49 protein-coding genes (2 of these 49 cut by a window edge) are annotated in these 57,671 nt (G+C 38.3%); 23 read left to right on the forward strand and 26 right to left on the reverse strand.

From position 1 onward, the window contains the following. From AC1M87_RS10700 to AC1M87_RS10750, 11 genes are all read right to left on the reverse strand, one after another. Positions 1 to 287 carry the 5' end (the start) of an MFS transporter gene (locus tag AC1M87_RS10700; RefSeq protein WP_092767747.1) on the reverse strand. The gene continues 1,057 nt to the left of window position 1, outside the view, so the window shows 287 of its 1,344 coding nt (coding positions 1-287); its start codon is at positions 285 to 287; the stop codon falls past the left edge of the window. A gap of 98 nt (positions 288 to 385) precedes the next feature. Then, positions 386 to 1,420, reverse strand: a complete 1,035-nt coding sequence (antC, locus tag AC1M87_RS10705; RefSeq protein WP_481593674.1) for an anthranilate 1,2-dioxygenase electron transfer component AntC — start codon at positions 1,418 to 1,420, stop codon at positions 386 to 388. Between the two features lie 11 nt (positions 1,421 to 1,431). Continuing rightward, a complete protein-coding gene (gene antB, locus AC1M87_RS10710) occupies positions 1,432 to 1,923 on the reverse strand; it encodes an anthranilate 1,2-dioxygenase small subunit (RefSeq protein WP_481593675.1) in 492 nt (163 codons plus the stop codon). Positions 1,924 to 1,925: 2 nt separating this feature from the next. After that, the gene (antA, locus tag AC1M87_RS10715; RefSeq protein ID WP_481593676.1) at positions 1,926 to 3,362 is read right to left on the reverse strand and encodes an anthranilate 1,2-dioxygenase large subunit; all 1,437 of its coding nucleotides are present in this window, start codon (positions 3,360 to 3,362) and stop codon (positions 1,926 to 1,928) included. 230 nt (positions 3,363 to 3,592) lie between these two features. Next, on the reverse strand, positions 3,593 to 5,596 hold the full coding sequence (locus AC1M87_RS10720) for an esterase/lipase family protein (RefSeq protein WP_481593709.1): 2,004 nt from the start codon (positions 5,594 to 5,596) through the stop codon (positions 3,593 to 3,595). 115 nt (positions 5,597 to 5,711) lie between these two features. Next, positions 5,712 to 6,629: an ABUW_2363 family tetratricopeptide repeat lipoprotein gene (locus AC1M87_RS10725; protein WP_035266116.1), complete on the reverse strand. Its 918-nt coding sequence runs from the start codon at positions 6,627 to 6,629 to the stop codon at positions 5,712 to 5,714. Between the two features lie 110 nt (positions 6,630 to 6,739). Beyond that, a complete protein-coding gene (gene cysE / locus AC1M87_RS10730; protein ID WP_481593677.1) occupies positions 6,740 to 7,552 on the reverse strand; it encodes a serine O-acetyltransferase in 813 nt (270 codons plus the stop codon). Then, a complete protein-coding gene (locus AC1M87_RS10735) occupies positions 7,545 to 8,387 on the reverse strand; it encodes an RNA methyltransferase (RefSeq protein ID WP_481590734.1) in 843 nt (280 codons plus the stop codon). Before AC1M87_RS10735 ends, cysE begins: the two co-directional genes overlap by 8 nt. 13 nt (positions 8,388 to 8,400) lie before the next feature. After that, positions 8,401 to 11,979 (reverse strand): DNA polymerase III subunit alpha, encoded by a 3,579-nt coding sequence (gene dnaE / locus AC1M87_RS10740; RefSeq protein ID WP_481592097.1) that lies wholly within the window; start codon positions 11,977 to 11,979, stop codon positions 8,401 to 8,403. A gap of 173 nt (positions 11,980 to 12,152) precedes the next feature. Continuing rightward, positions 12,153 to 13,211 (reverse strand): type II asparaginase, encoded by a 1,059-nt coding sequence (locus AC1M87_RS10745; protein WP_481593678.1) that lies wholly within the window; start codon positions 13,209 to 13,211, stop codon positions 12,153 to 12,155. A 186-nt stretch (positions 13,212 to 13,397) separates the two neighbouring features. Beyond that, the gene (locus AC1M87_RS10750; RefSeq protein WP_481593679.1) at positions 13,398 to 14,633 is read right to left on the reverse strand and encodes a pyridoxal phosphate-dependent aminotransferase; all 1,236 of its coding nucleotides are present in this window, start codon (positions 14,631 to 14,633) and stop codon (positions 13,398 to 13,400) included. 151 nt (positions 14,634 to 14,784) lie between these two features. Here AC1M87_RS10750 and msrB point away from each other — a divergent pair, with 151 nt between their 5' ends. Continuing rightward, entirely contained in the window at positions 14,785 to 15,204 is a 420-nt protein-coding gene (gene msrB, locus AC1M87_RS10755) for a peptide-methionine (R)-S-oxide reductase MsrB (protein ID WP_035266138.1), read from the forward strand. Continuing rightward, the gene (locus tag AC1M87_RS10760; protein WP_035266096.1) at positions 15,201 to 15,683 is read left to right on the forward strand and encodes a glutathione peroxidase; all 483 of its coding nucleotides are present in this window, start codon (positions 15,201 to 15,203) and stop codon (positions 15,681 to 15,683) included. Before msrB ends, AC1M87_RS10760 begins: the two co-directional genes overlap by 4 nt. 35 nt (positions 15,684 to 15,718) lie before the next feature. Here AC1M87_RS10760 and AC1M87_RS10765 read toward each other — a convergent pair whose 3' ends face one another. Then, a complete protein-coding gene (locus AC1M87_RS10765; RefSeq protein WP_481593680.1) occupies positions 15,719 to 17,239 on the reverse strand; it encodes a flavin-containing monooxygenase in 1,521 nt (506 codons plus the stop codon). 155 nt (positions 17,240 to 17,394) lie between these two features. On the opposite strand from AC1M87_RS10765, the gene AC1M87_RS10770 reads away from it, so the two are divergent. The 5 genes from AC1M87_RS10770 to AC1M87_RS10790 all read left to right on the forward strand — a co-directional run bounded on the left by AC1M87_RS10770 (position 17,395) and on the right by AC1M87_RS10790 (position 24,430). Next, positions 17,395 to 18,405: an AraC family transcriptional regulator gene (locus tag AC1M87_RS10770; protein WP_092767763.1), complete on the forward strand. Its 1,011-nt coding sequence runs from the start codon at positions 17,395 to 17,397 to the stop codon at positions 18,403 to 18,405. 100 nt (positions 18,406 to 18,505) lie between these two features. Then, positions 18,506 to 19,648 carry a cell division protein ZapE gene (gene zapE / locus AC1M87_RS10775; protein ID WP_092767765.1) on the forward strand — a complete coding sequence of 381 codons (1,143 nt, stop codon included), beginning with the start codon at positions 18,506 to 18,508 and terminating at the stop codon, positions 19,646 to 19,648. 354 nt (positions 19,649 to 20,002) lie between these two features. Continuing rightward, positions 20,003 to 22,165 (forward strand): malate synthase G, encoded by a 2,163-nt coding sequence (locus AC1M87_RS10780; RefSeq protein WP_481593681.1) that lies wholly within the window; start codon positions 20,003 to 20,005, stop codon positions 22,163 to 22,165. A gap of 91 nt (positions 22,166 to 22,256) precedes the next feature. Further along, positions 22,257 to 23,705: an aldehyde dehydrogenase family protein gene (locus AC1M87_RS10785; protein ID WP_481593682.1), complete on the forward strand. Its 1,449-nt coding sequence runs from the start codon at positions 22,257 to 22,259 to the stop codon at positions 23,703 to 23,705. 59 nt (positions 23,706 to 23,764) lie between these two features. Then, positions 23,765 to 24,430: an SOS response-associated peptidase gene (locus tag AC1M87_RS10790; protein ID WP_481587649.1), complete on the forward strand. Its 666-nt coding sequence runs from the start codon at positions 23,765 to 23,767 to the stop codon at positions 24,428 to 24,430. Positions 24,431 to 24,447: 17 nt separating this feature from the next. On the opposite strand, the gene AC1M87_RS10795 is transcribed toward AC1M87_RS10790, so the two are convergent. After that, positions 24,448 to 24,912: a MarR family winged helix-turn-helix transcriptional regulator gene (locus AC1M87_RS10795; protein WP_035266085.1), complete on the reverse strand. Its 465-nt coding sequence runs from the start codon at positions 24,910 to 24,912 to the stop codon at positions 24,448 to 24,450. Positions 24,913 to 25,468: 556 nt separating this feature from the next. On the opposite strand from AC1M87_RS10795, the gene AC1M87_RS10800 reads away from it, so the two are divergent. Both AC1M87_RS10800 and AC1M87_RS10805 read left to right on the forward strand, forming a co-directional pair. Beyond that, positions 25,469 to 27,001: a TerC family protein gene (locus tag AC1M87_RS10800; protein ID WP_481593683.1), complete on the forward strand. Its 1,533-nt coding sequence runs from the start codon at positions 25,469 to 25,471 to the stop codon at positions 26,999 to 27,001. Between the two features lie 144 nt (positions 27,002 to 27,145). Continuing rightward, positions 27,146 to 27,601: a hypothetical protein gene (locus AC1M87_RS10805; protein ID WP_416224324.1), complete on the forward strand. Its 456-nt coding sequence runs from the start codon at positions 27,146 to 27,148 to the stop codon at positions 27,599 to 27,601. Between the two features lie 91 nt (positions 27,602 to 27,692). Here the strand turns inward: AC1M87_RS10805 and AC1M87_RS10810 are convergent, their stop codons facing one another. Beyond that, the gene (locus AC1M87_RS10810) at positions 27,693 to 27,944 is read right to left on the reverse strand and encodes a hypothetical protein (protein ID WP_035266079.1); all 252 of its coding nucleotides are present in this window, start codon (positions 27,942 to 27,944) and stop codon (positions 27,693 to 27,695) included. Between the two features lie 420 nt (positions 27,945 to 28,364). Continuing rightward, positions 28,365 to 29,657: a branched-chain amino acid transport system II carrier protein gene (gene brnQ / locus AC1M87_RS10815; protein ID WP_481593684.1), complete on the reverse strand. Its 1,293-nt coding sequence runs from the start codon at positions 29,655 to 29,657 to the stop codon at positions 28,365 to 28,367. A gap of 344 nt (positions 29,658 to 30,001) precedes the next feature. On the opposite strand from brnQ, the gene map reads away from it, so the two are divergent. Beyond that, positions 30,002 to 30,796 carry a type I methionyl aminopeptidase gene (gene map / locus AC1M87_RS10820; protein WP_481593685.1) on the forward strand — a complete coding sequence of 265 codons (795 nt, stop codon included), beginning with the start codon at positions 30,002 to 30,004 and terminating at the stop codon, positions 30,794 to 30,796. Positions 30,797 to 30,815: 19 nt separating this feature from the next. Here map and AC1M87_RS10825 read toward each other — a convergent pair whose 3' ends face one another. The 4 genes from AC1M87_RS10825 to aceR all read right to left on the reverse strand — a co-directional run bounded on the left by AC1M87_RS10825 (position 30,816) and on the right by aceR (position 34,731). Next, the gene (locus AC1M87_RS10825) at positions 30,816 to 31,994 is read right to left on the reverse strand and encodes a benzoate/H(+) symporter BenE family transporter (protein WP_481587691.1); all 1,179 of its coding nucleotides are present in this window, start codon (positions 31,992 to 31,994) and stop codon (positions 30,816 to 30,818) included. 53 nt (positions 31,995 to 32,047) lie between these two features. After that, entirely contained in the window at positions 32,048 to 32,698 is a 651-nt protein-coding gene (gene leuE, locus AC1M87_RS10830; RefSeq protein ID WP_481593686.1) for a leucine efflux protein LeuE, read from the reverse strand. 67 nt (positions 32,699 to 32,765) lie between these two features. Then, on the reverse strand, positions 32,766 to 33,752 hold the full coding sequence (tal, locus tag AC1M87_RS10835) for a transaldolase (protein WP_481587645.1): 987 nt from the start codon (positions 33,750 to 33,752) through the stop codon (positions 32,766 to 32,768). A gap of 94 nt (positions 33,753 to 33,846) precedes the next feature. After that, positions 33,847 to 34,731, reverse strand: coding sequence for an HTH-type transcriptional regulator AceR (gene aceR, locus AC1M87_RS10840; RefSeq protein WP_092767852.1), 885 nt, complete (start codon positions 34,729 to 34,731; stop codon positions 33,847 to 33,849). 97 nt (positions 34,732 to 34,828) lie between these two features. On the opposite strand from aceR, the gene aceI reads away from it, so the two are divergent. After that, positions 34,829 to 35,260, forward strand: a complete 432-nt coding sequence (gene aceI, locus AC1M87_RS10845; protein WP_481593687.1) for a chlorhexidine efflux PACE transporter AceI — start codon at positions 34,829 to 34,831, stop codon at positions 35,258 to 35,260. Between the two features lie 55 nt (positions 35,261 to 35,315). On the opposite strand, the gene AC1M87_RS10850 is transcribed toward aceI, so the two are convergent. Next, entirely contained in the window at positions 35,316 to 36,845 is a 1,530-nt protein-coding gene (locus tag AC1M87_RS10850; protein WP_180028195.1) for an acetyl-CoA C-acetyltransferase, read from the reverse strand. 240 nt (positions 36,846 to 37,085) lie between these two features. Here AC1M87_RS10850 and AC1M87_RS10855 point away from each other — a divergent pair, with 240 nt between their 5' ends. The 7 genes from AC1M87_RS10855 to dnaX all read left to right on the forward strand — a co-directional run bounded on the left by AC1M87_RS10855 (position 37,086) and on the right by dnaX (position 46,024). Beyond that, complete coding sequence (locus tag AC1M87_RS10855; protein ID WP_092767789.1) at positions 37,086 to 38,477, forward strand: 3-oxoacyl-ACP reductase; 1,392 nt, start codon at positions 37,086 to 37,088, stop codon at positions 38,475 to 38,477. A 140-nt stretch (positions 38,478 to 38,617) separates the two neighbouring features. Further along, positions 38,618 to 39,472 (forward strand): MaoC family dehydratase, encoded by an 855-nt coding sequence (locus tag AC1M87_RS10860; RefSeq protein ID WP_092767854.1) that lies wholly within the window; start codon positions 38,618 to 38,620, stop codon positions 39,470 to 39,472. Positions 39,473 to 39,540: 68 nt separating this feature from the next. Beyond that, on the forward strand, positions 39,541 to 40,800 hold the full coding sequence (locus AC1M87_RS10865; RefSeq protein ID WP_228143123.1) for a serine hydrolase domain-containing protein: 1,260 nt from the start codon (positions 39,541 to 39,543) through the stop codon (positions 40,798 to 40,800). 108 nt (positions 40,801 to 40,908) lie between these two features. Then, a complete protein-coding gene (gene cpaA / locus AC1M87_RS10870) occupies positions 40,909 to 42,639 on the forward strand; it encodes a metalloendopeptidase CpaA (protein WP_481593688.1) in 1,731 nt (576 codons plus the stop codon). Positions 42,640 to 42,642: 3 nt separating this feature from the next. After that, the gene (gene cpaB, locus AC1M87_RS10875; protein WP_092767795.1) at positions 42,643 to 43,260 is read left to right on the forward strand and encodes a metalloprotease secretion chaperone CpaB; all 618 of its coding nucleotides are present in this window, start codon (positions 42,643 to 42,645) and stop codon (positions 43,258 to 43,260) included. A gap of 60 nt (positions 43,261 to 43,320) precedes the next feature. Further along, complete coding sequence (locus AC1M87_RS10880) at positions 43,321 to 43,779, forward strand: copper resistance protein NlpE N-terminal domain-containing protein (protein ID WP_092767797.1); 459 nt, start codon at positions 43,321 to 43,323, stop codon at positions 43,777 to 43,779. Between the two features lie 118 nt (positions 43,780 to 43,897). Continuing rightward, on the forward strand, positions 43,898 to 46,024 hold the full coding sequence (gene dnaX / locus AC1M87_RS10885; protein ID WP_481593689.1) for a DNA polymerase III subunit gamma/tau: 2,127 nt from the start codon (positions 43,898 to 43,900) through the stop codon (positions 46,022 to 46,024). Here dnaX and AC1M87_RS10890 read toward each other — a convergent pair. After that, positions 46,021 to 46,464 carry an acyl-CoA thioesterase gene (locus tag AC1M87_RS10890; protein ID WP_092767801.1) on the reverse strand — a complete coding sequence of 148 codons (444 nt, stop codon included), beginning with the start codon at positions 46,462 to 46,464 and terminating at the stop codon, positions 46,021 to 46,023. The two genes, dnaX and AC1M87_RS10890, sit on opposite strands and share 4 nt — an antisense overlap. 37 nt (positions 46,465 to 46,501) lie before the next feature. Beyond that, the gene (locus tag AC1M87_RS10895) at positions 46,502 to 47,662 is read right to left on the reverse strand and encodes an iron-containing alcohol dehydrogenase (protein ID WP_481593690.1); all 1,161 of its coding nucleotides are present in this window, start codon (positions 47,660 to 47,662) and stop codon (positions 46,502 to 46,504) included. Positions 47,663 to 47,775: 113 nt separating this feature from the next. Between AC1M87_RS10895 and AC1M87_RS10900 the strand changes: the two genes are divergently transcribed. From AC1M87_RS10900 to AC1M87_RS10915, 4 genes are read left to right on the forward strand one after another with little or no spacing between them, the layout of a single operon-like run. After that, a complete protein-coding gene (locus AC1M87_RS10900) occupies positions 47,776 to 48,297 on the forward strand; it encodes a low molecular weight protein-tyrosine-phosphatase (RefSeq protein ID WP_481593691.1) in 522 nt (173 codons plus the stop codon). A gap of 12 nt (positions 48,298 to 48,309) precedes the next feature. Further along, positions 48,310 to 49,344 carry a UDP-N-acetylmuramate dehydrogenase gene (gene murB, locus AC1M87_RS10905; protein ID WP_481593710.1) on the forward strand — a complete coding sequence of 345 codons (1,035 nt, stop codon included), beginning with the start codon at positions 48,310 to 48,312 and terminating at the stop codon, positions 49,342 to 49,344. A 10-nt stretch (positions 49,345 to 49,354) separates the two neighbouring features. Continuing rightward, positions 49,355 to 50,485: a YdcF family protein gene (locus AC1M87_RS10910; RefSeq protein WP_092767807.1), complete on the forward strand. Its 1,131-nt coding sequence runs from the start codon at positions 49,355 to 49,357 to the stop codon at positions 50,483 to 50,485. Next, positions 50,485 to 51,513 carry an alpha/beta hydrolase gene (locus AC1M87_RS10915; protein WP_035266046.1) on the forward strand — a complete coding sequence of 343 codons (1,029 nt, stop codon included), beginning with the start codon at positions 50,485 to 50,487 and terminating at the stop codon, positions 51,511 to 51,513. Before AC1M87_RS10910 ends, AC1M87_RS10915 begins: the two co-directional genes overlap by 1 nt. A 36-nt stretch (positions 51,514 to 51,549) precedes the next feature. On the opposite strand, the gene AC1M87_RS10920 is transcribed toward AC1M87_RS10915, so the two are convergent. The 4 genes from AC1M87_RS10920 to AC1M87_RS10935 form a co-directional block, all read right to left on the reverse strand. Then, on the reverse strand, positions 51,550 to 53,220 hold the full coding sequence (locus AC1M87_RS10920; RefSeq protein WP_481593692.1) for an FMN-binding glutamate synthase family protein: 1,671 nt from the start codon (positions 53,218 to 53,220) through the stop codon (positions 51,550 to 51,552). A 110-nt stretch (positions 53,221 to 53,330) separates the two neighbouring features. Further along, positions 53,331 to 54,497: a ribosomal protein uL16 3-hydroxylase gene (locus AC1M87_RS10925; RefSeq protein ID WP_481593693.1), complete on the reverse strand. Its 1,167-nt coding sequence runs from the start codon at positions 54,495 to 54,497 to the stop codon at positions 53,331 to 53,333. Between the two features lie 1,191 nt (positions 54,498 to 55,688). Then, positions 55,689 to 56,300: a Maf family protein gene (locus AC1M87_RS10930; protein WP_481593694.1), complete on the reverse strand. Its 612-nt coding sequence runs from the start codon at positions 56,298 to 56,300 to the stop codon at positions 55,689 to 55,691. Next, complete coding sequence (locus AC1M87_RS10935; protein ID WP_035269188.1) at positions 56,300 to 56,683, reverse strand: DUF2237 family protein; 384 nt, start codon at positions 56,681 to 56,683, stop codon at positions 56,300 to 56,302. Before AC1M87_RS10935 ends, AC1M87_RS10930 begins: the two co-directional genes overlap by 1 nt. A gap of 138 nt (positions 56,684 to 56,821) precedes the next feature. On the opposite strand from AC1M87_RS10935, the gene AC1M87_RS10940 reads away from it, so the two are divergent. Continuing rightward, on the forward strand, positions 56,822 to 57,671 hold the 5' portion of the coding sequence (locus tag AC1M87_RS10940) for a phosphoglycerate kinase (protein WP_035269172.1). It continues 338 nt past the right edge of the window; 850 of the gene's 1,188 nt are visible here — the first part of the coding sequence; its start codon is at positions 56,822 to 56,824; its stop codon lies off the right edge, out of view.

The following is a 57,671-nucleotide window of genomic DNA, read 5'->3' on the forward strand; positions in this document are numbered from 1 at the left end:
AACAACAAAGTCGTCATTACGATGACACCCTTGCGTCCAAATTTATCTGATAATGGTCCTGAGATAATAGCGCCGATCGACATGCCTACTAAGGCCGCACTGAGCACAGGTGCTAGATCTGGTTTTGAAATCCCCCAATCATCTAACAATGCTGGTGCAATAAAGCCTAAGATGCCAGTGTCTAATCCATCACAGAAAAAAACCAAAAACCCCAGAAAGAAAACTGTCCATTGTAAAGGGGACATTTTTTCCCGATCAATAACGTCATTTACAATTATTTTTTGCATTTAAAATTTCCATATATTCAAACGTTAGAACAAAAAAGGACTATCGTTTGCAAAGAATATTAACGATAGTCCTTAGTGATTGTCATCAGCTCATTTAATTATCTTGAGCTATGACTTTGAATAAACTTCTCACTGTAAACACGTCCCTTGTCTATCTGGTGATCAGCTAGCCAATTTTTGACAGCATCGATCATTGGTGGCGGACCACACAAATACATATCGAATGCTGATTCGCTTAATTGCGATTGATCTAAATGTTCGTGGATAAATCCTTTTTTTCCAGTCCAATCATTAGAAGGTTGTCCGATTACGGGATGATACTCAAAGTGTGGAATCTTAGCTGAGTATGCTTTTAACCTTTCTTGTTCACACAAATCTTGCTCTTTGTTTACACCATAATACAGATGTACTGGTGGAATTTGAGGTTGTTTCACAATTTGATCTAGCATTCCTAAAAATGCTGACAATCCAGTACCTCCTGCGACAAAGACCAATGGCTTTTCTTTTTCCACTTCGCGAAGATAAAAACTTCCTAAAGGTGCTTCGAGTAAAATTGTATCCCCAACTTTTGCTCGATCTCGCAGATAGTCACTCATGAGACCTTGCGGGAGTAAGCGAATTAAAAACTGTAATTGATTACCTTCATTGGGTAAATTGGCAAAGGAATAAGAACGCCAATCATTTGCACCAGGAATTTTTAATCGAGCATATTGACCCGGTAAATAATCAATTTTCTGCGTATGTTGACTGGCATCTACATGAATGATTGCCGTAGTTTCAGAGACTAATTCTACGTGAGTCACTTTGGTTTCGAGTTGAAGTGTTTCACCAGCATTACAGAAACTTGAGTCATGATCGAAATAGAATGCAGCATTCGATTGCACTCGTGTTTGACAAGCTAAAATTTTACGCTCTGCCAGATCACGTTCGGTTAATGCTTCTTCATCGACATAATCTTGAGTGTAATTGCCACTTTCACATTGCCCTTGACAGGTTGCGCAAACGCCTTCACGGCAGTCTAAAGGCAATGTGATACCTTGACGGAACGCAGCATCAAGTAAAAGCTCATCATTATTCACAGAGATAAAGAACGTTTTACCATCTGCAAAGTTGAGTGCAACAGAATGACTCATTCTTTTACTCCTTAAACGTGATAGAAGTCGAGCACAGAATCAATTTTGTCATTCAACAAAATGGTGTGCTGTTTACGAATGTGGAAAGTGTCTTCATGTTGACGAAGGATATAAGTGACATGCCCGTAAAAATAGCCTTCTAAACCTTGGCGGTTATAGAATGTCGACCAACCCGCTTTAACTTCTAATAATCCGTCTTCAAGTGTTTTTACACGGATGTTGTGAATCGCATGCATGAGACGCGGAAGGGGCGTAGCTGATGCAGCTTTACCAGTTCCAATACGGAATACGCGATCTTCAAGGCCAGCACGGTTTTCATAATAGATATACGAAAGTCCTTGGTTTGGATCAGTGACGTATTCATGGTCACTAATCCATTGTGGAATGTGGTATTCGCTGTCTTCATCATAGAGTTCTAAATATGCGTCCCATTCATAGTTGTCACAAAGCGCAGATTTTTCATATAAAAATTGAGAAACTTGATGTACAAGAGCTTGTGTCATGATTAAGCCTCCTCAGTTGTCGCTTGTGATGCAGGGCATTCGTGTGGTTCAGAAGTATCTTCAGTGAGTTTAAGTGCTTTATTTTTTAAGCCTTTTAACATGAGATCGCGCCAAACTTGGTGTTGATTGACATATAAACCTTCTTGAGTGATTTCAGTACCCGTGATGACTGGTTTGATCCCTAATGTTTGAGCATTCGGGCTGTCGCCATAATTCCACTTGTGATAACCGCGCGAAATGTCACTCCAGCGTTCTAAACGAGCTTGAAAACCACGCTGTTGTTCACGGAATTCGACTAAATCGTCAGGTGTGCCTAAGCCCGATACGTTGAAGAAATCTTCGAATTGACGAATACGGTTACGACGTGCTTCAGCCGACTCACCTTTAACACCAATACACTGGCTAATGACTTCAGTTTTATTCCACGCAACTGGACGAATAATACGAAGTTGCGAACTGATTTGATCCATAAAGAAAAGGCTTGGATATAGGTTTAAGTTTCTGAGACGGTGCATTGCCCATTCAGCACGTTTTTGACCATATTTCTCAACCAGATATGGCATCACAGTTGCGTAACCAGGACGTACAGTTGGGTTAGGCATGTCACTAAACAAAACGTTATGACCATTTTTAAATGAGAACCAACCATCATCAGTTGTGTCATCACCAGCACCTAATTTACTGTAATCAAGTGTGTCTTTTGGTCCTGTCCCTTTTTGAGCATTCAGTTGCTGACGATATTGAACTGTAGAGACATAGTTATAGTGAACAGTACTTACGTGGTAGCCATCTACACCATTTTCATTTTGTAGCTTCCAGTTTCCTGCAAAGGTATATGCTGATTTACCTGGTAAAACTTCTAATTCACCTGTAGGTGATTGTTCAACCATAAGATCAAGGAAAACACGTGTATCACCTAAATAATCTTCTAAAGTGTCTGTAGCTGTTGTATCTAAGCTAACGAAGACAAATCCTTTATAACTTGCAATACGTGCTTTTTTTAGACCTCGTGATGATTTATCAAAGTCATCACAATACTCACCAGGAGCTTTAACTTTTACGAGGCGACCATCAGATTTGTAACACCAAGCGTGGAACGGGCAGGTAAATGTGGATTGATTACCTTTAGCAACTCGGGTCAATGTAGCACCACGGTGCTCGCAGGCATTGACCATTGCATTTAAATTACCTTGACTATCACGGTTAATGATGAGCGGTTGGCGACCAATTTGAACAGTGACAAAGTCATTTGGTTTTGGAATTTCACTTTCATGACACGCGTAGATCCATACCTTTTCAAAGATCATTTCCATTTCTAGATCAAAAAGTTCTGGTTCAGTAAACATGTCACGTGCGATACGATAGACGCCATCCTCTGGTCGAAAATCGATACATCCTTCAATAAAATCATGCCATTCGATGCTGCTACGAGAACCCATGGTCTAACTCCTTATATCACTTGATTTCATTTATCTTTGAATCTATTGAACAGTGATTAAGGGAGTCAGGCTATCCAGTTTGTTCTAATCGTTATCCATTTTTTCTCAAATATTTTATGGAGAAGGTAATTAAAAATATGAGTGGGATTCAAAAGTCGTCATTTGGGACTATAAAAACAAAAAGCCGATGCATCTTTGATACATCGGCCGATAAAAGCTAAAGGAAATCGTTATTTGGCAATTCCAAGCTCTGTCAAATGAAGTCTGAGGATTCGTCTTAATTCCAACACAGCTTCAGGCGTTTCCTGAATTGAGTGACCACCTTTGATAATAATCTCAGATTGTGCCCCTTTAAGATGCGCACTCTGATAAGGCACGATCCCATCTGACATAACAGTAGGATCTTTACTCTCAGTCACATTCCCCATGATGGAGTGAAATTTAAATCCTTTAATTGGCGTCACAGGTGAGGTTAATTTGGTGAAAGGAGAGTTGTGACTCAGATCACTCGGACCATTTTGAATCAATCCATGACCTAAGTCTTTGACAAAATGTTTAATATTAATATCTTTATCTGAGAGCGATTCAGCAAATGCACCCAAAAATGCACCTGGCAACTTGATCACTTTACGCGCAGCTCGTGTAAACCAACGATCAGCATAATCTGTACCTCTATGCGGTGCTGCTAAGAAAATAGCACGATTAAACTGTGGCACAGGTTTGATTTGTAAACGAGCTTTAAATAAAGGTTCATTCTTAAAGCGGCTAATTTGAGAATTTTTTAATTGAGACAATGCAGGTTGTGTTAAATCAGCTTGGCTCACCAATAATCTTGAAATAATACCACCCATACTATGTCCAATCAGAACTGCATCTTTAGCTGACGCCGTAGATTGATCAAGTGAATTAAATGCTTGTTGAATGATCGCATTCACCTGAAAGCGACTTTCTAAAATTGGCATATTGGTTGAGTAAAATACTTGCCAAACTTGATAATGCTCTCTTAGAACATTATCTCCCATAATGTCATTGGTTAATGCAATCCAAGCTTCTGGACTGCTTGCAAGTCCATGCACCAAAACAATAATTTTTTTGTTTGGATTATAGGGTTCGAGCATAAAGAGATGGGGCATTGTGATTGTATTGTCACGATCAATCAAACTCAAATATGCAGCAGCACCTAAGTTATTTTCGGCAAGCCACAAACCATAAGGTGCAGAGTAATTCGCAGCTAAGGGATAAACTTTTCCACTTACTTTTAATTGATCTAATCCATAAGGATCATAAATATTCAGGGTGAAATGCGGGTCATTCAGAATATCCTCTACATTACTTTGACGCGCAGGCTCAGCGGTCATCGTGACTGAAAGATAACGTGGTGGATGAATGTTAGGATTACGACCATTTTTATAAGCGTGATTTAATGGATCTACAATATATTTACCTGAATCGCTATTTCGCTCTGGCGCTGGAAGCGTTGCGACAAATTCCGCACCGAAACCATCCCGACGGTTAATCGAACGCAAGCCACTAAAATTGAGATTGTAGCTTGAAAGCAGGCTATCTAATTTTTGTTTAGCAATCTGAGGGTAATGGTCATAGTTGATGGTATAAATGCTTTCACCAATTTTTATTTGTTTGGGAACTTTTTCACCCGTATATCGCATACCATAGGTCATCACCATTTTCGCCAAGGCTTGATTGTAGAAATCTCGTATTTGAACTTGTCTATTATCGAAAATACGGTCGCTTGGTTGGCGTTTTGTCTTGAATAGATAGGCATAACTATAACGAATACTTTTATCAAGCATTGCTAACTGTTGGTCAAGACATTGACTATAGTTTTCTTGATGAATTTTTTTCTTTTCTTCTGACTGATATTTATTAATTAAACTGGTATTACACGCAGAAGAATTACTGAGGGCTAATGCCCGTGTCAAATATGCTTCACTTGCAGTTGAATAAAGTTGTTCATCTTGAATTTGTTTAATTTTTTTTAGATCAGATACACATTTATCGGGATCATTAGAACAACTTTCAGCCTCACTGCCTGTCATTGAGAGGACATTCAGACTCGCTTCACTCATTTTTTTACGCGTTAATATGCTATCTCGTTCATTCGCGATCGAGACATTAAGCGCTTGATTTTTTACACTGACGACTTGGCAACCTGTCATAAATAGTGGTGTTGCGATCAGTAGGGCGCCAATGTATTTATTGTTCATCATAAACATATTTTCAACTGTCAGCATGAATCATTAACGCTGAGCATACGTTATTTTTAGGGAGATAAAAATAAGTGCTAAAAAAAATAGACTGAATAATCAGTCTATTTTTTGTGAAATAAGATTATGATTTCGCTGGATTGTTTAAAATTTGCCAAACATTGTAACGACCTTGTTTCTCAATTTCTTGAATCAAGCGGTCAGCAACTTCAGTTTCTTCAGGATATTTCACTTTGTAATTTTTTAAAGTTGTGATTGCATTTTTCTTTTGGCTCAATGCGAGGTAGTTATTAACAGCTACGAGATAAGCTTCTTGAACACCCGCTTTGATGGCCTTATCGATATATGGAATAGCTTCTTTTTGACCACCACCTTCAGACAAAGAGAAACCAAACCAGAAGTTCGCTTCAGCGTCTTCTTTGTTGATCTTCAGGATTTGTTGTGCATATTTTAATGATTTAGTGGTGTAAGCAGAACCAAGATCAAGGTTACGACCCAATATACTTGCTTTAAATGCACGAATTAAGATATCGAATGACGCGTTATCTTTCGCTGCTAAAGTATCTAGTTGAGCTGAAACTTCACGTAATTTAGCTTCAAAACCGCGACGTTCTTGACGATCTGTAAAGCGAGGAGGATAGTGACGTGCTTTACCTTCAACCATCTGGAGGAAGTCATCAATTTCTGTAATGTCGATTTCATTTTGACCCGCTAAAACCGTGTATTTCATCGCACGTTGTGAACTATTCACAGTCGGTACGATTAATTTGTTTTGTTCGAGGATCATCTTTCTGTTTGGATTATTTGGATCAGTCACCTCAAGTTTTTGAAGTGGTGCAGCAGCAGCTTTTTTTAGTTCAAGCTCGAATACTGGAGGTTGGCTATAATTAAAAGGATTTAATGCATAAAATGGCGCACTTAAATCAGGCTCAGAAAAGACGATTGGATCGTTTGTTTTAGATTGTTTTTTAACTGCTGGCGAGCTACAAGCACTCAATAATGAAACAGCGATCATGGTGGCAATGAGGGGCTTAATCGTCATATTTTCTTCCAATATTTTGTTTTTAAATTCTAGTTCAGGTTTTATCTGAGTCTATGAAAAGTCGAAACAACATGCAACTCAGATTCACCTAACTTAGTCAAACTTATACATTAAGCTTTTGATTGTGCAGTTTGAGCTTCGCACTCACGACGAACTTCGTCAATGATTTTTAACTCTTCAGCACTAAATGGTTGTCCATTACTTTGAGCGTTATTAAATGTTGGATCAAGTAATGAAAGTCGCTGACATAGAGTGTTCATGCGCTTTTCATTGTGCTGTATACGATCCAATAATACTCGCATACCTTCTAACATAGGATCTGATTGATCTTGGGTTGTCGCATAAGGCTGAAAACCGATGCTTTCTGCATAATTGCGTCGTTCAGATTCTTTGTTCAAATCTTTTTGCTGGTTTTTGATAATAAATCGCGCTGGGTTGCCTACGGCAGTAGCACCTTCAGGGACTTCTTTAGTGACCACAGCATTTGAACCTACTTTCGCATTCTTATGCACGGTAAATGGTCCCAAAATTTTCGCACCTGCGCCAACGACTACACCATCTTCTAAAGTTGGGTGACGTTTGCCTTTATTCCAAGTGGTGCCACCTAATGTCACGCCATGATAGAGCGTCACATCATCACCAATTTCAGCTGTTTCCCCAATGACCACACCCATACCGTGATCTATAAAAAAACGTTTGCCAATTTTGGCACCTGGGTGAATTTCGATACCAGTTGCGAAACGACTAAAAGAAGACAGCATGCGGGCAGAAGTTTTACACTCTTTTTTCCAAAGCTCATGCGCAACACGATGCATAATCAGTGCGTGAATTCCAGGATAAGTGGTTAAAACTTCAAATGTGTTGCGCGCCGCAGGATCGCGGGCAAACACAGCTTGAATATCTTCTTTAAGCTGTTTAAGCATCTTTTGATTTCTCTTTAGAATCTGACTTTTTCCATGTGCCATTGTTCAATGCCTGAACACGACTGAAAATACCTCTAAGAAGATGGTACTCCATACGATCTAATTGTATACGTCCGAATAAGCGACGCAAGCGTAAAGGCAATAATCGTGGGTTTTCTGGGTCTAAAAACTCGATTTCGTGCAACATTTTTTCGAAATGAGGATAAAATTGTTCCATCTGTTGATGTGTTACCAACGGCTCATCCCAATGCATAGAATCTTCATCAGTCACTCTCATAACAGCTTGAGGATCTTCAACTTGTTCCATGAGAGCCGTGGTCGCCATTCGCATTTCATAGCAAATAATTTGAATGGCTTGAGCGACATTGAGTACGCCATAGTCTGTATTCACAGGGATGGTCACATGGTAATTCGCCATAGCCAATTCTTCATTGGTTAATCCGCGATCTTCACGCCCAAATATTACGGCAATTTCTTGTTGTTCTTTGATCACCGCTTGCATAGATTTATCAGCAGCAGGTCGAGCATCTAATAAAGGCCATGGAATAGTTCGGCTACGAGCACTTGTACCAAAGACTAAATGACAATCTGCGATGGCTTCTTCAAGCGTTTCTACAATCTGAATCTGATCAATTAAATCGGTTGCACCCGCTGCAAGTGCATCAATATCAGGATGAGGATAAGTTTTAGGTGCAACTAAAACCAATTTTGAAAGCCCCATGGTTTTCATTGCTCTAAGTGCGCTACCGATATTCGCAGGCAGGGTAGTATTCACCATGACAATACGCACATGAGACAAATGCGCTGAGACAGCAGCATTATCAATTAAATTCATAAATCTTCCAAAATTAAGAGTATTGACTGACTTCCGTCATGTATTGATCCATTGCTTCATCCATACTGATCTGGTCAGGTGGAGAGGCATGTGATGTGATGACTGGTTCTGATTTTGGTTCTGCGGCGTGGGAACGTGCAGCTTTTGACTTGACATGATACTCCACATGTAAGGCCTCTTTACCAAAATAGTCGCGCAGTTTGAACAATAAGTCATCGAGTGGTGCAACATTCCATTGTGGTGGTAAATGAAAATCAGCCGTTGCATATGGAAAGTCGAGTTGTACTTGTAATGGCACATGCTGACACATATCTACATCACAAAATGGTTGAATGATCTGTGAAAGCTCTTGACCAAGATTTGGCTGAATATGCTCAGGTTGTAATTTGATGAGGATGTGATTCGCACGTTTTTGACGAATTTCGTTTAATGTAAACGCCTTAGTAAGGCGTCCCATCGGACGATCGAAGCCTTCACGTTCATAAATTTCACCTTCAATCACGATCACTCTTTCATTCACAATAATATCTTTAAAACGTTGGAAGCGTTCATGATTTGCTGAGACTTCAATTCGAGCAGTACCATCATCGAGTGTGATCATCATGCGGTTAGGGAAATTTGCGACATCCACAACCAAGCCGGCAAATACTGTAGTCACACCACGACGTGTTGGAGTCAGCTCATTAATTTTGTTAGAAATAAATGCTTTTAACTCGGGGCGATACACATCAATCGGGTGTCCCGTTAAGTATAAACCTAAGGTGTCTTTTTCACCTTTTAAACGGACTTCATCAGACCAAGGTTTTACAGGTTTAGTAGGTTTACGTTGAACTTCTTCAACTTCACCAAATAAATCCATAATGCCAGTTTCGCGATTTGAACGAGCTTGTTCGGCAGCTTGTACAGCTTCAGGCAATTGAGCCATTAAAGTCGCGCGTTCAAGTCCGAGACAATCTAATGCACCTGAGCGAATCAAAGCTTCAAGTGTACGTTTATTGATTTTCTTCAGATCAATGCGATGGCAGAAATCAAATAAATCTTTATAAGGTCCAAGTTGCTTACGTGAATCAATGACGGATTGCATAGCTGCTTCACCAACACCCTTGATTGCACCTAGACCATATACAATGGTTTTTTCATCAATTGCATGGAATTGATAAATCGACATATTGACGGAAGGTGGTAACACGTCGAGACCATTGTTACGACAGTCATCAATCAAGAATACGATACTATCCGTGTTTTGCATTTCCGAAGTCAGTACAGCGGACATAAACTCAGAAGGATAGTGTGCTTTTAACCAAGCCGTCTGATACGCCACTAATGCATAGGCTGCAGCATGTGATTTGTTGAAACCATAGCCTGCAAATTTTTCCATATAGTCGAAGATATGGTTCGCCGTTTGCTCATCGATATCTTTTTTTGCAGCACCTTCAATAAAGATTTGGCGTTGTTTAACCATCTCTTCAGGTTTCTTTTTACCCATCGCACGACGAAGTAAGTCCGCACCACCTAGACTATATCCAGCACAATACTGAGCTGCTTGCATAACCTGTTCTTGATATACCATAATCCCATAGGTAGGTTCTAAGACACCTTCTAATAGGGGATGTAAGTATTCGAACTCTCCACCATGCATACGATGAATAAAGTCTGGAATTAGATCCATTGGGCCCGGGCGGTACAATGACACGAAGGCAATAATTTCTTCAAATTTACTTGGGCGTGCTTCCTTGAGCATTTTTTTCATGCCCACGGATTCAAATTGGAATACCGCAGTGGTATTTGCTTCGGCAAATATCGAATATGCAGCTTTGTCATTTAGCGGAATATTCTCAATCTTTAGAGGTATATCAAACTTTAATCGTTGGTTAATGTGCTGAATAGCATCTTCAATTACAGTAAGATTTCGCAACCCCAAGAAGTCAAATTTAACAAGTCCTGCCGCCTCAACATCGTCTTTATCAAATTGAGCGACACGACCGGTACCATCTTCGTCACACAGTACAGCTGAGAAGTCCGTAATCTTGGTCGGTGCGATTACAACACCACCTGCGTGCTTACCAGTGTTACGCGTTATTCCTTCAAGTTTAAGCGCCATTTCCCAGATTTCTGATGCATCTTCATAATCTGGGTTGGATGGGTTGGTTACAATATCTTTAAGTTGTGGTTCTGCTTCTAAAGATTCTTCTAAACTTAAACCCAAAGGTTTAGTCGGGATCATTTTAGAAATACGATCTGCTAAGCCGTAAGACTTACCTAAAACTCGTGCAACATCTCGAATTGCACCTTTCGCTGCCATCGTACCAAATGTTGCAATTTGAGATACAGCGTCACGCCCATAAGTTCGTGCTACATAATCAATTACACGATCACGACCTGCGATACAAAAATCCACGTCAAAGTCTGGCATCGAAACACGTTCAGGGTTTAAGAAACGTTCGAAAAGAAGTCCGTATGGTAGTGGATCTAAATCTGTAATTTTTAAACTGTATGCAACTAATGAGCCTGCACCTGAACCACGGCCCGGGCCTACAGGTACGCCATTGTTCTTGGACCACTGAATGAAGTCCATGACAATCAAGAAGTAACCTGGGAATCCCATCGAGTTAATGATCTTGATTTCGAAATCTAATCGATCGTCATATTCTTTGCGAATTTCAGGCCAGTCTTCTCCACGTTTCTCCACAGGATAGAGGTGATTAAGACGTTCTTCTAATCCTTCTTTAGACAAATGGGCAAAGAAGGTATCAATCGTATGACCTTCAGGAATTGGATAGTCAGGTAAAAAGTATTTACCTAAGCGAAGTGTCACATTACAGCGTTTAGCAATTTCAACTGTATTTTGAATAGCACTGGGGATATCAGCAAATAACTCCACCATTTGCGCTGTTGTTTTGAAATATTGCTCAGGGCTGTAAGTACGTGGACGACGATTATCACCTAAAACATAGCCATCTGCGATGCAGACGCGCGCTTCATGGGCTTCAAAGTCTTCTTCTCTAATAAAATGAACATCATTATGAGCGACAACACCGATTTGATATTTTGCGGCTAATTTAACAGCTTCAATAATAAAATCTTCTTCTTGTGGGCGATTGGTGCGCGTGAGTGCTAAATAGACACGATTGCCAAATTTTTCGATCCAAGCTTCAAGTAAGGGTTCAGCTTTTTCTGGGCTACTTGAACACAGCATTTCTCCAACATCACTTTTAATCCCTAAAAGTGCAATCATGCCCGGCGCTTGTTCTAACACCCATTCTTTTTTTACACACGGGATACTGAGTTGTTGTCCTTCAATAAAGCCGCGTGATACTACTTCAGTTAAACTACGCCAACCCTCATTATTCATCGCCAGTAAAGTCATACGATGTGATTCATCATTCAAACGAATCACACTTCCTAAAATAGGTTTAATCCCTTTTTTAAGACACGAGGTATAAAACTTCACTGCTGCATGTAAGTTCGATAAATCTGTCATCGCGAGTGCAGGCATAGAATCCTGTACAGCAGACTTCATTAGATCAGGTATACGTACGATTGATTCAGTAATAGAAAATTCTGTATGAACACCGAGATGAACAAACTGCATAGATGAGTCCTTTACAAGAGCAGAGCGTATTTTATCATGCAAAGTGATTTAGAGCTGAGAATCCACGATATTTTATATGATTCGCACAAATTATCTTCGATTTGAATAAAGGCGATTTTATATCAATCAAAAAAAGTGCCATTCGGCACTTTTTTATAACATGAAAATTTGGCTCAATATTCCCAGAACATGCGTTGAATTTCTTTTGCATCTTTGGTTTTGGTTAAAGCAAGTGCGGTTAATATTTTAGCTTTTTGAGGGTTGAAGTCATGTGCAACCACCCAACCATATTTGTCATCTGGCTGTTCGGCATTGCGGAGAACAAATCCTTGTGGCACTCGTGAAGAACGTACGATTTGCACACCACTTTGCTGAAGTTGATTCAGCGTGGGAACAATATTTTTCGCGACTGAGCCGTTTCCTGTACCTGCGTGGACAATGGCTTTAACCCCAGCCTTGGCATACGCTTGATAAGCATCAGGAATCATGTTGCCAGAACCATATACAATTTGAACTAATGGGAGTGCATCACCCTTAATGTTCTCAATATTGAATTCTGACCGTTGATTAAATCGCTTAACTGAACTTCGGAACCAATAAGGTTTAGATTCTACCAACGTCCCTAAAGCTCCCCATTGGCTTACAAATGCATTGGTATGAATATTAATGCCTTTAGTCACATCTCGAGCTGCAAAAATACTATCGTTCATAAGGACGAACACCCCCTTATTTTTTGCACTCGGGTCTGCTGCCAGAGCAACTGCACTATATAAATTTAATGGGCCATCCGCAGATAAAGCCGTCGATGGGCGCATTGAGCCGACAACAACAATAGGTTTTTCCGTTTGTACGACTAAATTAAGAAAGAAAGCGGTTTCTTCTAAGGTGTCTGTGCCATGTGTAATCACAACACCATTTACATCTGACTTTTTAACCAAATCATTGACTTGGCGGGCAAGGGAAAGTAATTCTTTGTCCGTAATACTTTCAGAAGCAACTTGCATTGCTTGTACGCCGCTCACATTGGCTAAATCTTTAATTTGAGGGACGGCATTCAGTAAGTCATCCACTGGAACTTTTGCGGCAGTGTAAGTGGCGCTGTTGGTTGAGCTCGCACCAGCACCAGCAATCGTTCCCCCAGTTGCAACGACGACAACGTTATTTTTAGCAAAGCTCGTTAGGGGTAATAACAAGCCAATCGATAGAGTCAGTGCGGTTAGCGTCTTTTTCATCTTTTTTCCTAAATGTTTTTTATAGTATTGTGCATGGATAATGCTTAATCACGATAAAGGAAAAGAAGGGTGCTTGTATATAATCAAAATGAAATTAATATCATGAAATAATCAAAATATTAAATATAAAACCCCCAGATTGAAATCTGGGGGTTTTAAATACATCATTCACATAAAACGACTGAATTAACGCATTTTCGCCAAGAATCTTCCTAAACGGTTAATCGCTTCACGTAATTCATTTTCGGCAGGTAAGAACACCACACGGAAATGATCAGGGGTAGGCCAGTTGAATCCTGTACCTTGAACCAATAAAACTTTTTCTGCTTTGAGGAAGTCAAGCATAAACTGTTCATCATCCTGAATCGGATAAATTTCAGGATCAAGTTTAGGGAAACAATACATTGCACCTTCAGGTTTAACGCAGCTTACACCTGGGATTTCATTCAACATTTGCCAAGCAATATTGCGTTGCTCATACAAACGACCACCTGGACGAATTAAATCGTTGATAGACTGGTAGCCACCCAATGCAGTTTGAATAGCGTATTGAGCTTGATGGTTAGCACACAGGCGCATTGACGCGAGCATATCTAGACCTTCAATATAATCTGCCGCACGAGTCTTATCACCCGTAATTGCCATCCAGCCTGAACGGTATCCAGCAATTCGATAGGATTTAGATAATCCGTTAAATGAAATACACAGTTGATTACCCGCAAGGGCTGCGACCGATACATGTTCGATTCCATCGTAAACGATCTTATCGTAGATCTCATCAGCAAATAAAATCAGGTCATATTTTTTTGCAAGAGCGACAATTTTTTCTAAGACATGGCGTGGATAAACAGCACCCGTTGGATTGTTCGGATTGATAATCACAATCCCACGAGTATTAGGCGTAATTTTGTTTTCCATATCCTGAATATCAGGATACCAATTATCTTCTTCATTACATTTATAATGAATTGCTGTACCACCAGAAAGATTAACGGCAGCAGTCCATAATGGATAATCTGGCATTGGTACCAGCATTTCATCGCCGTCATCTAACAGGCCTTGCATAGCCATTACAATCAGCTCAGAAACACCATTCCCAATATACACGTCATTGACATGCATATTGAAAATACCTTTTTGTTGATAATACTGACAAACCGCTTTGCGGGCAGGGAAAATCCCTTTTGAGTCTGTATAGCCGATTGCATTTGGTAAGTTCAACGCAACATCATTGATAATTTCTTGAGGTGCTTCAAAACCGAAGGGCGCTGGGTTGCCGATATTGAGTTTAATTATCTTATGTCCGGCTTCTTCCATTTCGTTGGCGGCGCGTAACACAGGTCCACGAATGTCATAGCATACATGCTCGAGCTTAGACGATTTCTTAATTTCGCGTGGAGTAGTGTTACCTAAAACGGACATATTCCCATCCAATTATTTTTGAGTGAATAAAAATAGATTACTAAATATCACAATCTATGTAGAAATTTAGCTAGAAATTTTTCAAGCTCTAGCGTAAATATGAAGGTACTGAAGCATGACATTGAATGTCAAAGATTTAAAGGAGTTAATCATGGGAAAACTCAATAAAACAGACCGAGAATGGCAAAGAGAGTTATCACCAGAGGAGTATCGCATTACCCGTCAAAAGGGAACTGAGCCTGCTTTCACAGGGCGATATTGGAATACCAAACAAGAAGGAACTTATGTTTGTCGTTGCTGTGGCGAACCTTTATTTACTTCAGAAACCAAATATGACAGTGGTTGTGGATGGCCTAGTTTTTATCGTCCAATCAACCAAACAGTCATTGAAGAACATGACGATCACTCACATGGCATGATTCGTACTGAGATTGTTTGTCATCATTGTGACGCACATCTAGGTCATGTTTTTGAGGATGGACCTGAACCTACAGGTCTTCGTTATTGTGTAAACTCAGCTTCATTAGAATTAAAAACCCAAGAAAAAAATGATGAGGAAACCTATCCATGACCAATATTTATCAATTTGAGGCAGAATTGCTAGAAGGGGAAAATAAGCAATTTTCGGACTATGAAGGTAAAGTGCTATTGATAGTCAACACAGCCAGCAAATGTGGATTTACGCCACAATTTGCAGGGTTGGAAGCGCTGTATGAAAAGTATAAAGATCAAGGTTTTGAGGTATTAGGATTTCCGTGCAATCAATTTGGTGGGCAAGATCCGGGTACGCACGAAGAAATTGGTAGTTTTTGCCAGAGAAATTACGGTGTATCCTTTCCGATGTTCGCTAAAGTGGATGTAAAAGGTCCTGAAGCCCATGTGATTTTTCGGTATCTCACCAACAACAGCAAAGGCATTTTAGGAAGTGGAATTAAGTGGAACTTTACCAAATTTTTGATTGGAAAAGATGGCAAAGTGCTTAATCGATATGCACCTACAACTAAACCAGAAAGCATTGAAGATGATATTCAAAAAGCGCTGGCTCAGTAAAAAAATCAGCTCAATTGAGCTGATTTTTTTTTCATTTAATTTAAGAAACGATAATCGGCTAGATTTGCATTTTTGGTTTCTAGCCAATACTTCCATGTATAACTCGGCCAAAGTGAAAAATTCTTTCCGCCTTCTTGCTGATACCAACTCACACAGCCAGATTGCCAAACTGTGCCTGCAAATTTTTCTTGGATTTTACGGTTGAATTCTTCTTGAACTCCATCTTTGACCACAATTGCTTTAGTCTTGGATTTTTCGACAGCTTCAATCAATTGTAGAATATAATTCACTTGAGATTCGATCATAAAAATTACAGAGTTATGACCTAAAACAGTATTCGGGCCTAAAAGTTGAAAGAGATTTGGAAATCCTTTGGTAGAAATTCCATAGTAGCTTTCAGCACCCTCTTTCCATGCTTCTTTCAACTCAATACCATTTTCGCCATAACATTTAAAATCTTTTAAATAAATTCGTGGATCTGTAATAAAACCAGTACCGTAAATTAAGCAATCTATTTCTCGTACTTGACCATCTTTGGTAACAATCGCATTTTCAGTAATTTCTTGAATGCTGTCCGTCACGAGCTCTACATTCTTGCGATTAAATGTTGGGAAATATCGATTTGATACCAAAATTCTTTTACACCCCATGGTGTAATCTGGTGTCAGTTTTTTTGCTATTTCTTTATCTTTGACTTGGAAGCGAATGAAAGCTTCTGCAAGTTTTTGACCCAGTCGCATCATTTGAGGTTTTACAATCGGAACTACGCGTGATTCGTTAGACCAATATAAGCGTGCTCGATGCAATTTTCTAAACCAGTCGTATTGGGCAAATAGTTTTTTGTCTAAAGCATTATAAGCTCGTTCATCGCGCGGTATTACCCATGCAGCCGTTCTTTGAAACACGTATAACTGTTTGGTTTTTGGTGCAATCTCAGGAATATATTGAATTGCACTTCCACCTGTGCCGATACTGGCTACACGTTTACCATTCAGGTCATAAGCATGATTCCAAGACGAGGAGTGGAATACTTCGCCTTTAAATTTTTCGATTCCTTTAATATTTGGAATTTGAGGAATATGCAATGGACCAGAGGCAAAAATAAGGAATTGACTGTGTAGAGCACTTTGATTCTTGATGGAGATTTCCCACGTATGAGCTTGCTCATCGAAGCGTGTCGAAATGACTTCGGTATCAAATTGAATAAATTTTTTTAAATCATATTCTTGAATAAGATCTTGAATATATTGGAAAATTTCAGGTGCTTCAGCATATCGTTTTGTCCAATCAGATTTGGGGGCAAAAGATAACGAATACATATGAGACTGCACATCACATGCAGCACCCGGATATTGATTTTCGCGCCAAGTACCACCTACATCTGTAGCTTTTTCAAGAATAACAAAATCTTTGATACCGCGTTTAAGAAGTTGAATCGCTGTGGCTAATCCTCCAAATCCGGCGCCGATAATCGCAATTTTAGTATTTTTCTTGATGAATTGCGTTTTAGTTAAGTCGACTGAATTCGTATCTAGCTGATCTGATGTAACTTCCATTTTAATACTCGTTCATATTATTTGAAGCTATCATAAGCAGTCTGGACTAAAACTGACATGATTTCATTGACATTTAATATTGATATTTTCGGCAATATTATTTCCCTTTTTTTTAGGGTAAAACATATGCAACTTTAATTTTAAAATTCTGTTTTATGAAAAGGTCGATTCTCGGTTTGTTGTATCTCATACAGGGTATGCGACAGGTCGGAATAAATGTGGACGAAAGATTGGAAGCTGTAGGTTTAAAGGTGGATGCCTTAGATCCGAGTTCAACGATTCAACCTGAATTAGAACAAATCATTCAAAGAATTATTGCTAAAGGGGTTAACCCGCTGCTCGGTTTAGATGTCGGTCAACATTATGCGCTCGCAGGCTATGGTCCGCTTCTCATGCTGTTGGTCACAAGCCCGAATGTCGGTGCGGCTCTCACAAATGGAATACGCTATCAAGCGCTTACCCATTTATCGGGTAGACTTACATTAGAGCAGACGAGTGTCTATGCGGCTTTATGTTATGAGCCTCTCAATTTACAAAGTGAAGTTGATGAGTTCAGGGCTCAATGTGAAATTTCAGGTACGGTTAAATTCGTGCAAGATATCTACAAAATGATAGGATTGCCTTTTCCTGAAGTGCAGATTGAATTGCCGTTTTCACGACCGAAAGAATCCATTTTTTTGAACAAGTATTTGAATTATTTCGGTGCGCAAGTTCGGTTTGAACATGATAAATTTCGACTGATTTTTGATGCAGAAATTTTAGAATTGAAGTTGCCTTCAGCTGATCAAATCACATTTAATGTCCACCAACAAAGATGTAATGCTGAGATCGAAAGATTAAATGCGCAACAATTGAATCAACACCAGTTGATTCAAAGAATTCACGATTATTTGGATTTACAAACGGGGCAGATTCCAACAATGGCAGAAACTGCTCAAGCTTTGAATATTCCAGAGCGTACTTTGCGACATCAGCTTAACCAATTGAATACAAGCTATAAGCAAATACGGGAGCAACTCATTCGAGAGAAAGCGCTTCGATTAATTGAGTACAAAGAGTATTCGATCGAAGTAATAGCTGAAATGCTTGGATATTCAGAACCTGCAGCATTTAACCATGCTTTTAAAAGATGGTTTGGACAAAGTCCACGACAGTATGGAAAATGACCTCAGCATGTATGCTCAAATAGTATATGCCAAAGTGTTATTTATCATTTTTTTAAATATTCGTTATACTTCCGACGGCCTAAAAAAGTAATCAATATCTATGTTCCATTCTCATTCTTCGCAAAATAGTTTAAGTCACACTCCGCAATCACCTGCAGAACGTTATGCTCACGCAATTTCGTCAGGACAATTTATGCCTGATGATGCTCAAGCTCAAGCTGTACATGAACTTAATCGTGTTTGGGAAGAACTGATCTTACGATATAAAGCTTCTAAAAAAGCGTTTCGACGTTTTCGCCGTCAAACAGCCCCTAAGGGTGTTTATATGTGGGGTGGTGTTGGGCGTGGAAAAACTTGGTTGATGGACCAGTTTTATGATGCGATACCATTCCGTCGCAAGACGCGTATGCATTTCCATCATTTTATGCAATATGTGCATAAAGAGTTAAATAAAAATTCAGGACAGCAAAATCCACTCGACATCGTTGCTGATCAAATTTACAAAGATGCGGTTGTGATCTGTTTTGATGAATTCTTTGTATCAAATGTCACGGATGCGATGATTTTAAGTGATTTATTCCAAAAGCTATTTGTACGTGGAATTACACTTGTTGCAACATCAAACATTGCACCAGATGGTTTATACAAGAACGGCATACATCGCGACCGCTTTATTCCAACGATTGAAATGGTAAAAAAGAACTGTGTCATTTTGAATGTGGATGCAGGTGTTGACTATCGTTTGCGTGTACTGAAACAAGCGCAATTGTTCAAATCACCTTTAAGCCATGATAATCAGGTATGGATGGCACAACGTTTTTCAGCATTAACCAGTGCTCAAAATGTGAGTGAAGAACCGATTATCATTAATGGACGTAATGTCGATACGATTGGTCATACTGAAGATGTATTGTGGTGTGAGTTTTCTGAACTCTGTATGAAGCCACGAAGTCCTGCGGACTTTATCGAAATTGCGAACACTTATAACACTGTCCTAGTCAGTAATGTTCCCGATCTGAATGATTATTTATCAGAAGGAACACGCCGATTCATTTATTTAGTCGACGAGTTCTATGATCGTGGTGTTAAATTATTACTGACCTCACATGCCAGTATCATTGATATATATAGTGGCGAAAAATTAGCGTTTGAAATCGAACGTACACGTTCACGTTTACTTGAAATGCAATCAGATGACTATTTACAATCTGCGCATCGACAAATTGATAAGCCCGCTGAATAAATGTGAGAATTCACAAATGAACCCAAACAGATGATGTTTGGGTTTTTTTATTTAGAGTGGAATAAATTTGAAATCGTTCCTTAAAAGCGTAGAGAAAATAGACATATTGGTTTAAATTAAATCAGATTTGATGGAAATTGGCACTTAAGTCTAATTTCTACCTTTATAAAACTTTATACACTGTAATTAGATTGTTGAATTAAAACGACTCAATAAGTAATAGATCAAAAGTCTCATCTGATTGGTGTCTATAATAAATGATCACTATTTAGCAATGTGATATTACTATTCAGCAATTTATAAATGGGTATACTAGATTCTCTTGTATAAAAAGTAGCAATATCAGGAAAGACAATGACTGCACGTATTCAGAAAGGCAAGTTAGCGATTGCTAAAGAACTCTACGATTTCATCGAAAATGAAGCACTACCAGGTTCTGGTTTAGACAGTGAAACTTACTGGAAAAACTTTGAACAAGTCGTTGTTGATCTTAGCCCAAAAAATAAAGCACTCTTGGCTAAGCGTGATGACATTCAAGCGAAAATTGATGAATGGCACCGCAATAATAAATTTGAATTAGGAGCTTACAAAGCTTTCCTGACAGAAATTGGCTACTTATTACCAGAAGTAGAAGATTTTCAAATTACAACTGAAAATGTAGATGAAGAAATCGCACTATTGGCGGGTGCACAATTGGTTGTGCCTGTACGTAATGCACGTTACTGCTTGAACGCTGCAAATGCTCGTTGGGGCTCTTTATATGACGCATTGTATGGTTTCGATGTCATCTCGGAAGAAGGCGGTGCGGAAAAAGGTAAGGGGTATAACCCTGTTCGTGGCGAAAAAGTTATCGCTTTTGCTAAAAATTTCTTAAATGAAACTTTCCCTTTAGCAAATGGATCACATGCGGATGCTACGAAATACGCTGTTGAAGCAAAAAAATTAGTGGTAACGCTTAAAGATGGCAGCACAACGAATTTGGCTAAAGAAGCTCAATTTGTAGGTTTTAATGGTGAAGAGTCTGCGCCGACAGAAATCGTTTTATTAAATAATGGTTTGCATGTCATCATTGAAATCGATGCGACAAGCCCAATTGGTCAAACAGATGCTGCTGGCGTAAAAGATCTTGTTTTAGAATCTGCGGTAACAACGATCCAAGATTTGGAAGACTCAATTGCTGCGGTTGATGCTGAAGAAAAAGTTGAAGGCTACCGTAACTGGTTAGGTTTGATGAAGGGTACTTTGGAAGAGAAAATCGAGAAAAATGGTAAAACCATTACTCGTGCTTTAAACAAAGACCGTACCCACAAAAATCTGATCGGTGGCGAAACAACTTTACACGGTCGTTCATTGATGCTTCTTCGTAACGTTGGTCATTTGATGACGAACCCGGCGATCCTAGTGGATGGTCAAGAAATCTATGAAGGTATCATGGATGCATTGATCACACCGTTATTAACGTTTGCTGACATCAAAGGTCAAAATGAAATCAAGAACTCTCGTAAAGGTTCTATGTATATCGTTAAGCCTAAGATGCATGGCCCTGAAGAAGTTGCATTTGCAGTTGAACTATTTGAGCGTGCAGAACAAGCTCTAGGTTTGCCAGCAAAAACGCTTAAAATCGGGATCATGGATGAAGAGCGCCGTACTTCTGTAAACTTGAAAAACTGTATTGCTCAAGCGAAAGATCGTACCATCTTCATTAACACAGGATTCATGGACCGTACAGGTGACGAAATCCATACCTTTATGGAAGCAGGTCCATTCGTTCGTAAGGGTGAAGTTAAATCTCAAATTTGGTTCCCTGCATATGAAAACCGTAACGTGATGGTTGGTTTACAAGCAGGCTTACGTGGCAAAGCACAAATTGGTAAAGGCATGTGGCCTAAACCAGATATGCTTTTAGATATGTATAAAACCAAAATTGAGCATCCTGAAGCTGGTGCGAGCTGTGCTTGGGTTCCATCACCATCTGGTGCTGTAATTCATGCGATTCACTATCACCAATGTAATGTTTCAGCGCGTCAACAAGAGTTGTTAAAAACTGAAGCATTACCTTTAGATGATTTATTAACTCCACCATTAGAGACTGATACGAATTGGACTGATGAAGAGAAAACCAAAGAGTTAGAAAATAACCTTCAGGGTATTCTTGGTTATGTTGTTCGTTGGGTTGATTTGGGTGTTGGTTGTTCTAAAGTTCCAGACATCAACAACGTTGGTTTGATGGAAGACCGTGCAACTTTACGTATTTCATCTCAACACGTTGCTAACTGGTTACGTCACGGTATCGTGACTAAAGAGCAAGTTGAAGAAGTAATGCAACGTATGGCTAAAATTGTAGATGAGCAAAATGCGAACGATCCAGCGTACACACCAATGGCGCCTGGGTTTGACGGTTATGCTTACCAAGCAGCATATGATTTAGTGTTTAAAGGTGCTGAACAACCATCAGGTTATACAGAACCATTACTTCATGCTTACCGCTTGAAGCTTAAAGGTTACACTGGTGACTAATTAAAATAAAAAAGCCTCTCCGGAGGCTTTTTTTACGATTGTGTAAAATAGTTGACCATTGGGTAAAAAGTGGCATGTAGAGGGACATAAAATGACGCAATATTCAAATTTAAATCAACAGTTTATTAACGGTTCTTGGTTAAAAGGCTCTTCAGAGCATGTCATACAAAATTTAAATCCATTTGATTTAAAAGAAATACACCAAATTCAAGCGGCGAATCAGTCTGATGTTGATCTCGCTTTTTCTGCAGCACAACAAGCATTTGATCTTGGCTTAATTACCTCTGCTGTAGATCGCAAGAAAATCATTCAGAAGCTGCATGACATTATACAATTACGTAAAGATGAAATTATAGATTGGCTGATTACCGAGTCTGGAAGTACGCGTCTCAAGGCAAATATTGAAGTGGGTGCTGCGCTTGGTATTATCTCAGAATCATTCACTTTTCCTGATCAAATCCAAACTGTTCAGCTAGAAAGTAAAGATCCTGCGAGAAAAAGTTTTTATCAACGCAAAGCGTTGGGTGTTATTGCTGTCATTAGCCCTTGGAATTTTCCATTTCATTTGTCAATGCGATCGGTTGTTTGCGCAATCGCATGTGGAAATACAGTGGTACTCAAACCTGCGAGTGATACACCTGTTACAGGTGGAACATTATTAGGGAAATTGTTTGAAGAGGCGGGTGTGCCCGCTGGTGTACTGAATGTCATTGTGGGTAGTAGTAGTGAAATAGGGGATTATTTTGTCGAGCATCCTATTCCGAAGATGATTTCATTCACTGGCTCTACAGAAGTAGGAAAAAATGTTGGTGCTAAAGCGATGGCGAGCTCTAGAATCAAACGACTTGCTTTAGAGCTTGGGGGGAATGCGCCATTATTAATTCTCAAAGATGCAGATTTAGATTTGGCAGTCGATTTGACGATCAAGGGGCGTTTCCTTCACCAAGGCCAAATCTGTATGAGCACTAATCGTGTCATCGTAGATCAATCAATTCACAATGAATATGTTAAAAAGCTTTTAAACAAAGTAAAAGATATTCCTGTGGGTGATCCTAATCTTGATGAGACGCTCATAGGGCCTATTATCAATAATACACAAGTGAAGCAGCATCAACGAATTATTGATCAGGCTCAAATAGAAGGTGCTAAGTTGGTCTATGCTGGGGGTATTGAGAATAATTTGGTTTCACCTCATGTGTTTATCGATGTGTTGCCGACATATGCAATTGCTCAAGAGGAGAGCTTCGGACCAATTCTGCCGATCGTCAGAGCAGATGATGAGGCACATGCAATTCAAATCGCCAATGACACACCGTTTGGTTTATCTGGTGCTGTATGTACATCTGATATTGAGCGCGGAGTAGAAATCGCTTCAAAACTCGATTTTGGAATGACACATATTAATGGTATAAGTGTCGCGGACCATGCTAATGCACCATTCGGTGGAGAAAAGAACTCTGGATTAGGGCGCTTTAATGGGCATTGGATTATGGATGAATTCACGCGTACACACTGGATGACAGTACCAATATCATCATAATGAACTGAATTGGATCGGCTATAATAGCCTAAGTTTTTTATAGTATTGAAAATTATGCTATGTGTGCCAACTTTAAGCCAATACAAGCCCATCAAATCCAAGCATTAGAACTTCCACATATTCCATTTGAATATGTGGAAGAGGTTTATCCAAGCTACGAAACCCCGTTGTTATTTAAATCTGATCATAGCTACGAGTGGAGGTTAGTTAATTTTGGTTTTATACCAAAATGGGCAACTGATACAGAAATAGCGAAGAAAACCTATAATGCACGCAATGAAACATTAAGCGAAAAAAGAAGTTTTCAAGAAGCATTTGAAAAATGTAAATTTGGTGTAATTCCAGTCACTGAGTTTTATGAAGCAAAATATATTAATGGACGACCGCAACGATGGGGTGTGAGAAGAAAAGATGGTCAGGCATTTTTTATCGCAGCGTTGTATGAAATCACGAAAATTGATCAAATTATTTATCGTTCAGCAACGATGATTACCATGGATGCTATTCATCACGAAATGATGAAGGATTTTCATGAGCCTGGAGATGTTAAACGGTCAGTAATTATTATTCCGCACTATAAATTAGATCAGTGGCTGAGTTTAAAATCCCCCGACATTCAGAACTTTGTAGAGGGCTTTCCAGTAGAGGAATTTGAATGTTTTTATTGTCCAAAACCACGGCAGAACAATACAGCCCAACTCAATATGTTTGATGATGGGCTTTAATCTAAAGTTTAGGGAAATTAGTGCGCTAAATTTTTGAAAATATGCTTTAAGCTTTCCATTAGTTTTTCAATTTGAAGTGGGGTTAATCCCTCAAATGTTTGTTCAAGAACCACACTCATCAGGTCATTAATTTTTTTTGTCATTTCTAAACCTTTTGGTGTTAGTACCACACGCGTAATACGGGCATCGTTTTCACACGAGTAAGTGTCAACCATTCCTTCATCTTTTAAACGGTAAACGATTTTTGTAGTCGTCGACATTTTTGACACAATCATGTCAGAGAGTTCTGAAACACTTGCATCTGGTTTAGTAGACAATGCGACAAGCAAACGTCGACGAGAATTATCAACGCCATACTTTTTGAGCACATGGTCAACATTCAGTACATACTGAGAATGGACTTGAGTGATCCAATAGAATGGAAAATTTTCGAGTTCAAAATTTTCAGATGAAGGTAAAAATTTTGCATATTTTTTTGACATCGCTACGTCCTTGTCAGTGTAACTTAATTGTTTTTATTAATTTAAATATTACATGAAGCATAACCTATATTAAAAGAACTATGTTCAAATAATCAACTTATGTTCAAGCGCTTACCTTAAATCAGACAAAAGGTATGACACCTATTGACTTCAGTTTTATAAAACATATTTCAATGATCTGTAAATATCTTTATGTGTATCAAAACAGAAGATTCGAAAAATACAGCTATTCTGATCTTCATGATTATATCTTTATGTCAATTCCACGCTGACCAAATTCTATTGAAAAATAGAGGAACTATAACTTGGCACTGATATTTTTTTTTGTGTCGAAAATGTCAAAGACTATTCAAGGATGGCAATTAGGACCAAAGATATGATCTAAATTTACATAAAAAATTGTTTTGAACATAAAAAAAGTAATTACAAAATAAAATTCTTATGCATAATAGTTTCATCATTTCTGAAAAGGTAACTTTATATATGGACCCGTCGCCGTGTTGGCCTAATTTAGCTTCTTACATTATCTTAAATAATAAGAACCAGGAGATCTAATATGGAATTTTTATTGGATCCTGGCATTTGGATAGGGTTAATTACCCTTATCATTCTTGAAATCGTTTTAGGTATTGATAACTTAGTATTTATTGCGATACTTGCAGAAAAACTTCCTCCAGAACAACGTGATAAAGCCCGTGTAATCGGTTTATCCCTCGCATTATTAATGCGTCTAGGTCTACTTTTTGCGATCTCGTGGTTAGTGACTTTAACTCAACCATTGATTGAAATTTTTGGAAAAACATTCTCAGGTCGGGATTTGATATTACTGTTTGGTGGTCTATTCCTTGTGTATAAGGCTGTCAATGAACTCCATGAAAAAATGGAGGGTAAACCCGAGATTAAAACGAATAACAATGTCGTATACGCTGGTTTTGCTGCAGTTGTGGCTCAGATCGTCGTGCTTGATGCGGTATTTTCACTCGACTCAGTGATCACTGCGATTGGTATGGTGGATAATATTTACGTGATGATGGCTGCGATGATTGTGGCTATGGTTGTCATGTTAATTGCATCAAAACCGTTAACTACGTTTGTTAACCGTCATCCTACGGTGGTTATCCTTTGTTTAAGTTTCTTGTTATTGATCGGTGTAAGTCTAATCGCTGAAGGTTTTGGATTCCATATCCCTAAAGGTTATATTTATTCAGGTATTGGTGTTGCAATTCTAATTGAAGCATTCAATCAATTTTCGAATCGTAATCTTGAAAAAAATCAAGCGAAGATCCCGTTACGTCATCGAACTGCAGATTCAATTTTGAAATTGATGGGCAGTAAATTGGATGCCGATATTGCAACATCCAAAGAAGTTGAAGAAATTCAACAAGCTTTTGGTGATGAAGAGCGTTATATGGTTGGTGGTGTGCTATCACTTGCTGAACGTTCAGTTGCTTCAATTATGACACCTCGAAATCAAATTTCTTGGGTTAATATTGAGGACGATGCTGAAGCAATTCGTGAACAGGTATTAGCTGTACCTCATAGTCTTTTCCCAGTTTGTCGTGGACAATTGGATAAAGTCATCACGATTGTACGTGCAAAAGAATTGATTGATGCATTAGATGATCCAGATCAACTAAAAGATTTGATGAAACGTGTCCGTCCTATTTTCATTTATGAAAAAATGAAAGTGATTGATGCAATTAATACATTAAGAACTTCTAAAGGTTCATTGGTACTTGTTACAAATGAATATGGCAATATTCAAGGCTTAATCTCACCATTAGATGTTTTTGAAGCAATTGCTGGTGAATTCCCAGATGCTGATGAACAGCTTGAATTGGTTAAAATCGATGATACCACTTGGAAGGCGTCTGGTATGTTAGATTTATATCAATTAGAGCTGGCGCTCGATATATTAGATTTAGATCTGGTGCAAGAAGACTCAGGTTACTTTAGTGTTGCAGGACTGATTTTAGATAAAACGAGTGGGGCGGTTGACGTTGGTATGTTGATTGAACACCAAGGGGTTAATTTCGAAATTCTAGAAATGGAAGATAATCGAATTAAAACCGTTAAAATCACGCTTTAAACTCTAATAAAAAAGCTCCTTATTGGAGCTTTTTTTTGCTTAAATTTCTATATAAGGTATGGAGTTAGCGAAGTCGTAGTATGAAATATGAGATAAGATGCTAAACATATTGTAATCTGTTTTATAGCGAAGGAATGTCAGATCATGATCGATCAAATGGAATTATCGGTAAGACTTGCTATTTTTTTTAGTGGTATTTTTTTATTGACCGGTATGCTTACTGGTGTATGGAAGTATGTGCAAATCAGCTTATCTAAACAAGCTCGAGCACATTATTATGTTGATATTGCGCATAGGAGTAGTTTGCTATATGCACCTGCAACGTTAATTCTAGCGGTTATGGCATATTTTTCAGCGTTGAATGAATCGACAAATTTGCTCTTTATTTTGATTAATATTTTCTTTTTTGCATTTTCAATTTTAAGTTATATTTTGCATGGCTTATTGAAAGATACGACAAATCAGTTCAAAGAACCACATCAATTAGGGCGTATTGAATTACCAAAATTGCTCATGAGAGGTGCGATGGTACTATTGGTTGTAGGTGAGGTTGGGGCGACCTTAGGTTTGCTTTATGGTTTATATGTTGGGTTATTCTAATAAGTAGAGCAGAATTGAAAAACTTGTTATTTTGATAGAGTGCTTTAAATGATGACATTGACTTTAAGATGGATGCTTTGGCATCCATCTCTTAGTCTAAATGTGCTTCTTGATCAGAAAGCTTTTGAGTACGATATTTCGTGTCAATAAAGGCCCACACGTAAAATGCTAGCGTCGCAGCAAGTGCATAAGCAAAATATTCAAGCTTCAACGTGCCTTGAATTGTACCTTGCACAACAAGTGTCAGCATGAGAGCAAACATTGTGCTTAAAAAAACGACAGCATTGTTGTTCGCTTTAAGAGTATTAATGAAGACTTGCTTGTTGAAATGTAATGATAACATCTCCATCCCTCCTGATAATTCATGACAAATCTGAATGATTTAGTCGACTTTGTTTACATACTTGTACAGGGGATTGAAGAATAAAGCAAGTTTTTAACACTCTATTATGTAAATAAATTATGACATTAATATGACAAAAGTCGAAATATTTGAAATTAAGATACTACGTGAGCTAAGTGCTAGAATTATTTCGATAAATCGTGATGAGATGAATAGAGTTTCTTGTAATTCTTTAATCTATTTACTTTTTAGCATCTTGCAAAACAAATAAATAGTAGCAAAAGTCATTCCAAATCTGACTGATGAGGTCAAAGTTAAGGTGGGTAAGCAATAATAGTCTGTTGGATAAACGAGACAATTATTGATTACAGAACAAATACGGCTTGGGTAAAACAATATTTATTGATAAATCACCTGAATTTACTTCTTCAGTCTATCCAGTATGTAGACAATGACAAATACAACTAAAGAAGGAATCAACCATGCTAAATTTTGTTCAGCCAATGGTAGATTGTTCATAAATGCTGGCAAGAAATGATCTAATTCTGCAACCTTAAGTCCATCAATAATACCGAATATGAAAGCAACCGCTGTAACAGGCGCAATGACGCGTGGAGCGGAATTAAAGAACTTCCACATAAATCCCATCATGATCACCACAATCGCTGGTGGGTAGATTGCACTCAATACAGGTACAGAGAAGGCGATTAACTTGGTTAAACCTAAGTTGGAAATGACAAATGAGAAACCAACAAGAATGAAAACCCATTTTTTGTAAGTAATCTTCGTGATTTGTGAGAAATATTCTGCACATGCACAAGTCAAACCAATTGCCGTAACCATGCATGCGATAAAAATCATCGCCCCTAGAAAATATGAGCCAAAGTCACCAAAGGCATGCTGAACATAGCCATGGAGAATAATGGCACCATTTGCAGCGTTAGGTGCAGCCTCGTGACTACTCAGTCCAAGTTTAAATAGGCTAATGTAAACCAGTGTAAGGCCAATACCTGAAATTAAACTTGCGATCACTGCATATTTGGTAATTAACTTTTGATCATTTACACCACGTGAACGTATCGCATTAATAATGACAATACCAAATACTAAAGCTCCTAAAGTGTCCATGGTTAAATAACCATTAACAAATCCTTCTGAAACAGGACTATTGATATAGTTTCCAATAGGTGCAGGGATATAATCTGCAGAAACTAAAAAGGCACTACCACCTAAAATGATCAAAGAGAGAATTTTGAGTGGAGATAAAACATAGCCGACAGTATCCAAAATTTTATTCGGATAAAGTGAGATTAACGTTACAAATGCAAAATAAATTGCACTGTAGATCAACAAGGTCGATGAAGACGTTCCAAAATAACTCGAAAAACCAATTTCAAAAGAAACTGTAGCTGTCCGAGGTGTCGCGAAAAGTGGTCCAACAGCAAGATAGCATGCTACGGTTAAGATTAAACTTGCAATCGTACCCAGTGGAGAGCTTAAAAGTTGAATAGAGCCTTCAACACGCGATAGCGCAATGATCGTGATAACAGGAAGGCCAACAGCAGTAATTAAGAAGCCAAAAGCAGCTAACCAAACATGTTCACCCGCTTGTTGAGCAACAATAGGTGGGAAGATAATATTGCCTGCACCGATAAATAGTGCAAAGGTCATAAAACCTAAGGCAATAATGTCCCGTGTACGCAAATTGGTCATAAGGGAGATCGGTTCAAGAAAAAAGAAAGCGATTTTAGAGCAAATGTCAGTAAATAGGGAGGGCGGTCATCCATCGAATGGAATAGTAAAAAAGCAAGAAGCGAATAATTTTATTGGATGGGAAATTATGAGTTAAATTAAGTCTATGTATTTATAAAACTAATAAAATAAATTTATTTATTGAATTGAAATTAAGCAGAGCATAGATCTTGATTCGCAAAATAAAATAATGTACTGAATGGTTAAATAATAGTCGAAAATGATTAAGTTACAGATAGTCTATAGCGTTTGTGATCGACAAATGAAAGTCCTATAATGAATCCTGAATTAAAAAGGGGTTCATCATGAAGGCAATAGCTGTCACCATTAAAACTGAACAAGATATTGAAAAACTAAGAATATCGGGTCGGCTTGCGGCACAAGTGCTTGCAATGATTGGTGATTATGTGAAGCCAGGTGTGAGTACTGAGTATCTTGATGATATCTGTAATGATTACATCGTCAATACACTCAAGGTGACGCCAGCAAATGTGGGTTATTACGGATATACAAAAACAACCTGTATTTCGAAAAATGAAGTTGTATGTCATGGTATCCCTGCTTCCAATATTATCTTAGAGGATGGAGACATCATTAATATTGATGTTGCAATCATCAAGGATGGTTATTTTGGTGATACCAGTCGAATGTACTATGTAGGTACAATTAAACCTGAAGCAAAAAAATTAGTCGATACGACTTATGAAGCGATGCTTGCAGGTATTAAAACGGTTAAACCTGGCGCGACACTAGGTGACGTGGGTCATGCTATTCAACAAGTTGCGCAACGCGAAGGTTTTACGATTGTACGTGAATATTGTGGTCACGGTATTGGAAAAACCTACCATGAGCAACCGAATGTATTGCATTACGGACAGCCTGGTCAGGGATTAGTATTAAGAAAAGGAATGGTGTTTACCATTGAGCCTATGGTGAATGCAGGCAAAGCCAAAGTTAAAGAATTAAAAGACGGATGGACAGTAGTTACAGCAGATAAATCTTGGTCTGCACAATGGGAACATATGGTTGCTGTGACTGATGAAGGATATGAATTATTGACACCTTGGCCTGAAGGTACGGGTGAATATCCTGTGATTTAATTCCCAAAAGCCTATTTTTTTAAATAGGCTTTTTAATTTGTATACGCATCAAATGATAAATAATAAATCCAATAACCAATCCCCAAAAAGCAGATCCAATGCCCAAAAACTGAACTCCAGATGCAGACATTAAAAAAGTGATTAAAGCAGCATCACGATCTAAATCTTCTTTAAATGCGATACTGATGTTATGTCCAATCGTTGCAAAAAGTGCGATCGCCGCCAAAGTGGTGATCATTTCTCTAGGGAATGACAGTAATAATCCCGTTAGTGTCGCTGCAAAAATGCCCATAAAAATATAGAACACTCCACAAGCCATACCTGCAATATAGCGTTTAGCAGGGTCTTGATGAACTTGTTCATCAAGGCTCACAGCTGCACTAATTGCTGCGATATTGGTTGAAAATGCCCCGAACGGAGCGAATATTGCTTGAGCAATTCCTGTCCAACTTACTAATTGGTTGACATGAGGTTTGTAACCATAGGATCTGATCATTGCTAAACCAGGTAAATATTGTGAAGCCATATTGATGATCAAGAGGGGAATAGCTAAACCCAGAATACTTGACCAGTGAAATTCAGGCTGAATCCATACTGGATACGTCATTCCGTAGTGAATTTTGGTTGCTGTATATTCAAAGAAAAAAGGTGTGGCGATAATGCAAGCTAACAATGTAATGACAATGGAGTGACGGGGTAATGCTTTTTTACTTATAAAATATGTACTGATCAAGATTAAAACATAGATCAATTGGTCTTGCATGACCGTAAATAATGAAATGCCAAATTTTAATAACACTCCAGCTAACATGGCGCTTGTAAGAGATTGCGGTAAAAATTCAAGAATTCTTTGAAATATTCCAAAAAAGCCCAATACAGCAGTCATAATTCCGCATATTAAAAATGCGCCTATCGCCTCATTCAAATTGTATCCTGAGCCTGTAGCGATAATCAGTGCTAGTCCTGCTGTTGACCATGATGTTGCAACTGGATATTTAAACTTCCAGCTTAAGATCAGTCCTGATAATCCTATACTCAAACCCAGTGCCCAAAACCATGAGCTAATCTGTGCTTGATTTGCACCTAATACTTGTCCTGCTTGAATAACCAGTACAGATGAAACGCTAATGCCAATTAAAAATGTAATAAAGCCAGCGAAAACAGCAGGTAGACTTAAATCTTTTTTTATTCTTGTTATCACGTCTATGAGCATTTTTATATTATTTCCCTAATGATTCTGTGAAGTTGAGATTACATTGTTGATGTCGCAAGTTTGATCCCAAACAATCCAAATAAAATACCAATAGCGGCAACAGAAGCAGCTGCTAATTTATAATGCGTGTTGAAGTAATTTGAAATTTTGATACCTGTAAAGATCAACATACTTAAGTAGCCTATACTCATTAATTGTAAAATTACAGCAAGCATTAAAAAGCTTTGGGCTGGATAAGGATAAGCTGGATCTACAAATTGAACAAAAAACGATAAAAAGAACAGTATTGCCTTTGGGTTAATCAGACTAATGAGTAATGCGGTACGAAAAGGATGAAATTTTTCTTGTTTTTGTACAATAGAAACTTTAGCTTGATCTTTACTTGGACGTTTCCAAGTTAAATAGGCTGCATATATTAAACGGATACCTAAATAACTAAGATATAAAGCACCAATAATTTTTAGGGCGAAAAAAATCCAGGGAAATTGATGCAATAATGTTGCGGCACCTAAGACAGTTAGCAAAATAAGGATGCTATCTCCACACAAAATACCGAAAGCACCTTGATAGCCCACTTTTATGCCAAAGCGAGTCGCAATAGACATGACATAGAGCGAGTTAGGTCCAGGTAATAAAATAATAAGTAATGTACCTATTAAATAGGTTGGAAGATCAGTTATACCAAACACTCATTTATCTCTTAAAAAATAATCGAGCTCCTAAGAGCTCGATTGAAAGAATGATGGATAGGTGCAATTAAGCTTTTATATCAGCATCTATGCCAAATGATTGTTTTAACAGAGAGCTGAGTTGATCTCTTGCCTTAATAAAGCCATCTATACCGCCTTGCAATAATTGCGATGCCATAAGATCTTTCTGAATTTGCGCTTTAAAATCTATTTCAGTGATTGGACTAAGTGATTCGATATTTGAGCTGTGTGCATTTGCATTTAACTGAACTTCAACTTGGCGATGATCTTGAGCCAATTCGTCAAGTAAATTCGGTGATACAGTTAAGAGGTCGCATCCAGCAAGTCCGAGAACCTGTTCTATGCTACGAAAGCTTGCGCCCATAACTTCAGTTTTCACCTGATTTTGTTTGTAGAACTCGTAAATTTGTTTAACGGATTGCACACCAGGATCTTGTTCAATTGGATAGTGATCCACATTTTCAGCTTTTTTATACCAATCGAGAATACGACCTACAAATGGTGAAATTAATGTGACCTGAGCATCCGCACATGCTTTTGCTTGATGTAAGCCAAACAACAAAGTTAAGTTGCAATGAATGCCTTCTGCTTCAAGAACCTTAGCAGCTTGAATACCTTCCCATGTTGAGGCGATTTTAATTAAAATTCGGTTTTGATCAACACCATAAGTCGCATAGAGAGCGAGTAATTCTTTAGCTTTAGCAATTGTCGCGGCTGTATCGTATGAAAGTGCTGCATCAACTTCTGTTGATACTCGACCTTCAACTACTTTTAGAATTTCCACACCTAATTTGACAGTCAGGATATCAATTGTTCTATCGATTAACTCATCTGACTGATAACCCTCTGACTTTGCTTGATCAAATGCAGCTTCAATCAGTTCTTTGTTTTCAGGGAATGAAGCTGCTGCCGTGATGAGTGAAGGGTTAGTGGTAGCATCCAATGGCTTAAATTTTTTTATAGCGTTTAAGTCACCTGTGTCTGCAACAATTGTAGTGAAGTTTTTTAATTGAGATAAAGCTGTTTCAGTCATTGCGATCTAATTCTTTGTTTCATTACTTATACCATCTTTATAACACATGATTATTTTGAAACATGCTACAAAAGTTTTAAATCAAGTTATTTTCCTACATTTTTCTTTTATTTCTGATGTGATGAATTAAAAATTGAGCAGCTTTGCCCAATGGTTGCTCTTTACTCCAAACCAGATCGATAAAATAATCAAATTTTGGAGTGAAATCTGAAAATCGTAGAACTTTAAGTTTTTTCTTTAATGTTGGTTGTTCGATAAGCATTTCAGTGGGTAAAACTCCCCATCCAAGTCCTTGTGAAATTAATCTACATGCTGAATGGTGATTGTCTGTACGCCATGCATCTTTGGAGAAGAGTAATTCAGGCTTAATGTTCCGATCGCGACTAGCGACTACAATCTGACGACTTTGAAAAATTTCTTCATAGCTCACTTTTTGATTTTGGCACAGCGGATGATGAACAGATGCAACTGGAATTAAACTTTCTTTCATTAATTCCACGAATTGTTCATTCGCCTCAATATGTTCACGCTCAAACATCAATGCTAAATGTGCTTTACCCGTTAAAATCATTTGTTGAGCATCTTCTTGTGGTGCGCTGAATATATTGATTTGTAGTTGAGGAAATTGTTGTTCTAATAAAACAATATAATCAGTCCATCTACTATGCAGTAACTCAGATACCACCACAATATTTAATTCGGTTTCGATACCGCTACTCAAACCAAATGCATGTTGTTTCCATTGATTCATTTCAATCAATAAATGATTAGTACGTTCATACAAAACTTTGGCTTGAAGTGTTGGCTGTGGTTCACGTCCTACTCTTTCAAACAGTTGAAGATTCAGATCAATCTCTAAATTGGAAATCGCCATACTGACAGCAGAGGGGACCTTGCCTAACTGACGTGCGGCTGCGGAAAAAGAACCTGTTTCCATCACAGTTTTAAAAACGACCAATTGTTCTTGATTAATATTCATGTTTATTCTTTCAAAAAATTTGATAGATTCTAACTCGATCATTCAATATTATGAAAATAAAATGCGCTCATGAATAACAATGTTGATGAGTGAACGCATGTTTTTTTCAAATAGAAGAATTATTCACGCAATAAGCTATGAAATCATTCTATTGGTGATCATCGCAATTTCTTTGAGTTTTATTTTTGAAGTTCCCCTGGAGATTGCTGGTTCATTAGGTGTGATTATGGCCGTACTTTCAGTGATCTGGAATATGATTTTCAATCATTATTTTGAAAAAATTGAAGCGCGCAATCAGTGGAAGCGTAGTGTAAAAGTTCGTATATTGCATGCGCTAGGATTTGAAGGTGGCTTGATGTTAGTGACCATTCCAATTGTAGCATATATGATGGATATGACGCTCATACAAGCTTTTATCGTCGACTTAGCTTTGACGCTTAGTATTCTGGTGTATACGTTTATATTTCAATGGTTCTATGATGGGATCGAGGCTAAACTGGGTTATGCGCCTGAGACTTTAAATCATTAAAATTTATAACAAATAAGCCCCTCAATCGAGGGGCTTATTTGTTAGGAACATCGAATTATTTTTCAATAATTGCCGTTACACCTTGACCACCTGCAGCACAGATCGACACTAGTACACGACCTGAACCTTTTTCATTTAAAATTTTTGCAGCAGTTGCGATAATACGTCCACCTGTTGCGGCAAATGGGTGACCTGCAGCCAACGAAGAGCCTTTAACGTTTAACTTCGCACGATCAATTGAACCTAAAGGCGCATCTAAGCCTAGACGTTCTTTACAGAATTTAGGATCTTCCCAAGCTTTTAATGTAGAAAGAACTTGAGATGCAAATGCTTCATGAATTTCATAGTAGTCAAAATCTTGAAGTTTTAAATTAGCACGCTCGAGCATACGTGGAACTGCGTAAGCAGGAGCCATTAACAAACCTTCTTTTTTACCAATGAAATCTACAGCAGCAGTTTCAGAGAAACTTAAATACGCTAAAATTTCGTGACCATTTGCTTTAGCCCATTCTTCTGATGCTAATAATACACAAGAAGCACCATCGGTAAGTGGAGTAGAGTTACCAGCAGTCATTGTACGAGCATCACCTTTACCAAACGCTGGCTTAAGTTTTGCAAGCTTTTCTACAGTTGAATCAGGACGTAAGTTGTTGTCGCGCTCAAGGCCAAGGAATGGCGTCATTAAATCGTCAAAGAATCCTGCTTCATAAGCTGCAGCCATTTTCTGATGAGACGATGCAGCAAGTTCATCTTGAGCTTCACGAGAAATGCCCCACTCAAGTGTTGTGATCGCTTGGTGATCGCCCATAGATAAGCCAGTACGAGGTTCACCATTTTTAGGAGCATCTAGCAAATCTTTTACGTTAATTTTAGTTAACGCTTTAAGACGATCTTTACCTGTTTTTGCAACGTTGAGTTCTAAGAGGGCTTTACGTAATCCATCACCAAATGCGATAGGAGCATCTGAAGTGGTATCTACTCCACCTGCAATACCCACCTCAATTTGACCTAATGCAATTTTGTTCGCTACGAGGAAAGCAGCTTGAAGCCCAGTACCACAAGCTTGTTGGATATCGTAAGCTGGAGTCTCAGGTGCAAGCTCTGTGCTTAACACACATTCACGCGTCATATTGAAATCACGGCTGTGTTTTAGTACAGCACCAGCAACGACTTCACCCAGACGTTGACCTTGAAGATTAAAACGCTCAACTAGACCATTCAATGCTGCTGTAAGCATATCCGTATTTGTGGCTGTGAAATAAGCACCATTAGAACGTGCGAAAGGAATACGATTACCACCGATAATTGCAACACGGCGTACAGTATTTTGAGTCATAGTTTTTTCCTGTTCAGCGGAAGATTGAGTCGTAGTTGCTGAAGTTTGATTTTCAGCTTTAGTTTTATTTGTTGCTGCTGTTTTTTTGCGAGTCGTCGACGTACGAGGGCGAGTCGCTTTTGGAGTATTTGCGTTGTTGGCACTGTTTGCATTACCACTACTCGCATTTGAACGAGCTTTTGATGTATTTGACACAGTCGCTTTCGCAGAATTCTCAGTTGTTGGATTTTCTTGAGTTGTTTTGCTCATAAGGCTTTTCCAAGCATATTTGGGATATTCTTGAGTGCTACATTAGCATAATCGCTAAGAGGTCGTATTGACTAAAATGACATTTAGCAATGCTTTCAGGTCAAGACATACATAGAGTAACTCAAGTATTATTTAACTGAAACGCAGGGATCGATTAATTTACTAAGTATCAGAGTTTGAACTGAACTTCATCTACATCATAGATCCTTCAAAAAATTATTCTATCGAGAGATCATATTCATGACTGACCAATATCAAGCTTTTGCAAAATCTCCAATTGGTAAATTTGTCATCAAAAATTTAGGTTTACCATCTCCAATTCACTTAGATCGCTTTGAATCAGCAACGCCTGTTGTTCAAGGCGCTGTTTTATTCGGTTCTGCGTCTAAAAGTCTTTTTAATGGTGAAATTGCGCAAGTTCTGAGTAATATTCATGCCAACAGCTATGCGGGAAACAATGCTGAGTTACAACAAGCTGCAGCTAAAGTAGGGTTGAACTTAGGTGCGTTTAATGAAGGCGATAAAGAGTCGAAATTCAAAGCAGTTGTGTTTGATGCTTCGGGTATTCAGGACTCTGAACAGTTAATTGAATTGTATAAATTCTTTAATCCAATTGCTCGCCAAATTCAAACTTCAGGTCGTGTAGTCGTCGTTGGCTTGACACCAGAATCAGCACCTACAGTGAAACAAGCGATTGCTCAACGTGCATTAGAAGGTTTCGTGAAATCTGTAGGTAAAGAATTTAAGAAAGGTATTGCTGCACAATTGGTTTATGTAGATCAAGATGCTGCTTTAAATCTTGAATCTACACTTCGTTTTGTACTTTCTCCGCGCTCAGCGTATGTATCAGGTCAAGTCATTCGTGTTTCAAAAGCAAATGTTGTTGATGTTGATTGGACTAAACCACTTGCGGGCAAAACTGCAGTGGTCACAGGTGCAAGTCGTGGTATTGGTGAAGCGATTGCGCATGTTTTGTCGCGTGATGGTGCTCATGTCATTTGCTTAGATGTACCACAACAACAAGCAGATCTTGATCGTGTTGCGAGTGAAATTGGTGGATCGACTTTAGCGATTGATATCACTGCACCAGATGCTGGAGAAAAAATCAAAGCTGCAGCGGCTGCTCAAGGCGGGCTAGATGTGATTGTCCATAATGCCGGTATTACACGTGATAAAACGCTTGCTAATATGAAGCCAGAGCTTTGGGATCTTGTGATTAACATTAACTTATCTGCGATTGAGCGTGTGAATGAATATTTGTTGTCTAATGAAGGCATCAATGAAAATGGTCGCATCGTTTGCGTATCTTCGATTTCAGGTATTGCGGGTAACCTCGGTCAAACGAACTACGCAGCTTCTAAAGCTGGTGTGATTGGTTTAGTGAAATTTACAGCACCAATTTTGAAAAATGGTGTAACGATTAATGCTGTTGCTCCTGGATTTATTGAAACTCAAATGACAGCAGCGATTCCATTCGCAATTCGTGAAGCGGGTCGCCGTATGAATTCGATGAGTCAAGGTGGTCAACCAGTTGATGTGGCTGAAACAATCGCATTATTTGCTTCATCTGCTTCAACGGGGCTGAATGGAAACATTGTACGTGTGTGCGGTCAAAGTTTATTAGGTGCTTAAGCTTTAGTGGTCATAGATTGTTAAATGAAAGAGAGTAATGTTCAGGCATTGCTCTCTTTATTGCTCGTATGATTTGTTATGATCGTTTTGTTGAGCTGCAAACTGTAAATTTTTTATAAAGATAAATGGGAATTTTTAACATGAAAACACGTCACTTTAGTCAATTGCCAAAAGCTTATTTAGCTTATCCTAAAGTCATTAAAGGTTTAATTTTTAAAAAACCGAAAGGCGAAAAGACACTTCCACAAGTGGATTACATCGTTGATGAATATCGTGTTGATCATGACCATTTAAAATCTTATAACGAAATTTGTGGTTATAAGAATAATGGATATGTACCATCGACTTACTTGGCAGTCATTTCTCAGAGTTTGCAGATGCAAATGATGACACAAGAACCTTTCCCATTTGCTTTGCTGGGTTTGGTTCATATTCGTAATCAAGTTAAGCAGTATCGCAAAATTGGAGTGAATGAAACTATCACGCTATCATGCAAATTTGGTGAGTTAAAACCACATGACAAAGGTTTGCAATTTGACTTCATTACGACTGCAAAAGTAGGAAATGATGTAGTGATGGAAGGTTTAACGACCTATCTTTCTCGTCAAAAAACAAATACTTCATCCGCTTCAAAGGCGAAAGAAGATCAGTTGCCTGAATTTAAATCACAGGGTAATTGGAAAGTCGCTGAAAACACGGGGCGTCGCTATGCGCTCGTTTCAGGTGATTTTAACCTCATTCATATTCATGCAGTTACAGCGAAAGCATTTGGTTTTAAACAAGCGATTGCGCATGGCATGTGGAGTAAAGCTAAAGCATTAGCAAGTATTAGTTTACCGGATGCTTATGATGCTGATGTTTATTTTAAGTTGCCTATGTTTTTACCATCTGAGGTTGAATTTTTAACGGGTGAGCGAGATCAAGCGACATATTTGTTAGTTCGTAATGCAAAATCACAAAAACCTCATGTTTCTGGTGTTGTGAAACCACTTTAATAGATGCTCTAGGCCTAACATGTTTGTTAGGCTTTTTTATAACTATAAATCAAGGATAGAAGATGAAAATTCTAAAAGATTTAATTTACGCTGACACACATAATTATAAGGGTATCGTTCACCATCAGTTTGCAGATTTGGCACATTTATTTAGTCGTTTACAAGACTCTCGTACTGAACAAGGTGGTGCATCATTGGCTGTATATTATGGTCAAGAAAAAGTGGTTGATATTTATGTTGGAAAAAAGTCTTCGAGTGAAGAGTGGTCAGAAGACACGATGGCGATGTGCTATTCCACCGGAAAAGGGATCTTAGCGACTTTGTCGCATATTCTAGTGAGTGAAGGGAAATTAGACTATCGTCAACCCATAGCTGATTATTGGCCAGAATTTGCTGAACATGGAAAATCTAATATTACTTTGGCTGACGTATTGAGTCACCGTAGTGGTTTATATGATGTTAGAAATGTCATTGCTCAAGCATCTGAAATGGCAGACTGGGATCACATGCTCAATGTGATGGCTAGCGCGACACCACGTTTTAAACCCAATTCAAATTATGCATATCAAGCACTTACGTATGGCTGGTTATTAGGAGGGCTGATTGAAAAAGCGACTCAGCAAAATCTTTCTGAGCTGATGAATCAATATTTAGTAGAACCACTTCAATTAGATGGTGCCTATTTTGGTGTCCCTCAGGATCAACTTTCAAGAATAGCCAAACCTCTAGAAAAAACAAATATTGAAAGAAAGTCATCAACTACTCAAGTTGCACAACAAAAGAAGAAAAAACAGAAAGTTTCATTTTCGGATCGTATCATTCAATATTCTGGTCAAAATCCTGATGATTTTATAGATGCAATGATTCCAAAGGGAATGAAGGGTTTTAGCTTTTTTGATGATCGTGTTCTGACTCAACCCATTCCTGCTGCTAACGGTGTATTTACAGCCAGAAGTTTAGCGAAAATCTATGCCATGATGGCGCACTATGGTCAGTTCGAATCAAGACAATTTATCAAGCCACTTGTATTCAAACAACTTTCGCAAATTCAAAGTTATGATCGAGACAAGGTGATGCCAATACCTATGCATTGGCGTTTGGGTTATCACAGAGTTATCACGCTCGGTAAAAGTGCAAAAAATGGTTTTGGTCATATGGGCTACAACGGATCAGGAGCTTGGTGTGATCCTGAAAGAAAATTAAGTTTTGCCTATACCCATAATTATCCTGTTGGGTCAATTACAGGGGATTATCGTTTGTGGAGTTTATCGCAAGAGGCATTGAGATGTGTGGATCACATTAATAATGGTAAAAAGGGATGGTTTTAACATTTAAAAAGGGGAGTTTGTATTTATAATGTACACTAACTTTAACTAAAATAAACAAATAGTGACATGATGAATAAAAAAATTACCTTTTTACTAATGGGTTGTTTGATGAGTGGTATTGTGGCAAGTACAGTACTTACACCAAACCAAAATCAGCAAAGCGGTCAGATTCCGAGCGGTTATGCTGAATTAGAATTTAAATTAGGTGATGGAAATTGGACGAAGCAAATCTATCTGCCAAACAATCCAAAAAATAATGACAAGATTAGAATTTCTTCATCGGCGGGATATACGGCATATCTAGATACTTCCAATATAGATATTCCACTTGAATCAATTCAAATCAATAGAGGAAACACATTCGACTTTATTTATAGTGAATCTTTAAAAAAATGGCGAATCAACAGTACACCTAGTGCCATTGTCGATAATTCAAGTGTACAAAATATTATATCTAATCAACAAATAATACAGCGAGTTCATCTAAAAGATGGCGCTTGGGCAAAGAAAATAGTATTGCCGAGCGATGTAACTAACAATACGGTAATGTTGATTGAATCTGATGCAGGCTGGGATTCATCAATTGATACAACAAATCTTCTTTTTTCGAGTAATTTTAATTTAAAAAAAGGAGATCGCTATTGGTTTGTATTTAATCAAAAACTAAAAAAATGGGTTCCTGAATATATCAAGCCGAGGCAAATAAATGTTAGTTCAGTGGGTACTCAGTTAAATAAAACCGATAGCCCTTTAACTGAAATTATTTTTGGTGATGGAAACTGGGTGTCACAATTCACGTTACCAAGTTCAGCATATGACCGTGATCGTGTGATCGTGAAGTCGACTGCAACATGGGAAGCTACTATTTCAAATCAGAATATCAATACCTCAGCAACTTTAAAACTAAATAGAGGTGATCGATATGAATTTATGTTTGTAAAAGAATTAGCGAAGTGGATTTTAGTTTCTGCACCAGAACGTGTGATACAAGCGAAAGATTTAAATAATAAAAAAGTTCCTGATCCTAAACAACCAGTGACACGTGTTAAGTTGGCAAATGGAAATTGGCAATCAGTAATTAATTTACCTGATCGTGCTCAAATCAATGACAAGATAATCATAAGTTCTGGAGCGGCGTGGAGCAGCACAATTCAGGCATCCAATAATTTACGACAAACGATTCAAACTGGTGAAACACAACGTTTTGTCTATACATCTCAAGGATGGCAAGCTGATAGTTCAACGATTGACATGCTTTTGGTGAGTAGTCCTGCTGTTACAGAGAAATTAGGTGCAAATGCAGCGAAAATTAGATTGATTGAAGGCTTTGACCTAACCAATGTGTCTGCAGAGAATTCAAATGCCAAGTTTTATCTACGCAACGTTGGTTATCTGCAATATAAAACACCAGGTTCTAAAACATTAAACAATGTCCTTGATATTGGTCGTGTGGACAAAGTTATTCAGAATGAGCGTAATCGCTTAAAAGCTGATGCTATATATTATGAAGGTGATGAAGAGGGCTGTGGTTTAGCGTACTTACTTGTAAACCCTAACTCCAATTATATGGTCGGTAGTGGAAGTATTAACTGTGGAATCACGGTTTTACGACATGAATTCGGTCATAATATGGGGGTTAATCATCATGATACCGCTGGGCCAGCACGTGGTTTGGAGCATCCTTTGGGTAGTACGATTATGGGAGGTAATAGTATCTCTTATTTCTCAAGCCCAGATTTATTCCATCCAAAGTATGGATACCAATTAGGGGGTACGAATGATCGTGATGCTGTCACTATGATTAATAAAAATGCTAAAGCAGTGTCGCTATTCAAATAATATATGAAAGTAATTTATATTTTATTGGGTGTAGCAGTTTTTGTGACTGCTACATTTACGTTATATCTAAAACCCGAAAAAGACAAACCATCTGCAAGCTTACAGCAGCATCAAGTTGAAAATGAACTGGGTCAAAATGTTTATGCTCATGACGAACGCCTTAAAAATAAGAATGAGTCATCGAGTTCTCATTTGATGCCTGAGCTTATGCCTGTACTAGAACAAAATGTTGAACGGCATATGATTCTTCCAGAAAGTTTTCAGCATCGGGCTGACACGGGTTATTTATTTAAGTTTAGCCCTGATCAAGTGGCGAGCATGAAAGAGGGCAGTAAATTTCCCTTGAAACTTTTGCAATTTGGTATCAATCGTGTGGCCGAAATTACTGAGATTGAACAAGTTGAGGATGGAATTGTGAGATATAAGGGGCAATTTGAGGATTATCCTGCTGATCTAAACTATTTTACGATTACTCAAAGTATTGAAGATCAATATGCAATTATTAAAGTTTATACAGATAAAGGGTCATATTTTGCTGAAGTAATTAAAGGGATTGGACTCGCTTACCCTGATCAAGTTTTACATGATGATGGGGTTCACGTGCACCAACATACGCATTGATTCATATGCAGACTTGAGATATGGTAATTTTCACAAAATTGTTAAAATTGATTTGTGATTATGCGCCGTAGTACTGTCATCCCATTCGTTTTGATATCGTCGATTCATATGGCTTCTTGCGATCAGTCCACGCAATCAAATCAACTCTTGAAACAGAATGATTCAATAAAAAATCAAGTAACACCTCAATATATTGGTTTATATCAAGGTACTACGCCATGTATGGGGTGTTTTTCGCGTTGTGATGATTGTCCTGGTATGGCTGTTGATTTACAACTTAACGCAGACCAAACGTATGTGTTGTCACGATTAAGTCTAAGCGGTCATAACCAAGCAGAAGAAATCAAAGGTCAGTTCAAATTCATTAATACTGAGAAGTCTTTGATTCAATTAAACGGTGTTCCAACCAGAAATATCATTCTTGTCGATTTGGTCAACAAAATGCTAGAAATTCGTATCGATGGGACTGGTGAGGAATACGAAAATTTTGATGATTTTAGTTTGAATTTAACAGGTTAAATTTTCCCAAGAAAAAAGAGTTGGGTTTAAATTGTTTTTTGAATGTATGAATGATCTGTAACGCATTCACTCTTGCCAAAAAAAACAGTATGCTTAGTCCTGTAATTAGGGAGCATTCATGTATCAGGTTCTTGCGCGTAAATATCGTCCACGTAATTTTTTAGAATTGGTTGGTCAAAACCATGTGTCGCGTGCATTAACCAGTGCTTTAGAGCGTGGTCGACTGCATCATGCTTATCTTTTTACTGGGACGCGTGGCGTTGGTAAAACAACGATTGCAAGGATTCTTGCTAAATGTCTGAACTGTGAAACAGGTGTAACATCTACACCGTGTGAAGTATGCCCAACGTGTACCGCAGTCAATGAAGGTCGATTTATAGACTTAATTGAAATTGACGCAGCATCCCGAACCAAAGTTGAGGATACACGAGAATTATTGGATAACGTACCTTATGCACCAACGCAAGGTCGTTTTAAAGTGTATCTCATTGATGAAGTACACATGCTGTCCACACATTCTTTCAATGCTTTACTCAAGACACTTGAAGAACCGCCTGAACATGTCAAATTTTTATTTGCGACGACAGATCCTCAAAAACTTCCAATTACGGTTATTTCACGTTGTTTGCAATTTACTTTACGCCCATTGGCGGTTGATGAAATCACTTCACATCTCACACAAATTTTAACTAAAGAATCAATTAATGCGGAAGCTGATGCGATTTGGCAGATCGCTGAGTCAGCACAAGGTTCTTTACGTGATGCACTGTCGCTAACAGATCAAGCAATTGCATATGGGCAAGGTGCGATTCACCACCAAGATGTGAAAGAAATGCTGGGTTTGATTGATCGCACGATTATTTTCGACCTTATTTTGGCGATACATCAAAATCAACGTGCTAAAGTCAGTGCTTTATTACTCCAATTCCGTCAACAAGCACTTGATGTTTCTTTGGTGTTGGATCAACTCATTTCAACTTTACATGAGTTGGCTTTACTCCAATACTTACCAGACTTGAGTTTAAAATATAGTGCTGAGATTAATCAGAAAATTATGCAGCTTTCGAGCATGATTTCTGCTCAAGATCTACAATTGTATTATCAAATTGCATGTAAAGGTCGTGCTGAATTACAAATTGCAGTGACTCAAGAGCAAGGCTTTGAAATGTGTGTGCTCAGGTTGTTGGCATTCCGCCCGATGGCGAATAATGAGCAGCTGACCACTCAAGCACCTCCAGAACAATCAAATGTCTTAAAAGAAGCTGAAAATTTCAATCAGATTTCGACAGAGAATTCAGAATCTATATCGGCTGATCATCAAGAGGCAGGATCGAAAATCAGTTCGCCTGAGAATAATACGAGTTCGATTCAGCGTAGTCGTGATGTAAATGATGAGGAAAATACGGATCTAATCTTATTTCAGCAGATGATGGCATCAGATGATGAGGCTGTTCCTACGGAGTCAGTTCATCCTGAAAAATCTGAATCTGAAAGCTTGCATTCAACAGAATTAAATCATGCGGATGATGTCGGTCAGTCTGTATCTGTTGAAGTGAAACAAGAGAATTTAACCAACTCTGTGGTAGGCAGTGGGGAGATTGAGCTGACTTCATTTGGAGCAAGCTTTAATTCAGAGCCTGTTGAATCTTCTATTGTTGATCAAGACAATATTTTCTTTTTAGAGCCTAAGCCAAGTGAACATTCTGCTGAAAGCGCTGAATTGTCAGTTCAAGAAGAAGGATCATCGAATGGCACTCATTGCCCAAGTCTAGATCTACTTGATGAGAATAAAAATATTGTCGCAGATGCTGGCTTAAAAGGTTTAATGCCTCAAGATATTTTAAGGCTTGAGCCTGTCGAATTGGTAGGTGAATGGGATACTCAAAAGTGGGAATATTGGTTCAGAAATAGTCCATTAACACCTGCGGTACAAGAATTAGCACAACAAGGTCTTATGCAAGGTCAAATTGATGGAACATGTGAATTCTATATCCCTGCAAAATACGAAGCTTTATTGCACTCACTCATTCCGAGTTTAGAAGCAGCACTCAAGCAATCATTTTCAAAATCTCAATTAATCGTAAAATACAACGAACCAAACGGTGAGACGCCTTTCGATCTGCAGGAAAAGCGTAAGCAAAAGGCATATCGACGTGCTGAAGAATTGATTCATCAAGAACCCGTCGTGGAAGACTTGTTAAAAATTTTCGGCGGTGAGCTACATAATATTCAGCTTAAGTCTTAAGTTGATTTCGTCATAAACGTAGTTAAGGCTTCGCGTATTGAGTTTGGTAATTCAATACTTTTACGAGAGTCACGGTCGACAAATACATGCACAAAATAACCTTGAGCAGCAGGCTCTGATTGATTTTTCTTAAATATTGAAATGCTATACGTCACTGAAGATCGTCCAATCTTTTCGATAGCGACAGCAACATCAATCACTTCGGGGTAGGATAGTTCAGAAAAATATGTACATTTTGATTCAACAACGAGTCCAATGATAGGCGAAGTTTTAAAGTCAAATAGTGCGTGTTGAATAAGTAGCGCATTTGCGGCGGTGTCAAAGTAGCTGTAATAAGTGACGTTATTGACATGCCCATACACGTCATTATCAGCCCAACGGGTTTGGATGGGAAAAAAGAATTGATAGTCTGCTCTAGTTTTTTTTGAAATAGTTGTCATATTTTATTCAGAAAGTTGATTAAAGATTTCGAGTCATTTAATGATAAATTGCTTGGTAGATGCTTAAAGCATCAGCATAGCTTAGAGCTCTAGGATTGTTTTGTAAGAGGCGCGTTTGTTGCATCGCATCATTAGCTAACATCTCTAAATCTGATTCTTGTACACCTAGCTCATTGAGTTTTAAGCTCAGCCCACTCTGGCTAACATGCCTTTCCATATGATCGATAAATAAATCACATAAGCCATCAGTATTGCCTTTGCTATATGGGTCAATCCATTGCATCAGTTCAGCATAGTATTTCTTCGCTTGAGGTGCATTGAATTTCAGTGTTTCAACAAGCACGATTGCATTGGTATGACCATGCGATAAGTGATAATGCCCGCCCAAAGGATAGGCAAGCGCATGAACCGCTCCAACAGGAGCATTTGCAAATGCTTGTCCAGCCAACATAGAACCTAAGAGCATTTTTTGGCGCGCTTCTAGGTTTTGGGGTTGCTCTAGAACAAGTTTTAAATTTTGATTCAATAAATCCAATGCTTGTTTAGCGAGTAAATCAGAATAGAAATTTTTCTTTAGTTTTGAGGTGTAGGCTTCAATTGCATGCACCATTGCATCAATTCCTGTTGCTGCAGTGATGTGAGCCGGAAGACCTTGAGTAAAAGTTGCATCTAAAATGGCAGTATCCGCATACAGAACGGGTGAAACAATTCCTGTTTTTGTTGTTTTGCCTGTAGTGACAATAGAGATTGGTGTAACTTCAGAACCCGTACCTGCAGTTGTAGGGACTAAGATGAGTGGTAATCGTGGTGATTGAGCTTGATTGACGCCATATAACTCAGAAATCGTTTGGGTTTGATTGGGGTGTGCAAGTACGGCAATAATTTTTGCCACGTCTAAGGAGCTACCACCGCCAAAACCAATGACTGCATCAATGTGTAAACGTTTTGCTTCATCTACTGCATTTAAGATGACATCTTCAGGAGGATCTGCAACGACATCGGAAAAAATACTGAACTCAGTCCCAGTAGCGTTGAAAATGTGAAGAATAGGTTGGTGGAGGTGGTGATCAATCAACCCTTGATCTGTGACGAGAAGAACTTTATTAAATCGATGTTGTTTTAAAATTGAGCCAAGCTGTTGAATACTCCCTAAACCAGAAATAATATTCCCGACAGTTTGAAATTGAAATTGGCTCATCACACATCCTTTTTGCGCTTTAAATAAGATTATTGTTTTACAGTTCTATAGGATTCACTCCTTAAATAACTTAACATATGCACTGCGAAAGTATATGTATTTTTGAGGCGAAGATGACGACGAAAATGCCATACAAAATTTTATGTGTATGTTTAGGAAATATTTGTCGTTCCCCAACAGCAGAAGTGGTAATGAAACACTTTGCGGATTTAGAAAAATTAAATATTCAAGTTGATTCAGCTGGAACCAGTAATTATCACCCAAACAAAGCGCCTGATTATAGAAGTCAAAAGCACGCATTGAAACGAGGATATGATTTATCTTCATTACGTGCGAGACAGATTCGTATTGAAGACTTTAAGGAATTTGATTTAATCTTGGCGATGGATCATGAAAATCTAGTCAATATTCAGAAACTGCAAGTTGAAGCAGCGCAAATATTTCACAACCATGAACTGCGAGCAAAAATAGAGCTCATGAGTGCCAAAGATCCTTCATATTTAAATCAACCAGTACCTGATCCTTACTATGGTGGAGATGATGGCTTTGAGTTGGTCTTAGATCAATGTGAGTCGAACAGTAAAGCATGGATTAGTTACTTAAAACCAATGTTGCAGCAGTCAAACGTTGAGTAAGATAAAAATATGATTGATATTCAAACCAATATACAACTCCAGTCTTTCAATACGTTGAATTTAAATGCTGTTGCATCTCATTATTGTATTGTTCGATCTCTTCAAGATTTGCGTGAAGCAATTGAATTTGCTGAGCAAGCTCAATTAAACATGATGATACTTTCAGGGGGGAGTAATATGCTGCTCCCTGAGCATCTAGATGCTTTGGTTGTTCAATTACATTTAGATGATCTTGTCCTGCTTGCTGAAGATGATACCAATGTAACAATTCGAGTAGGTGCTGGACGTCACTGGCATGAGTTCGTGCTATGGACAACAGAGCAAGGTTTCTATGGATTGCAAAATCTCGCATTGATTCCAGGGTGGGTGGGTGCTGCACCTGTTCAGAACATTGGTGCCTATGGCGTTGAAGTCGGTGAATTTATTGAATTTGTAGAGGCTTTTGATCGTACTAAAAATGAAATCGTTCAAATCCAAGCGAGTGATTGTCATTTTTCATATCGACACAGCATTTTTAAAGATCAGCCTGAGCGGTTTGTTATTACTGCGGTCATCTTTAAATTACTTAAACAGCCACAACTCAAAATGAATTATGGAGATTTAAAAGCTGCGATGGGCGATGACATTACGCCATATAATTTACAGCAACAAGTGATCAAAATTCGTCAAAGTAAACTCCCAGATCCTGCAGAATATCCAAATGCAGGGAGCTTTTTTAAAAATCCGATTTTAATTAAAACGAAATTTGAGGAAGTTTTACAGCTTCATCCCATGATTCCACACTATCCTCAAGCAGATGGTTCTGTAAAAGTTGCAGCTGGTTGGTTGATTGACCAATCAGGCTGGAAAGGAAAAAAATTAGGAAAAGTGGGAATGTTTGATCGACAGGCTTTAGTTTTAGTCAATTACGCCGATGCATCTCTCACAGATGTGCAGGCAACCTATCGCTCTGTGCAGCAAGATGTGTTAAATAAGTTTGGTATTTTATTAGAACCTGAGCCTGTTTTGTTCGATCAAAAAGGTTCTATTCAATCTCATTTGGTTTAAAAAGGACAGTATGTCTAGAAAACATTGGATGGTGGCAACGGTGCGTATGATGGCGATCATATTCGCACTTTTGGGCTGTCTCATGGTTTTCTGGTATACACCATTTTATTCAGCACTTGTTGTGAAATCACTTCACGCATTTGTCCCTATCAAAGTTGACGAAATTGCGGCCAAGAGCCAGCAAATGGCAGCGTTAACTGATAAGGAGGATTTGGAGCCTGGTTCAAGGCTGTGGATTGCAAGACAAGCTTATCTCAAACTTATTGAAGAACAATTGAATGATCAAGGGGCTGAACAGCTTGCTGAAATTCAAACTCGCTATGTGTTATTAAAACAAAAAATTAAAGATGAATTGCTTACAGATATAAATACAAAGAACGAAACTAAAGAGGATGTTGTCTTCGCAATTGATCAGCCTGATTTAGCCAGTGATGTTGCTATAAGCCAAACTGATTCAACAAACTCATCCATTAATGAAGAAAAAAATCAGCGCTTGGCTTTAATGGAAAAATATGAATTTTTCCTTAGATATCATCCCTTAGAAGAAGATGAGGTTCAAACATTAGATCCGCAAATCTATAAAGATATCGCGTTGATTCAAAATGAAAATAAAACTTTATCAAATCAGAAAGATAAACCTTATGCGATAGTTGTGTTGGGTGGTGGGTTGACGCTAGGGGATAATAAAATTGATATCGTAGTTAATGATTACACACGCTCTAGACTAGAAAAAACACTTGAGATTGAGAAGCAAACGGATTTACCTATTGTGTTGAGTGGTGTTGAAGCACCGTACATGCAAGCATGGTTAGCATCGCGTGGCGTAGAAGCGAATCTATTAGAGCAACGCAGCATGAATACCTGTGAGAATACACGCTTTAGTTCATTATTATTACAAAAAAAAGGAGGAGCGCCGACAGTGATTCTGATTACCGATCGTTATCATATGACACGTACACGACGTCTTTTTGCTTTGAACGGTATTAAGACAATTCCTGTTGAAGCGCCTATGCCTACAATGCTGACAACATGGCGTCCTAGCCAATTAAATTACGATCACAGTCGTCGTGCAAATTATGAATTACTTGCCACAATCAGAGATGTAATGTTTGGCTCTAGCGGTTGTCGGGAGGTGCCATAATGTCTGATATTCCATTTCTGAATCCAAATGTGTTGAAACAACTCGATTTACCCATTCCGAATCGAGAACAAACACCACTAAGGTTGGAACCTTTAAACTTAAATCGACCTTATTCTCCTTCGAAAGAGATTCAAGCTTATCGTCATCTTTACGCACTTGATCGTCTTGAAGCGAATTATTGGCAGGGTTATATCAAAATGCCTTTGTTCAAACTTCATGTGCAGGTGTATCAACCTCGCATAGAGCAGGTGAAAGGTACTGTATTCTTATTGCATGGCTATTTGGAACACAGTGGGATTTACCAACCAATTATTGGTGAATTGCTGGATCAAGGGTTTAGTGTTTTAACTTATGACTTGCCTGGACATGGGTTAAGTGATGGCAATGCTGCCAGCATTCAGAACTTTGATCATTATCAGCAAGTACTCCACGCGGTTCACCAATATGTAAAACAAGCTGATCAATTGCCTAAACCATGGCTAGGTATCGGACAGAGTACTGGTGGTGCAATTTGGATGCATCATTTGTTGGAGTTTGCTGAACAACGTAAAAATCCAATTGTAGAACGCGTATTACTCTTGTCGCCATTAGTCAGACCTGCAAAAACAGCATGGTGGCATAATCCAGTAGGCTTGGGCATCATTCGCCGTATTAAACGTGAAGTTCCAAGACATTTTAAACGCAATAATCACAATCCTGAATTTTTAAGATTTGTACGTCTAAAAGATCCACTACAACCGCGTATGATGGGGATGGATTGGATATTAGCAATGTCAAAGTGGATGTTGGAAATGGAAAATCGACCTGCATGCCGAATTCCAGTTTGGCTCGCTCAAGGTGCTCAAGATCAAACCGTAGACTGGCGTTATAATATCGAATTTATACGCAGAAAGTTTCGCCTTCAGACCTTGCTCATGTTAGAGGAGGGATCTCATCAGTTGATCAATGAGCGTGCGGATATACGGGCAGCATTAACGGGTTTAATCCCAGCATTCTTACATGCGCAAAGTCATAAAGGATACTTTTAAAATAAAGGTGCTGATTTCAGCACCTTTTTGATGAAACTAGAATTTGCTGGCATCTGCCAAATTCCACATTCTGAAATAGAAATTTTCTTCGTCTTTATCTTTACAGTTCAATAGTTGACCCGATTCTAACCAAAAATGTAATTGAGCATAATTTTTGATTTCACGATCATTTATACGTTGCGCGAGATGATGAGCTTTAATTTCACTCGGATGATTTAAACCTGCAGCTGCTATCATTTCCGACAGTGCATGCAATGTATTTTTGTGGAAATTATAAACACGTTCTGCTTTCGTTGGTACATGTACTGCTTTTTGGCGCTCAGCATCTTGTGTTGCTACCCCAACAGGACACTGATTGGTATGGCAACTTTGAGCTTGGATACAACCGACAGCAAACATAAATCCACGAGCTGAATTCACCCAATCTGCACCTAAGGCAAAGGTACTTGCAATATCAAAAGCACTGATGATTTTACCACTTGCACCAATTTTTACTTTATCTCTTAATCCAGCACCTACTAAGGTATTGTGTGCAAACAAGAGCGCTTCACGCAGTGGTGTTCCGATATTATCGCTAAATTCAATCGGTGCAGCACCGGTTCCACCTTCTGATCCATCTACGACGATAAAATCAGGAACAATATTGGTTTCAAGCATCGCTTTGACAATACTCATAAATTGCCAAGGCTGTCCGATACATAATTTGAATCCAACAGGTTTACCACCTGATAGTTCACGTAACTTTTGAATAAAATGCATCATTTCAATCGGTGTATTAAAGCTAGGGTGGCTTGGCGGGGAAATACAATCGCGATCACGAGGAACACCACGAATTTTCGAAATTTCTTCTGTAATCTTATGTTTGGGTAAAATACCGCCGTGACCTGGTTTTGCTCCTTGAGACAGTTTTAGCTCAATCATTTTGATATTGGGATGTTTTGCTTGAGCTTTAAATTTTTCAGGATCAAATAGACCGTCTTCAGTTCGACAACCAAAATATCCACTGGCGATTTGCCAAACAATATCTCCATTATTTTCAAGATGGTAGGGGCTTAGGCTTCCTTCGCCAGTATCATGATAGAACTGACCCATGTGGGCACCGAGATTAAGTGCGCGTATTGCATTAGCACTTAAACTCCCAAAACTCATTGCTGAGATATTCATGATTGATGCACTATAAGGTTGAGCGCACTGATCATTACCCACTTTAATACGGAAGGTGCTGGTATCAGCTGGGAGTTTCGGTGCAAGAGAGTGAGTAATGAAACGATAGTCATCTTGATATACATCAATAATTGAACCAAAAGGCTTATCAGCATTTTCATTCTTTGCACGCTGATAAACTAAGCTACGTTGCATTCTTGAAAAGGGTAAAGCGTCTTGGTCTGATTCAATAAAATATTGACGAATTTCGGGTCTGAAATCTTCAAATAAGAAGCGAAAATGCCCCATGATTGGGTAGTTCTTTAAAATCGAATGTTTATTTTGAAGTACATCATATAGGCCTAAGATACTGAGTAAACTGGTCAGTAGCCAAATAATATTAATGACACTGTCGGATAGAAAATAATAAATATAATGGGGGCTGTAAAATAGCCTAAGCCATGTAATACTCAGGGCGATGATAATACATGCGAACCATACAGAATGTCTTGAAAAAAAAGTGTTCAGTAATTTATGTCTTATTGCTTGAGCAGGACTTGCCATTTTTATTTTCCATCGTTCTTTACTGCAATTACCATACGAACTTCTATGGAATCAGACAAGTAGTGAATTGTTAGCTTACAGCTGTAAGCTAACAATTTATATTTATGGGTTTAGTTTTCTTCCGAAGGAAGCAACATAATGATCGAATTATTCAAGAGTTCCGCGAGATCTTCAAGAATGTGTTGATCATATAAATTTTCATCCAAAGTGATCATTTCACCATCAGCGATACGTTTTAAATGGGGTTTAAATTCTTCGGAGATGCATAAGCGTTCTCCATTTGCCCAAAAGTTAAGTTCATCATTGAAGTTGCTATAAAGCAAACGTGAAGCAGGTTCGATTTTTAATAAATAACCTTCTTCAAGTGCTTCTTCTAAATCACCTGTTCCAATTTCGTCATTTTCTGGAATATTGTTAGGATAACCAGGTTGCGAAGCGAGACACATGATGGCTTCATTTAGCATCTCAGGATTTTGCAGTTGAGCTAAAAGTTGTTCGCGCAAATAGCTAAGCTCATGATCTGAAATTTCGCCGACAGCAGTGCTGACAGAGCGTGTGATATCTAATAATGGTTTTTTCAGTTGCTCTTGTTCTGAAAAAGAATCACCAAGACTATCCATCATGTCTGAGATATTTGGCATGCGGAAACCGAAAGAATAGGTTAAACACTCATCTTCAGCTACGCCATAATGAGAAAGACCAGGTGGGACATATAGTAAATCTCCTGGCGCCAAAACTTCATCAAAGTGAACTTCCATTTCTTGCAAAAGTTTTAAAGGCTGACCTGCAACGAGTGCTGTCTGTTCATCACACATTTGGCCTAATTGCCAACGGCGATGTCCGTAACCTTGAACTAAAAATACATCATAAAAATCGAAGTGCTTACCGACAGAACCACCTTGTGGTGCGTAAGATACCATAATATCTTCACGACGCCATTGAGGAATAAAAGGAAATTTTTTCCATAACTCAGCAAGATCAAACGAATAGTGATCGACCGCTTGAACGAGTAGTGTCCATAATTTTGGCATTTTTTGGAAGTCTGCTTTGAGCAGTGGCGATGACTTCACATTCCATTGATTAGGGTCACGATCTTTTTGTTTGATCAAACGTGCAGTCACGTTTTCATCGAGTGCAAGCTCCATAACATCATTGGGTTCAAGTAAACCCACAATTTCAGGAACTGCATTACGAACGAGGAGAGGTTTTTTTTGCCAATATTCCGTAAGGAATTGCTCAGCGCTAATACCGCCGAGAACGTCTAAAGTTTGGGACATAATAAGGACTACAATTTAGTTTGGCTTATTGTCCCTTGAACGATGCAAGTTCTGCAAGTGACACGGCTTTAAAAGCGCATGTTTTCTTGCTTATGGATGATACAAATGAATATGAAAAAAATGAATATAGCTATTTTAAAGAAATAATTAATTTACACTTTGAGGGGAATTTCATATCGTATAACAGCCATTATGTTAAATGAGGCAGATTTATTGAATCAAATATTAACTAAACCAATCATCATCAAAAGGGCTTTCAGCACCAAAACTATTTATACAAGCTTTGGATGTATATAGAAGCCCACCTCCTGAAGAATGAATGCTGACCAAGAAGTCTTTTGTTTCGAAAATTTCAGGAGGGGGTATAAGGTATATTTTTTCTTGAACTACAAATCTGTAGACTAAGTTAAGTAAAAAAAGTGCGCTAGCTGAGTCTAATAGATTTTTTTAGTTCGTGAGATTTCTATTAATCTCACGATCATGCTTAATTTTATTATGGTGATTCCATCATAAAATTGTTTAATCGCTATCTATCTTATCAAATGGAGTGAATTTTAAAGATGTATATTTAATTTTTACGTCAGACTTTAAGTGAGATAGACTTTGTAGTTGTGTTTCATCTTTATAGTATTCACGAAAATCTCTAAAGTTGAATGAATTACCAATATTAGATGTACAAGCTTTAAAAATAGCTTCAATTTCTGAACAAATTGTAAGATACAAATTCATTATTTCTATAGAAAAAGTTTCATTGTTTCTAATGTCAAAATCTACGTGAGTACTAAATTCTTTTAGTTTTTTTTTCTATATGCAGAAATCTATTCCAGTAGTTATCATGCATATGTATCCCCCTAAAGATATTATCCAAAATTGAAAAAAACTTTAACAATGATAACTTAAACTAAGATAATGGATGTTATACAAAGTTTCTTAACTTGTTCATGTAATTCATATTCTTAACTTGAAATGAACAACCCAAATATGATCATTTGAACTTTTTTACAATTTCTATGTTTTGAGATCGCTTATCGATCAATTTTCCACAGCTTTGTGTAGATAAATTAATTTAGCTCAGTTGTAATTATTTGAGCTAAAAATAGGGTATTTATTTCATTCATCAGTTGCTAGTAACAAATAATTCCAAAAAAACCGAGTTATTGAACTCGGTCTTATTTATTAATAAGCAACGTATCAAGGCACTAGAATTTTCAATTCACGTAAAATCTTACACAATTGGATCATCGGCATACCCATTAAAGTTGTTTGATCCTGCCCAATCATTTCTTCAAATAAGCTGATGCCCAAACTTTCACATTTGAAACTTCCAGCACATTGCAAAGGTTGTTCAAGTGCGACATAACGCTGAATTTCTTCCAAATTTAAATGCCTAAATTTGACCTTGTAATGTTCAACAATGGTTTCTTCAAACCCAGATGAAGCGTGTTGAACACTCAATGCCGAACTGAAATAAACAATTTTTCCTGAATTTGCTTGAAGCTGTTTGATTGCTTTTTCAGTAGATAAAGGTTTTCCAATAAATATATCAGGTGCGCCTTCACGCCAAGCTACCTGATCAGAACCAATAACGATCGCATCTGGATATTTCTCAGCAAAATATTTTGCTTTTTCATATGCAAGTCGATAAGCAAGATCATCGGCATGGCTTTCCCCACGCGGAGTCTCATCGATATCGGGTGATATTTGTTCAAAATCGATATGTAATCGATTAAGTAATTCCTTACGTGTCTGACTGCCAGAAGCTAAAATAATTCTTGCTGACGTTGAAGCAACATGATGATTCATTACACTGAGAATTCCATTAAAATGTCGATCGGGACATAAGCAAGAACCGACTGATGACAAGCCTGAAGTTTTAAATTCGGTGCCATATCATTCTGATAAGCTTCAACCCAGCGCGTCACACAAATACACCAGAAATCACCAGGTTTTAAACCAGGAAAACCAACTTCGGGTAGTGGTGTTGTCAAATCATTCCCAATTCGTTGCGAGAAACTTAAGAATTCTGACGTCATTTCGGCACAGACTGTATGTTGACCTAAATCAGAGGGTGCAGTGTGGCAAAAACCATTTCTGAAATATCCTGTGATAGGATCAAAACAACAACTGGCGAGCGGTTCGCCGAAAACATTTAAACGATTAATACTTGGATCTGGATGGATAGACATAGCAACACTTTGTGGTTCGACTCCATCTATCATAATCAAATCTAAAGATTTCTACAGCTTTTCTGAAATTTTACTCACCTTTTTTAGCATAATCATTTAGAATCTATGCGGTTTTGATATCTATAAAGTGAGCTATACATGAACTTTCAGCGTATGACTGACCTCGATTTAGCAGGTAAACGTGTTCTGATCCGTGAAGACTTAAACGTTCCTGTTAAAAATGGTGTGATTACGAGTGATGCACGTTTACGCGCTGCATTACCAACAATTAAAGCCGCTCTTGAAAAAGGCGCAGCAGTAATGGTTTATTCTCACCTTGGTCGTCCAGTTGAAGGTGAGCCTAAAGCTGAACAATCACTTGCACCTGTTGCTGCCTACTTAACTGAAGCATTGGGTCAAGAAGTTAAATTACTCACTGAATATTTGGATGGTGTTGAAGTTGCACCAGGCCAAGTTGTGTTACTTGAAAACTGTCGCTTTAACACAGGCGAAAAGAAAAATAATCCAGAGTTGGCAGCAAAATATGCAGCACTTTGTGATGTGTTTGTGATGGATGCATTTGGTACTGCACATCGTGCAGAAGCATCAACAGAAGGTGTGGCTCGTCTTGCTAAAGTTGCTGCAGCAGGTCCATTACTTGCAGCTGAATTAGATGCACTTGGTCGTGCACTTCAGACGCCTGAAAAACCAATGGTTGCTATTGTAGCGGGTTCAAAAGTATCGACTAAACTGGATGTTTTAACATCGTTATCAGATATTTGTGATCAGCTCATTGTCGGTGGTGGTATAGCGAATACATTCTTAGCAGCTGCGGGCTATAACGTTGGTAAATCACTTTGTGAAAATGACTTAATCGATACAGCTAAAGCAATTGCTGCAAAAGTATCGGTTCCATTGCCAACAGATGTTGTTGTTGCTGACGCATCAGAAATTAACTTTGATGACTTCCTTGGCTCATTAGCGGCAGCAAAAGCCGTAGTGAAAAAAG

This window comes from Acinetobacter sp. 24-47-62 (genome assembly GCF_056779765.1).

Bases quoted from the DNA above. Each gene is read 5' to 3' on its own strand.
- antC (WP_481593674.1), bottom strand. From the start codon at position 1,420: ATGAGTCATTCTGTTGCACTCAACTTTGCAGATGGTAAAACGTTCTTT.
- antB (WP_481593675.1), bottom strand. From the start codon at position 1,923: ATGACACAAGCTCTTGTACATCAAGTTTCTCAATTTTTATATGAAAAA.
- antA (WP_481593676.1), bottom strand. From the start codon at position 3,362: ATGGGTTCTCGTAGCAGCATCGAATGGCATGATTTTATTGAAGGATGT.
- AC1M87_RS10720 (WP_481593709.1), bottom strand. From the start codon at position 5,596: ATGTTTATGATGAACAATAAATACATTGGCGCCCTACTGATCGCAACA.
- AC1M87_RS10725 (WP_035266116.1), bottom strand. From the start codon at position 6,629: ATGACGATTAAGCCCCTCATTGCCACCATGATCGCTGTTTCATTATTG.
- cysE (WP_481593677.1), bottom strand. From the start codon at position 7,552: ATGCTTAAACAGCTTAAAGAAGATATTCAAGCTGTGTTTGCCCGCGAT.
- AC1M87_RS10735 (WP_481590734.1), bottom strand. From the start codon at position 8,387: ATGAATTTAATTGATAATGCTGCTGTCTCAGCGCATTTGTCTCATGTG.
- dnaE (WP_481592097.1), bottom strand. From the start codon at position 11,979: ATGCAGTTTGTTCATCTCGGTGTTCATACAGAATTTTCTATTACTGAA.
- AC1M87_RS10745 (WP_481593678.1), bottom strand. From the start codon at position 13,211: ATGAAAAAGACGCTAACCGCACTGACTCTATCGATTGGCTTGTTATTA.
- AC1M87_RS10750 (WP_481593679.1), bottom strand. From the start codon at position 14,633: ATGTCCGTTTTAGGTAACACTACTCCACGCGAAATTAAGAAATCGTCT.
- msrB (WP_035266138.1), top strand. From the start codon at position 14,785: ATGGGAAAACTCAATAAAACAGACCGAGAATGGCAAAGAGAGTTATCA.
- AC1M87_RS10760 (WP_035266096.1), top strand. From the start codon at position 15,201: ATGACCAATATTTATCAATTTGAGGCAGAATTGCTAGAAGGGGAAAAT.
- AC1M87_RS10765 (WP_481593680.1), bottom strand. From the start codon at position 17,239: ATGGAAGTTACATCAGATCAGCTAGATACGAATTCAGTCGACTTAACT.
- AC1M87_RS10770 (WP_092767763.1), top strand. From the start codon at position 17,395: ATGAAAAGGTCGATTCTCGGTTTGTTGTATCTCATACAGGGTATGCGA.
- zapE (WP_092767765.1), top strand. From the start codon at position 18,506: ATGTTCCATTCTCATTCTTCGCAAAATAGTTTAAGTCACACTCCGCAA.
- AC1M87_RS10780 (WP_481593681.1), top strand. From the start codon at position 20,003: ATGACTGCACGTATTCAGAAAGGCAAGTTAGCGATTGCTAAAGAACTC.
- AC1M87_RS10785 (WP_481593682.1), top strand. From the start codon at position 22,257: ATGACGCAATATTCAAATTTAAATCAACAGTTTATTAACGGTTCTTGG.
- AC1M87_RS10790 (WP_481587649.1), top strand. From the start codon at position 23,765: ATGTGTGCCAACTTTAAGCCAATACAAGCCCATCAAATCCAAGCATTA.
- AC1M87_RS10795 (WP_035266085.1), bottom strand. From the start codon at position 24,912: ATGTCAAAAAAATATGCAAAATTTTTACCTTCATCTGAAAATTTTGAA.
- AC1M87_RS10800 (WP_481593683.1), top strand. From the start codon at position 25,469: ATGGAATTTTTATTGGATCCTGGCATTTGGATAGGGTTAATTACCCTT.
- AC1M87_RS10805 (WP_416224324.1), top strand. From the start codon at position 27,146: ATGATCGATCAAATGGAATTATCGGTAAGACTTGCTATTTTTTTTAGT.
- AC1M87_RS10810 (WP_035266079.1), bottom strand. From the start codon at position 27,944: ATGTTATCATTACATTTCAACAAGCAAGTCTTCATTAATACTCTTAAA.
- brnQ (WP_481593684.1), bottom strand. From the start codon at position 29,657: ATGACCAATTTGCGTACACGGGACATTATTGCCTTAGGTTTTATGACC.
- map (WP_481593685.1), top strand. From the start codon at position 30,002: ATGAAGGCAATAGCTGTCACCATTAAAACTGAACAAGATATTGAAAAA.
- tal (WP_481587645.1), bottom strand. From the start codon at position 33,752: ATGACTGAAACAGCTTTATCTCAATTAAAAAACTTCACTACAATTGTT.
- aceR (WP_092767852.1), bottom strand. From the start codon at position 34,731: ATGAATATTAATCAAGAACAATTGGTCGTTTTTAAAACTGTGATGGAA.
- aceI (WP_481593687.1), top strand. From the start codon at position 34,829: ATGTTTTTTTCAAATAGAAGAATTATTCACGCAATAAGCTATGAAATC.
- AC1M87_RS10850 (WP_180028195.1), bottom strand. From the start codon at position 36,845: ATGAGCAAAACAACTCAAGAAAATCCAACAACTGAGAATTCTGCGAAA.
- AC1M87_RS10855 (WP_092767789.1), top strand. From the start codon at position 37,086: ATGACTGACCAATATCAAGCTTTTGCAAAATCTCCAATTGGTAAATTT.
- AC1M87_RS10860 (WP_092767854.1), top strand. From the start codon at position 38,618: ATGAAAACACGTCACTTTAGTCAATTGCCAAAAGCTTATTTAGCTTAT.
- cpaA (WP_481593688.1), top strand. From the start codon at position 40,909: ATGAGTGGTATTGTGGCAAGTACAGTACTTACACCAAACCAAAATCAG.
- cpaB (WP_092767795.1), top strand. From the start codon at position 42,643: ATGAAAGTAATTTATATTTTATTGGGTGTAGCAGTTTTTGTGACTGCT.
- AC1M87_RS10880 (WP_092767797.1), top strand. From the start codon at position 43,321: ATGCGCCGTAGTACTGTCATCCCATTCGTTTTGATATCGTCGATTCAT.
- dnaX (WP_481593689.1), top strand. From the start codon at position 43,898: ATGTATCAGGTTCTTGCGCGTAAATATCGTCCACGTAATTTTTTAGAA.
- AC1M87_RS10890 (WP_092767801.1), bottom strand. From the start codon at position 46,464: ATGACAACTATTTCAAAAAAAACTAGAGCAGACTATCAATTCTTTTTT.
- AC1M87_RS10895 (WP_481593690.1), bottom strand. From the start codon at position 47,662: ATGAGCCAATTTCAATTTCAAACTGTCGGGAATATTATTTCTGGTTTA.
- AC1M87_RS10900 (WP_481593691.1), top strand. From the start codon at position 47,776: ATGACGACGAAAATGCCATACAAAATTTTATGTGTATGTTTAGGAAAT.
- AC1M87_RS10910 (WP_092767807.1), top strand. From the start codon at position 49,355: ATGTCTAGAAAACATTGGATGGTGGCAACGGTGCGTATGATGGCGATC.
- AC1M87_RS10915 (WP_035266046.1), top strand. From the start codon at position 50,485: ATGTCTGATATTCCATTTCTGAATCCAAATGTGTTGAAACAACTCGAT.
- AC1M87_RS10920 (WP_481593692.1), bottom strand. From the start codon at position 53,220: ATGGCAAGTCCTGCTCAAGCAATAAGACATAAATTACTGAACACTTTT.
- AC1M87_RS10925 (WP_481593693.1), bottom strand. From the start codon at position 54,497: ATGTCCCAAACTTTAGACGTTCTCGGCGGTATTAGCGCTGAGCAATTC.
- AC1M87_RS10930 (WP_481593694.1), bottom strand. From the start codon at position 56,300: ATGAATCATCATGTTGCTTCAACGTCAGCAAGAATTATTTTAGCTTCT.
- AC1M87_RS10935 (WP_035269188.1), bottom strand. From the start codon at position 56,683: ATGTCTATCCATCCAGATCCAAGTATTAATCGTTTAAATGTTTTCGGC.